Genomic DNA, 52,187 nt, shown 5'->3' with positions numbered 1-52,187 from the left:
CTTTCAGGGATCTTACTAGCTTGCGCTATGGGAAATCTCATCTTGAGGGGGGCTTCATGCTTAGATGCTTTCAGCACTTATCCCTTCCGCACATAGCTACCCAGCGATGCCTTTGGCAAGACAACTGGTACACCAGCGGTGCGTCCATCCCGGTCCTCTCGTACTAAGGACAGCTCCTCTCAAATTTCCTACGCCCACGACGGATAGGGACCGAACTGTCTCACGACGTTCTGAACCCAGCTCGCGTACCGCTTTAATGGGCGAACAGCCCAACCCTTGGGACCGACTACAGCCCCAGGATGCGATGAGCCGACATCGAGGTGCCAAACCTCCCCGTCGATGTGGACTCTTGGGGGAGATAAGCCTGTTATCCCCGGGGTAGCTTTTATCCGTTGAGCGATGGCCCTTCCATGCGGAACCACCGGATCACTAAGCCCGACTTTCGTCCCTGCTCGACTTGTAGGTCTCGCAGTCAAGCTCCCTTGTGCCTTTACACTCTACGAATGATTTCCAACCATTCTGAGGGAACCTTTGGGCGCCTCCGTTACTTTTTAGGAGGCGACCGCCCCAGTCAAACTGCCCACCTGACACTGTCTCCCACCCCGATTTAGGGGTGAGGGTTAGAATTTCAATACAGCCAGAGTAGTATCCCACCGACGCCTCCACCGAAGCTAGCGCTCCGGCTTCTCAGGCTCCTACCTATCCTGTACAAGCTGTACCAAAATTCAATATCAGGCTACAGTAAAGCTCCACGGGGTCTTTCCGTCCTGTCGCGGGTAACCTGCATCTTCACAGGTACTATAATTTCACCGAGTCTCTCGTTGAGACAGTGCCCAGATCGTTACGCCTTTCGTGCGGGTCGGAACTTACCCGACAAGGAATTTCGCTACCTTAGGACCGTTATAGTTACGGCCGCCGTTTACTGGGGCTTCGATTCAGAGCTTCGCTTACGCTAACCCCTCCTCTTAACCTTCCAGCACCGGGCAGGCGTCAGCCCCTATACTTCGCCTTGCGGCTTCGCAGAGACCTGTGTTTTTGCTAAACAGTCGCCTGGGCCTATTCACTGCGGCTCTTCTGGGCTATTCACCCTGAAGAGCACCCCTTCTCCCGAAGTTACGGGGTCATTTTGCCGAGTTCCTTAACGAGAGTTCTCTCGCTCACCTTAGGATTCTCTCCTCGCCTACCTGTGTCGGTTTGCGGTACGGGCACCTGTTACCTCGCTAGAGGCTTTTCTTGGCAGTGTGGAATCAGGAACTTCGGTACTATATTTCCCTCGCCATCACAGCTCAGCCTATTGCAAGTGGGATTTGCCTCACTTGCAGCCTAACTGCTTGGACGCGCATATCCAACAGCGCGCTTACCCTATCCTCCTGCGTCCCCCCATCACTCAAACGGTAATTTGGTGGTACAGGAATATCAACCTGTTGTCCATCGCCTACGCCTTTCGGCCTCGGCTTAGGTCCCGACTAACCCTGAGCGGACGAGCCTTCCTCAGGAAACCTTAGGCATTCGGTGGATGGGATTCTCACCCATCTTTCGCTACTCATACCGGCATTCTCACTTCTAAGCGCTCCACCAGTCCTTCCGGTCTAGCTTCAACGCCCTTAGAACGCTCTCCTACCACTGACATCGTGTGACGCCAATCCACAGCTTCGGTGATACGTTTAGCCCCGTTACATTTTCGGCGCGGAGTCACTCGACCAGTGAGCTATTACGCACTCTTTAAATGGTGGCTGCTTCTAAGCCAACATCCTGGTTGTCTAAGCAACTCCACATCCTTTGCCACTTAACGTATACTTTGGGACCTTAGCTGGTGGTCTGGGCTGTTTCCCTTTCGACTACGGATCTTATCACTCGCAGTCTGACTCCCATGGATAAGTCTTTGGCATTCGGAGTTTGTCTGAATTCGGTAACCCGATGAGGGCCCCTAGTCCAAACAGTGCTCTACCTCCAAGACTCTTACTACATGAGGCTAGCCCTAAAGCTATTTCGGAGAGAACCAGCTATCTCCAAGTTCGATTGGAATTTCTCCGCTACCCACACCTCATCCCCGCACTTTTCAACGTGCGTGGGTTCGGGCCTCCATCCAGTGTTACCTGGACTTCACCCTGGACATGGGTAGATCACCTGGTTTCGGGTCTACGACCACATACTCATTCGCCCTATTCAGACTCGCTTTCGCTACGGCTCCGTCTTATCAACTTAACCTCGCATGTAATCGTAACTCGCCGGTTCATTCTACAAAAGGCACGCTATCACCCGGTATTTATCCAAAGGAAAAATACACAGGGCTCTAACTACTTGTAGGCACACGGTTTCAGGATCTCTTTCACTCCCCTTCCGGGGTGCTTTTCACCTTTCCCTCACGGTACTGGTTCACTATCGGTCACTAGGTAGTATTTAGCCTTGGGAGATGGTCCTCCCTGCTTCCGACGGAATTTCACGTGTTCCGCCGTACTCAGGATTCACTCAGGGAGGGAACGAAGTTTCAACTACAGGGTTGTTACCTTCTATGACTGACCTTTCCAGATCGATTCGTCTACTTCATTCCTTTGTAACTCCGTATAGAGTGTCCTACAACCCCAAGAGGCAAGCCTCTTGGTTTGGGCTAATCCCGTTTCGCTCGCCGCTACTCAGGGAATCGCGTTTGCTTTCTCTTCCTCCGGGTACTTAGATGTTTCAGTTCCCCGGGTCTGCCTTCATTACCCTATGTATTCAGGTAAAGATTCTATCCCATTACGGATAGAGGGTTTCCCCATTCGGAAATCTCCGGATCAAAGCTTACTTACAGCTCCCCGAAGCATATCGGTGTTAGTACCGTCCTTCATCGGCTCCTAGTGCCAAGGCATCCACCGTGCGCCCTTTCTAACTTAACCTATGGTTAATTTGTTTCTACTCATTTAAGAGAGAAAACCTAAAATGGCGATACTCGATTTCTTTCTTGACTTTTTTACTTTATCTAGTTTTCAAAGAACAACGTTTGATGGATGGTTATTTTTGCTTTCGCAAAAAAACCTTATTAAACCATCAAAACTGAACAAGAACAAATCGTCACGTCTGTATTATGTCTTGCTTACGCAAGCATTTTCCTTAGAAAGGAGGTGATCCAGCCGCACCTTCCGATACGGCTACCTTGTTACGACTTCACCCCAATCATCTGTCCCACCTTAGGCGGCTGGCTCTCTTGCGAGTTACCCCACCGACTTCGGGTGTTACAAACTCTCGTGGTGTGACGGGCGGTGTGTACAAGGCCCGGGAACGTATTCACCGCGGCATGCTGATCCGCGATTACTAGCGATTCCAGCTTCATGTAGGCGAGTTGCAGCCTACAATCCGAACTGAGAGTGGTTTTATGGGATTGGCTCTGGCGTCGCCGCTTTGCTGCCCTTTGTACCACCCATTGTAGCACGTGTGTAGCCCAGGTCATAAGGGGCATGATGATTTGACGTCATCCCCACCTTCCTCCGGTTTGTCACCGGCAGTCACCTTAGAGTGCCCAACTGAATGCTGGCAACTAAGATCAAGGGTTGCGCTCGTTGCGGGACTTAACCCAACATCTCACGACACGAGCTGACGACAACCATGCACCACCTGTCACTTTTGTCCCCCGAAGGGGAACGCCCTATCTCTAGGGAAGGCAAAAGGATGTCAAGACCTGGTAAGGTTCTTCGCGTTGCTTCGAATTAAACCACATGCTCCACCGCTTGTGCGGGCCCCCGTCAATTCCTTTGAGTTTCAGCCTTGCGGCCGTACTCCCCAGGCGGAGTGCTTAATGCGTTTGCTGCAGCACTAAAGGGCGGAAACCCTCTAACACTTAGCACTCATCGTTTACGGCGTGGACTACCAGGGTATCTAATCCTGTTTGCTCCCCACGCTTTCGCGCCTCAGTGTCAGTTACAGGCCAAAGAGTCGCCTTCGCCACTGGTGTTCCTCCACATCTCTACGCATTTCACCGCTACACGTGGAATTCCACTCTTCTCTCCTGCACTCAAGTCTCCCAGTTTCCAATGACCCTCCCCGGTTGAGCCGGGGGCTTTCACATCAGACTTAAGAGACCACCTGCGCGCGCTTTACGCCCAATAATTCCGGACAACGCTTGCCACCTACGTATTACCGCGGCTGCTGGCACGTAGTTAGCCGTGGCTTTCTGGTTAGGTACCGTCAAGGTACCGGCAGTTACTCCGGTACTTGTTCTTCCCTAACAACAGAGTTTTACGATCCGAAAACCTTCATCACTCACGCGGCGTTGCTCCGTCAGACTTTCGTCCATTGCGGAAGATTCCCTACTGCTGCCTCCCGTAGGAGTCTGGGCCGTGTCTCAGTCCCAGTGTGGCCGATCACCCTCTCAGGTCGGCTACGCATCGTCGCCTTGGTGAGCCGTTACCTCACCAACTAGCTAATGCGCCGCGGGCCCATCTATGAGTGATAGCCGAAACCATCTTTCAGCTTTTCTACATGTGTAGAAAAGAATTATCCGGTATTAGCCCCGGTTTCCCGGAGTTATCCCAGTCTCATAGGCAGGTTGCCCACGTGTTACTCACCCGTCCGCCGCTAACAAAGAGGAAGCAAGCTTCCTCTTTGTCCGCTCGACTTGCATGTATTAGGCACGCCGCCAGCGTTCGTCCTGAGCCAGGATCAAACTCTCCAATAAAGAGTAAGATTAGCTCTTAAAGTTAAAACTTAGAATTAACGTTGACGTTTGTTGTTGTCTTGTTCAGTTTTCAAGGTTCAATTAAGCACTTGATTATCTTATAATATCTTTTCACCGTTGTCAACTTCTACGAAAAACTTTTTCAAAAGTTAATTTCAAGTCGTTGTTGTCGGCTACATGTCATACTATATCATCTTGATTCGCAGAAGTCAACTTCTGTTTTCAAATTAATTTTAATAGAGACTTCAGATTTTGAAGCAGAAGTATATCTTACATAATTCTCAGATAGAACACAATAACTTTTTTTAAATTTAATCACCAGAGGAAAAGCGGACATCATAGATATCCGCTTCACAATTTTTCATTTATTTCGTTTCCGAATCTTAAAGATCGGATCCTTCATTGCCTCACCACGAGTGTACTCATCCAAACTTTTAAAAGTATAACCTTTCTTTTTTAAATCCTTAATGATTGTTTCTAGCGCATCCGCATTGTCCTTAGATACTGTATGCAATAGCAATACTGCTCCCGGATGAATCTGCTTCATCACATTATTATAGGAATACTGCCAGCCCTTTTGGTCGTCGCGGTACCAGTCAACAAAGGCGAGAGACCAGAAAACGTGGGTGTAGCCCATTTCCTTTGCCTTCAATAGGGTGCGTTCACTAAACACCCCTCGAGGTGGGCGAAGGTATACCATATGCCTAACACCGGTTATTTCTTCGGTACCTGCACGAACTTTTTCAAGCTCTCTATAAAATCTTTCGTCGCTTACGGTCGTCATATCTGGGTGATAATACGAATGATTGCCAACAATATGACCTTCATCCGCCATCCGCTTCACAAGGTCAGAGGCACTTTCTAAGTAATGACCCGTTATGAAAAAGGCGGCAGGCACTTTCTCTTTTTTCAGCACATCAAGCACTTTGGCTGTGTACCCATTTTCATAGCCATTATCAAATGTTAGGAATATGACCTTTTTCTTTGGATCACCTTTATAAAAGGCTCCGTACTTCTCTAACAGCTCATCATACTCTTTTCCGGCTTCGACCGGTTCTTCATTTGAAGATTTTTTAAAGCCCCAGTGAATCGGAGCATTGGAGACACTTGCTGAGACGATGGTCGAAAAGCTAAGCAATAAGGAAAAAAGGATGGCTAACAGCTTTTTCATCTGTAGTCCCCTCTCACAGTACAAGTTTTCCTTATTGTCCGTAATTAGAGAGAAAATCATTCATGTTATTTAGAAAAACCGAGTGAAGCTTCGTTAGCTAAAATAAATTCGGCAATTGCTTTAGCACTCGCCTCCGTACCATTATTAAAAGTATCCACTTCAATATCATAGGCTTCCTTCTGTTGGTGAACAAACTGAAGCTGTAGTCTTGCTTGTCCAATTCTTCGATCGCCACGTGCCAATTCTCTTCTTTCCAGTTCCTCCACAGGACAATGAACACCTACAAAATAGATGGGATAGTCTTTCAATGTATGATAGGCATCTGTTATCGTTTCTTGATCGTGCAGCACATGGTCGATTATGAGATGAATGCCTTGATCGGAAAACATGGCAATCGACCGGTGGAAAAACGTTTCTGTCGGGACAGGAATTAGACGATCTGTCCCGCGTTCTTCCATCCTTTCGATAATCGTATCGAAGTCATCCACACTAAAATGAAAATAGTTAGGAAGAAACTTCACGATTTCCTTTGACAAAGTGCTTTTCCCTGCACTTGATACACCATTTAAAAAGATAATATTCCCCTTCATTTTCTCCTCCGTTATGTAAAAAATCGAGTGCTACTTCAGCACTCGACGATTTTATATTAAAAGACTCGTTCTTTGAATTTAGCCAGTTTTTCTAAAGATGATTTTTCCACATCTTGATGTAAGCTATTCCCATGAGAATCCATTGTCACGACTGCTGTAAACCCTTCTACTTTTAAATGCCACATCGCTTCTGGAATTCCAAATTGCATCAGGTCTACACCTTCAACCGATTTTATACAATCTGCATAGTATTGGGCTGCTCCCCCGATTGCATTCAAGTACACACCACCGTGTTCTTTTAACGCAGCTAGAGTTTTTAAACCCATTCCGCCTTTTCCAATAACCGCACGGATACCAAATCTCTTCATAATATCTCCTTGGTAAGGCTCCTCACGAATACTGGTTGTTGGTCCAGCCGCTTTTACATGCCATTTGCCTTCTTCATCCTTTAGCATAACCGGTCCACAGTGGTAAATGATTTGTCCGTCAAGGTTAATCGGTGCATCATGGTCAGACAAATATTTATGAATAGCATCGCGCCCCGTGTACATCATGCCATTAATTTTGACAACATCGCCCACTTGAAGTTCACGGATTTGCTCTTCTGTGATAGGAGCTTCAAGAGTAACCACACGATTCTCTGTTTCTTGAGATGCAGCTGTTTGTGCTTGCGCTTCTTGTTTCGCAGCAAAATCTACGTTCTCACCTTCTTGGTACATCCAGCTGTTGATCTCACCTGTTTCTGGATTCACCTCTACTCCTAAACGGCGATATGCCCAACAGTTATAAGCTACTGATACGAAGAAGCTCGCAGGGATACGGTTTATGACACCTACTTTACAACCAAGGAGAGTTGTTTCCCCACCAAAGCCCATCGTACCAATTCCCAATTCATTAGCGTGATCCATCACGTACTCTTCTAATTTTCGAAGATCTTCGTTAGGATTCACATCATCTACTGAACGGAATAGTTGCTCTTTTGCTAGCTCATAACCAGATGTTCGGTCTCCCCCGATACCGACACCGATAAAACCAGCACTACAGCCTTGTCCTTGTGCTTGGTATACTGAATGCATGATACATTTACGAATGCCATCTAGATCTCGTCCAGCACGACCAAGTCCTTCTAGCTCTGCTGGAAGGCTGTATTGAATATTTTTATTTTCACAACCGCCACCCTTTAAGATGAGGCGCACGTCGATATAATCCTTTTCCCATTGTTCGAACTTAATAACAGGGGTACCTTCTCCTAGATTGTCTCCACTGTTATCACCCGTAAGAGAGTCAACTGAGTTTGGACGAAGTTTTCCGTCTTTAGTTGCTTGAGCAATTGCTTCTTTAATCGCTTTTTTCATCACGATTTGGTTGGCTCCAACAGGCGTTTTAATTTTAAACGTTGGTAGCCCTGTATCCTGACAGATTGGCGACACATTGTCGTCTGCCATCTTAATATTATTTGTAATCGTTGCTAAGCTCATCGCTGAGCGTGTACCTGCGCTCTCTTTTTCCTTCGCCGCACGAATGGCACGTCGAACATCCTTTGGTAGCTTTGTTGATGTTTCTACGATGAGTTGATACATACTTTCCTGAAACTTCTCGATATTCATGACTGGTTCCCCTTCCCCATGTATCTAAAAAATAAGTATGAATTTTTCAACATTTCCCCATCACATATTATACTCCTATCGCGATTTGATGAAAAGGGTTTCGGCCATTTGTTCCATCCGCTCCTTGAAATATAGAAAAAGGCCGTGACATTCACGGCCGCCCCACTCCATATTTCTTCACCAACAAATACCTCTGAAGTCCATGCGTCAGGCGAAGGGCTTCTTGCTGATGCTTGATCTCGAGATCACTCTCCCCACGTCTGCCTGCAACGTCGGCTAATATTGCTTCTTTCATCCAAGGTTTTTTTTGCTCACTAGCGAGTTGCGAGGCACGATCTAGCTCTCCCTCCTCAATCGCTAACAGCCCTTCATAATACACTCTTAATGCTGGCTGTTTGATCTGAGCAATAGAGTCTCTTTTCTCCACTAACGTTCCTTTGTATGCAGCATAGGTAACAGAATAAATCGTATAATAATGACCTTTTTTATATTTTTCACGCACATCTCGAAGTGCTTTTTCTACCTGAAAGTCATCCTCTTTTGCTAACGCATAATAAAAGTGAAAAATGGGCTGATTCAGTCTAGCTTCTAAAAACCTCTCAACCTTTTTCATATCGTCTGTAAGATATAGGTTCATCATGATGGGCAAATAGCTCACTGCCATAGTAATCAATAAAATCACCACAATTAATATCCAAAATGGAATATCAACCAATGCGGCAATCACACCAAGTACGATGGCAAACCCTAATATGATCGAAAACTGACTTCTAGTTAACATATAAGTTATTCCCTCTTTCTCTCCTGTTCGAGCAATTCGATAATACGGTCAAGTTTTTCTTCCATCGCTGAAGATGATGGTTTCTTCGAGCGGTTTAAATAGCTCACAAGTATGTAAATAAATACCGTAACAAACCCGACCATTAATAGCATGGATAATATCTGAAATAACAAATCTCCCATATTCAACATTCTCCACATCCTTTCTATATATATGTACGAATATATCAAACATAAGTTTCATCATAGAAAAAAGTGCAGCTACACTTTATCATTTATTGATCACGGTTATTAAATTCTCGGCATTTTGATTCTAAATCGTCAATCATTTCAATCAGACGATCGATATCTTCCAGCTCGGTATTTTCTGGTTCAATCGCATCCAATACTTCAATAAACATATTTAGTCGTTGTTTTAAAAATGTAACCTGTGAATTTTTATCGCTTACTTTGTTACCCAATTTGACTCGCTCCTTTCACTCGTTTTTCATCCTACAGAAATTCCTTCTAACTTTCAAGGCTGTTTGCTTCTATTTTCCCCATTTTTCAAAGAAGTTGAACATGGATTGACAGATTCATCATACAAATTGATAATAGCAAAGGATGATCTTGATAAAAGTAGGCTGAAAAGGGGAAAAGAGATGAGTATTTCAATTCAAACAACTTCTAGTGATTCTGGGATTGGAGAAGACATTATTCTTAGAGAAACTGATACAACAAGACTTTTGTTTAGACCTGAGTTAGTTAATAACCAACATAATTCTGATGCATCAGTTAAGGGATGTTTTATTTTTCAAAAGAAGAAAAAAAGGATTTATGGTTAGTCCACATAGCATCCTACTCAATCCCAATCTTTATATACAACCTTAATCTCAAAGGGTTTTGTCTTTCCATCTCTGTCAGACTGCTCTTTCCAGTAGTAAACTTTGTCTATTACATCAAGGAGCAGTTTATTAGCTTTTACAGGATTAGCATCTGTATCCATAGAAAGGAGCATCTCTATTTTAGCCCTAGCTTTCTTATGCTTATCTACCTCAGACTTAGCATCTGCTCCCTCTAAGCCCTGTAATTCCTCCTCAATATTTAGCTGTTGCTCTTTAATAGCCTTAATCTCCTCAGTAGCCTCATCTTGCTCATAGATACCTGCCTTAAAGCCATCCTGTACCCTTTTCTTTTGCTCATTCAGTTTGTTATATTGAAGAGTTAGCTCCTGCTGTTTTCTAGCTACATTACTCAAGAAAGAGTTATCTCCTGCAATAATAGCCTCAATCCTGCTGTCAAGGTCAGTAAGATGCTGTTTTAGCTCATTAAATACAGCCTCCTCAACCCTAGATGCCTTTGTAGCATTATTTTTGCATTTTTCTCCTTTAAACTCTTGTTTTGCCCTCTGAGACTTAGAGCTAAAACAGTTAAGCAGGTACAGCTCTCTCTGAGATTTATCTAAAGCCCTTCTAGCTGACTTTTTAACATACTTATTACAGAAAGATAAAGTTTGCCCACAGTTTGGGCATACAAGTAGCTTAGACAAAGTATATACTCCTCTTTGAGACTGTTGAGGAATAGTTCTCCTACCAGCTCTAATCTCCTGAGCTTTTTTGTAAGTATATGCATCTACTAAAGCAGGATGAGCCTCCTCTACATGGATAACATCCTCTCCCTCTAGCTCATAATGTACTACACCTCTATAGGCTACATTGGACAGGATAAGGGAGGTAGCTCTTGGAGTGAAATTTTTTCCTGACCTTGTTTTAATCCCTCTGAGAGTCAACTGCTCACAAATCTCAGCTTGATTAAGCCCTTCCTCTACATACATTCTATAAATATCCTCTACAATCTTAGCCTCAGTAGGATGAGGGAGGAGATGCTTTTGCTCATCTTTTGCATAGCCATAAGGAGCAATCCCAAAGTAAACACCTTTCTTGATAGCCTGTATTCTTCCTCTCCTGAGCTTTCTTTTTGTCATCCTCATAAAGTGGTTATCCATTTCTGACTGGATACCTGTTACAAATATATCCTCATCATTCATAAAGTTATAAGTCTTATTCAATGTATACAGCTGTAGAGCCTCAGCTTTCATAAACCTTACAAAGAGTCCAAAATCTGTTCTGTCTCTTGTTATCCTGTCCTGATCTGTACAAAGGACTCCATCATAAATATTTCTTCTCAGCTCCATGAGCATCCTTTGAAACTCAGGTCTATTCCAATCCTCAGTGCTACCTTCCTCAGAAAATACCTCATACTCCATGTTATTCTTTTCTGCATAGTCAGTAAGTAGCTCTAGCTGCCTGCTTATCTCCATAGAGTCTGAATCCTTGAGCCTTGACTTTCTGACATAGATAGCTACTAATTTTTTTTGTACTGTTGCCATTAGCAGTATCTCCTCTCTATATCCTCAAAAGTGTAAGCATATTGCTTAGTATATTACTTATTATATAAAGTTTTTGATAGGTTGCAAGATTTATTACATTGCAAATTTAAAAGTATTTTGCATCATTGACATAAGTTATACCAACTGCTCATAATAATTAAGTATTAATAAGATAGGAGTTTTTAAGATGAATAAACAAGCAACCAAACCCAAAATCACAATTAAAAATGATGCTTGGGAGGCTTATCTAGATGTAAAACAGTATGGAAAATCAGTTCTATCCAGTATAGAATTTACTACTACTCATCTCTGTAACATGAGATGTAGACATTGTGCTGTAGGACATACCCTTACAAATAAAGACTCTAAAGCCCTTCCTCTAGAGCTATTACTGCAAAAGTTAGATGAGATTCCTACCTTGAGGACTATGAGCATTACAGGTGGAGAGCCAATGATGTCCTTAAAATCAGTAGAAAATTATGTATTACCCTTATTGAAATATGCTAATGAGAGAGGCATCTATACTCAGATAAACTCTAACCTAACATTAGACCTAGACAGATACAAGCTCATAGCACCTTATTTAGATGTATTACATATCTCTCATAACTGGGTAACAGAGGATGAGTTTATAGATACTGGCTTTGCTATGATGGAAAGAAAGCCTACTAGAGAGCAAAGAAAAGCATTATTTGACAGGATGATAAGTAACTCTAAGGCTCTATCTGATATGGGAGTTTTAGTATCTGCTGAGACAATGCTAAATAACAGGACAGTACCTCATATAGAAAAAATACATAAGCAGGTAGTAGACGAAATGGGATGTATGAGGCATGAGATTCACCCTATGTATGACAGTGGATTTGCTGGTATGACTGCATCACCTAATAAGCAAGATTCATTACCTTCTATGTATCCTTCTGACTTTGCATCAAATCTAGAAGTTCTCGGGCTAGACGAAATTCGCCAAGCGATTCAAAGATTACTTGACTTCCGAAACGAAAATGTATGGATGCTGTTCGGAACGTTACCATTCTATGCGTGTAACACAAGCGAAGAAGATCAAGCTCTCTTACAAAAGCTTTATCGTGCAAAAAACGTAACTGTCCGCAATGATCCCGATGGTCGTTCACGACTGAATATAAATATTTTCACAGGGGATGTCATCGTAACGGATTTCGGTGATACTCCACCACTTGGAAATATCCAAACCGATGAGTTACCTGGCATTTTTAATAAATGGCTTGAAACGGATTTGGCAAAAAGCTTAAGTTGCCATTGCCCAGCCGCTCGCTGCCTTGGACCGAATGTGTTAGTGAAAAACAGTTATTATAAAGGCATTGATTTTTCTACACGTAAAGCTCTTATTTAAAAATAAAGGGTCGATCACCAAGTTTAGTGATCGACCCTTTATATGATTCTCCGTCTTATCTCGGCTTATCTGGTGCGATGAATCCAAATGCCATATGGTCCTGAACAGGAATCCAAGCGCCAATTCCTTGCGACGTTACGTTTTTCACTACAATCATTTTTTTGCTGCCTTTAAGCATGATATACACTTCACCGTAAGTGACCTTTCCTTTTTCATTCACAGCTGGTGCGTATCCATACAGGTAACCAAGGCGTTTCGGCGGTACATTGTATACCTGATCCTTCTTCGTTCCTCCACCTACGACGGTCTCAAATGCCAGAGGGAGACCTGTTTTTTCAGCAGCCTTTAATAGCATCATTTTCTTTACATCCTCTGCATTAGCCACCTTTGAGGTTAAGCCACCACGTACAATTTTCTGCATTTCTTGTACATAATGCATTTGGTAGTTTGTGTTTCCACCACGATTGTCTACATAATTCGTATTAATTTTTTGATATTCCCAGTTCGGTGCCGTTTCGCTTGATTCATAATTTAACGGCCACTGCCCTAAGTAAATGATTGCACGGTAACCGACAGCAAACGGTGTACTATTCACAGTCGTTTCATTTAACATGCGAATCAATTCTGGGTTTTCAATTTTCACTTTAGAAGATTCAATTAAATCCTTAGTTAGTTCACTAGGTTGCAAGGTCGGCATATCCTGCGTTGGGTTAGGATATGTATTTTCTTTTGTAATGTTTAGTACTGAGTTTGGAATTTGAACCTGTTGTTGCTTTTCCTTTTTTGTTTCAGGTGCAGCTGGTTTTTCAGCGTGAATGGTGGAAAAAGATAAGAGCGAGAAAAGAAAGCCAACGACTAGCGCATACAATAACTTTCTCATGTAGGGAACTCCTTTCAGCTAACTCATAGATTTGATATTAGTTTTTTCGGAGTTCCATCAAATTATCCATTTGCCAAAAATTTCTACCATTTCTTAATTAACACTCTTTCCCACATCAAGCTAAAAAAAGCAATAAACGGCCCAAGACCAAGTGCCACAGCAAAGGTGCCCAAACCAATCGGACCATGAAGAAGAATGGCAAAGCATAAGGCAAGGACCTCACCTATCGTTTTGGCTGTTCCAAGAGTAATCTTGTATCTCTCCTTCAAGGCAATCATAAAATCATCAATGGGGCTCAGTGGCCATCTAGCCTGTATATACGTAGCTATCCCTAATGAAATGAGTAAGATTCCTGAGCTAAGGCTGATTAGCTTAGGATAAAATCCAACTGGATGAAAGGCATCAAACACGAATAATAGCCACCCATCGATAAAAATCCCACTAATAGCAACCGTTATGGCACATGACACTTCGGGCATCGTCTTCTTAATTAGGGCATTCAAGAAGATTAACAGTAGACCAATAATAATGGACCAACCACCTACTGTGAGCCCAAGCAAATGAGTCAATCCAACATTGAGCGAGTCCCAAGGGCCAGCACCAAGATCCGCTTTTATGGTCAGAGAAGCACCTAAAGTCAAAATAGCAAGTCCACCAACATAGAACAATAATCGATGTATAAACAACGAGTAAATAAGCCCCCTTTCGTCAAATTGTAACAATATTGTAATGTTCTGAATATTTACATAAATACTTTTATCAGCTATAATTAGCTTACATTCTTAATAAAGGAGGATAGCAGAGCATACGCTTAACACTTTTTTAAAGGAGGTTTGTAGTTTATCTTGTTATTCGTCTCTTCTTTAACGAAACCATTATCATAGAGAGGGAGTTGATAAACTAGAAAACAGGCGTCTGTATCTTTTTATTCCGACCTTGTCCAACATATTCTTGAAAATATAAATATTACTTAAAAAAATAAAAAAAGACTCTGTACCGTTTTTTGATACAGAGTCTTTTTTGGCGTTTATTATGGCTGTTTTCGTAAACATTGTTGTTAAAATCTTAAGGCCGATTTTAACGTGGCAATAGCTATTTTACACTTTAGAATTTAGTTTGCAGGCTCTTTTCTTAAGAAAAGAGCCTTTATAATAAGTAAAATCCAATCCCCATAATAAAATAGGCAGCTAGCAATGTCGCTCCTTCAAACCAGTTGGATTCTCCATCGTTTGCAATGATGATCGACAATAACACAGCGGACGCCATCGCAATCAGCTCCTGAATCGTAAACACTAATGGCATCGGTGTTGGGAAAAATAACGACACTAACACGAGTGCTGGTGCAACGAACATCGCAATTTGCAGCGTCGAACCCACCGCAATTTCTACCGCAATATCCATCTTGTTTTTATAAGCCATAATCACCGCTGATGCGTGCTCGGCAGCATTTCCAACTATAGCCACAATAATAACCCCGATGAAAAGCTCGGTCCATCCAAAGGTTTCTCCGACTACTTCAAAGGTATGAACTAGATTTTCAGAAACATAAGCAACAGCGAGTGTGGCAATAAATAAAACTCCAATTGCTTTGTTTCTTCCCCATTCCGGTACCTCTTCTTCATGTTCTTCCCCTTCATGAGAGGTTTGATAGACTCCACGGTGAGTAACCAGCTTAAAAAATAACGCCGCCAAGTATAAAAGAATTAATATCACGGAGATCCCAACGCTTAAGGACATTTTTTCCGTTTGTTCCATGGTCATTGAAAATACTTCCGGTATCACAAAGGCTACAATCACAGCAAACATTAATAATCCCGAATTATGCCTTGCGTCAAACACATTGAAGGTTTGTCTTTTGTATTTTAGTCCTCCAACAAAAAACGAAAGTCCTGCCACCAACAAAAGGTTGCCTAGTACAGAACCGGTTAATGAGGCAAGCACGACACCCGTTAATCCTGCTTTTAACGCAAATACAGAAATAATGAGCTCCACCGCATTGCCAAAGGTCGCATTCAATAAGCCCCCCACTCGAGGACCGGTAACAATAGCCAAGCTTTCGGTCGCTCTCCCCATAAAACTAGATAACGCAATAATCGTTAAACAGTAGATGATGAACATGATAATACTCGACCAGTGCATCATGGTGCCGACCACAGATAACGGTACACCAATAAAGACCAATATCAAGAACACTTTATTTGCCATACTGCCTTCCTTCTTCCATGTAAAATTTATCAGTCATAAAAACTCGATAACGAGACAGATTATAGGTAGCTTCTTAAAAGGAGAGATCATCATGGATGTAAAAGATAAAGTACTACATATGTTTGATAATCACGCGATTGGAACGCTTGCTACGATTCAAGATGGGAAACCATTTAGCCGATTTATGCTCTATTTCCACGATGGGTTGACATTATATGCAGCCACTCACAAAGATACACATAAGCTCGATGACATGAATTCCAATCCAAATGTTCATATTTTACTCGGTCTCGAAGCAGGAAGCTTTACCAGTCATTATTGTGAAATAGAGGCAACCTCCCAGGTTGAAGAATCACCGGACCTTCGGAAAAGATTTTGGGACGATTCATTAGCTGAATGGATGTCGGGCTCAGATGATCCGAATTACGTATTATTAGCTTTTAAGCCAGAAAGAATACTTTATTTTGAAAAAGCGGGCAGTGATCCAGAAGAGCTAACCATGTAAAACGAGGGGCAGAAAACTCTGCCCCTCCCTTTTATTATCATTTTGAAGCAATTTCAAACGTTTCAACGATATCAATTTTTCCAATCACGGATTGAACCATCGAGCAGTTTTTCCGTGTTAATTCCATTGCCTTATGAATTTTCTTTTCGTCTAGGTTCACACCTTTAATCGTAAAGTGAACTTTAATCACCTCGACTCGATCCGCTTCCTCTTTGTTTCTTTCCACATCTGTAGCAATGTGTATATCTTCAATCGTCATGCGCATCTTTTCAAGCACTTTGCGAAGAACTCCCCCGCTACATACAGCAACTGAAGCAACTAAAAGCTGATAAGGACGGAATCCGTAAGCTTCATCACCTGCCACATCTAATCTTCCGTATGGTGTTTCTGTGTAAAACCCGACATCCTTCATATGAAATTCCATTTTCTCACCTCGATATGATTTCATACAGATGAGATTACACTATTTTTCCATTTTTAAAAAGAACTTCATCGCAAAAATTTGTTTCAACCTCCGAAGTATTCTTGTATGATGGGAGAAGAAATATGAAGGAGAAACTACACATGAAAAATAGTAAACAGGCTTTCTGGATCCTTGTCAGCATTGTAGCGATCTCAGGCTTCAGTCAAGGAATGCTGCTGCCATTAGTCGCGGTTATTTTTGAAAAAAGCGGGATCAGTTCTGGAATGAACGGAATGAATGCTACTGCTTTATATATAGGAATTCTTCTAGCCTCACCTTTTATGGAGCAGCCACTTCGAAAATTTGGATATAAAAACATTATTTTATTCGGAGGATTGTTGGTGGTCGTTGCCCTGGCCCTTTTTCCTTTGTGGCAAAACTTTTGGTTTTGGCTTTTGCTTCGCTTTTTCATTGGGATAGGTGACCACGCCCTTCACTTTGCCACACAAACCTGGATCACTTCTTCTTCTCCAGAAGCAACAAGGGGAAGAAATCTTTCTTTGTACGGATTGTTTTTTGGGATCGGATTTGCGGTTGGACCACTGATGACACCGCTTGTTAACATTAGTCCCTCCCTTCCATTTATCATCTCATCAGCCATGTGTCTCGTCGGTTGGGTGTTTATTTTTGCATTAAAAAATGAATATCCTGACAATGATGAAGGGCTCGGTGGCTTTAAAGACACAGGCAAACGTTTTGGGCAAGCTCTAAAATACGGTTGGGTCGCATTTTTACCACCGCTTGCGTATGGATTTTTAGAATCATCCTTGAATGGAATTTTCCCGGTATATGCCCTCAGATCTGGTATTGAAGTGTCAGAAGTGTCGATCTTGCTAACTTCCTTCGCAGTGGGTGGGATTATTACACAGCTGCCGCTCGGAATCATTAGTGACCGCTTTGGACGCCGGAAAGTGTTGATTGTCATTTTGTTTCTTGGATTTACGAGCTTCTCTGCAGCGAGCTTTTTAGAAGATTCATTTCTTGGTTTATTTATTTGCTTCCTATCAGCCGGTATGGTGGTTGGTTCCACATTTTCGCTAGGAATAGCGTTTATGACGGATATTATGCCGAAAAATCTATTGCCTACAGGAAATTTGCTTTGCGGAATCGCCTTTAGCCTTGGAAGCTTAACAGGCCCTTCGATTGGTGGAGTCATCATTCAAGCCTTTGATCAAATCAGCTTTTTCCATATCGTAAGCACCCTTCTTTTTTCCATCTTCCTTGTGATCGTTGTGTTTGGGAAACGGATGAAGGTAAACTTAGCGAGTGAAAATAGTGCGTGATCCTCTAACCTTTTACTTATTTTAAAATTAAAACTATTACAATGTATGTAAAGTGGTATATCCTCTACCCATCTAAGGAAGAAAAATATATTGAGCAAATCCCTTCTGAACTCATAAAATATATGGTATGATGAACTTAATAAAATATAACCTAAGCAATACTGCTGTCATCATTAGATGACAGCTTTCGTGTTTTTTAGGGGTAATGACTTTGATTATTTTTCTCAATTAGACGAATGGAGGAGAGAATATGAATACAGAATTAAAGGCTATAGAGAGACCTATTGAAGTAAATGAAAGCTTTTTTGAAAAAGTAAAGCCGCATGCGGAATTAATCGCTGCCATTACGAGTGGGGTTCTCATTGCGGTTGGTTGGACATTAGAAAAAATCGATTGGTCGACCACATCTATTATTGCCTTTCTGTTTGCTTTTGTGATCGGTGGATTTGCTAAAGCCAAGGAAGGAATAGAAGATACGATCGCAGATAAGGAATTGAACGTAGAAATGCTGATGATCTTTGCTGCGATCGGTTCGGCGATTATCGGTTATTGGACTGAGGGGGCCATTCTAATCTTTATTTTTGCAATGAGTGGAGCACTTGAGACGTACACTATGAACAAGAGCCATAAGGAGATCTCTGCACTAATGGAGCTTCAGCCGGAAGAGGCACTCCTTATCCGCGGGAATCATGAGGCAACGGTCCATGTAAGCGAGCTTCGTATTGGCGATCATATTTTAGTCAAACCTGGTGAACGCGTCCCTTCAGACGGAAAAATTATTAAAGGCCAATCGAACTTAGATGAAGCGGCGATTACAGGGGAATCACTTCCAGTAAGTAAAGGAATCGGGGAAGAAGTATTTGCTGGTACGGTGAATGTAAATGGATCTCTTACCGTAGAGATCACCAAACCAAGTAGCGACACTCTATTTCAAAAGATCATTCAATTGGTTCAATCCGCACAAAGTGAAAAATCACCTTCTCAACTTTTCATTGAGAAATTTGAAGGAACTTATGTAAAATCAGTTCTTGCTATCGTTGTACTTATGATGTTTGTGCCACATTTTGCCCTTGGCTGGAGTTGGACGGAAACCTTTTATCGGGCGATGATTTTACTTGTGGTTGCCTCCCCTTGTGCGTTAGTGGCGTCAATTATGCCGGCAACCTTATCTGCCATTTCCAATGGTGCGAAGCACGGCATCCTTTTTAAAGGCGGAGTTCATCTAGAAAACCTTAGCCACTTACAGGCTATTGCCTTTGATAAAACCGGGACCCTTACAAAAGGGAAACCTGAGGTAACGGATATCATTGTGGTCGAAGAGTTGGAAAGACAGCCCCTTTTACAAGCAGTCGCATCCATAGAGAATCATTCGAATCATCCACTAGCTCAAGCGATTGTTACTTATGTAAAAAAAGAAACAGGGTCTACGCTAGCTCATCCGGAGAGTATTGAAGATGTATCAGGGTATGGGGTGAGAGCAAGTCTTGACGGACTGGATTGGAAAATTGGGAAAGCTGACTTTGTTGGCAAGATGGAGGCAGAAAGCTTTTCTAATGGGATAGCCAAACAGCTTGCATCTGAAGGGAAAACGATTGTTTTTGTGAAGCAAAATGAAACGCTTGTTGCTCTTATTGCATTAAAGGATGTGGTACGTGAGGAAACAAAAGCGGCCATTGATTTGTTAAAAGCAAAAGGGATATATACGATCATGCTAACGGGTGATAGTGAAAAAACGGCTGAAGCGATCGCTGGCGAAAGTCATGTGGATGAATACGTCGCCGAATGCCTGCCAGAAACAAAGGTGGAAAAACTAAAAGAAATTCGAAAGCGGTTCGGTACCGTTGCAATGGTTGGAGATGGAATCAATGATGCTCCTGCTTTAGCAACAGCCAATGTGGGGATAGCCATGGGTGAAGGATCAGATGTAGCACTTGAAACAGCTGATATCGTGTTAATGAAGAATGACCTTCCTCGTATTGCCGAAGCCATTACACTATCACAAAGAATGAATCGAATTATCAAACAAAATGTCATTTTTTCTATCACTGTCATCATGTTGTTAATTGCTTCAAACTTCCTCCAATTTTTAGACCTTCCGTTTGGGGTCATCGGACATGAAGGTAGTACCATTCTTGTGATTTTAAACAGCCTACGTTTATTAAAGTCATAGAAAGAGCCGGGGTTCATCCCCGGCTTTTTAGCATGCTTCATCCTTTATTTTGCTATATAGTGCGTTAATCTCTCCACCAATAATCATAATAATTCCTGACATGTAAAACCAAATCATCAATACAATGATGGCTCCGATGCTTCCATAAGTTGCCGAGTAATTACCGAAATTACTTACATAGTAAGAAAAAGCCAGTGAAACGAGTGCCCAACCGATGGTGGCAAAAATAGCTCCAGGTACCGCACGGACACACTTGAATTTTTTATTTGGCGCGATCCAGTACAAACCGACAAATACCGTAAACAAAATGAGTGAACTAACCACCCATCGAAGCGCATTCCAAATGGACAAAAATTCATCTGATAAACCAAATGAAGAAAATAAGAAGATGCCGATTTGTTTTCCGAAAACAGGTAGCAACAAGGCGACAATAAAGACAAAAATCATTGCAAAGGTTAATAAGATCGACATGCCCCTTGCGACAAAAAAAGAACGGCTCTCTTTGACATCGTATGCATGGTTAAATGCCCGAACAATGGCGTTAATACCATTGGATGCTGACCAAATGGTGGCAATGATCCCGAAAGACAGCAAGCCGCCATTCCTTTTTTCCATAAGGTCGTTTAAGTTGGTTTCAATCAGAGTAAAGGTTTCCGTTGGAGCAAAATCTTCCACAAAACCTAAGAGCTCTGGTTGAGAAATGGGTAAAAACGAAATCAACGTCGCTAAAAATATGAGCAATGGAAATAAAGAAAGCAGAAAGAAGTAGGCTAGCTGTGCAGCTAGTCCAAATACATCATCCTGCAATACTCTTTTTGTAAGTAAGGTAAGAAATCTCAGATCAATAACCATTCCATTCCCCCTTCTTTACGCTGAACTATTCTTCTTCGTTTTGGAAAACCTCTTTTGTTTCCTTCACAATCCCCTTTACAGCTGGTGTTACTTCGCGAAGTTCCTCGACCTTGTCTGCAATGAATGAAATATCTCCACTTACTTGCTCAACGGTTGAACGAATTTTGGTGGTTGCATCCTTCACCTGTTCGACCACTTCATCTGGATGCTTGATATAATAGGATAGCTCTCCACTTGTCTTTTTACAACCTTGTACAACAGCCTGTCTGGTGTCACGGTCGAGTAAAGTGATTGCCCCTCCGGCAAGAGCTCCCCAAAGAACACCTGTCCAAAACTTTTTTGTTCCACTCATCTCATTTTCCCTCCCAGCTTGCATTCTCATTCGTTTGAATTTCTTTTAATAAACGTTCACAGCCGATCTTTAATAAATCAAACACTTCTTGAAAGTTCCCAGTAAAGTACGGATCTGGAACATCCACTTTTTCTGCTTCCGGAACATAATCAAGCAGTTTTACAATTTTGACACTCGACTGAAGAGATTTCAGCTTATGTATATTTTTTTCATTTTGAGAGTCCATGGCCACAATATAGTCAAACTCGTTTAGATCAGCAGCAAGAATTTGTCTAGCCACCTGTCCCTCGAAACTAATTTGATGCTGACTTAATATATCCTGTGTTCCCTGATGAGGAGGCTTTCCAAGATGCCAATCTCCCGTACCCGCAGAGTCAACCGTTATTTTATGTTCTAATCCTTCCCTTTTCACTAAATCACGAAACATCGCCTCTGCCATTGGTGAACGACAAATATTCCCGAGGCATACAAATAAAACTTTAACCATAATATTTCCCTCCTTTCTATATTTTGTAGGAAAAGGAAAAGCTTTTCAACCTTTCAGGAAGGAAGTTGGCGAAATTCATTTGACTTTTATAGGGGAACATGGAAAGATAATTTTACAAGCTTGTAGAAAAAGGGGAGAACGAACGATGAACTTGTCTGAGAAATCAGTAGAAAATGTGGAATATATGATTGAAAAGATAAAGGAAAAGCTAAAGGTATTAAACTTAGGTGCCATCAAACCATCACATTTTGATGAAAATATGTATGAAGAGCTAAAAGAAATTTATGACCTCGTGATGAAGAGAGATTCGTTTAGCCCAAGTGAAACGCAGGCATTAGCGGAGGAATTAGGGAATCTAAGAAAACAATAATCGCCGATATTTTTAACGGCTGGATGGCTCAGTTTACTATACTGAGCCATTTTTTATATCTATTTTTGGTTGATTGATGAGGGAAACAGCAGGTTTGATCATTAAGCGGAGAAATTTCTCTTAATTAGAAAATAGCACTAAAAAACGCAGGAATAGACGGAAAGATTCCGCCTATTGGCTCAAAAAACGTCAAAATGGGTGATTTTACTTTGCTTAATCGGAAAATCTCCACTAGCGTTGCAAAAATATCCACAAGGATACAATGGATTTACTTTTTATGTATTTTATGTATAATTTTTACAGATTTATTTTTCGACTTTGAGCCAAAAAGTTAAGGGGGTTATATTTGAACCCAGTTATCCAAAAAATGGATGTTATTTTCTTTGTTTTTTATATTTTGCCATTGAACTAGTACTTACCCCCACCTGTTTTACAATTGCCACACCTGCATCATGAAGTTCAATTTCATTTGGCGGGTGATGGCTCTTTTGTCTTCCTTTAGATGTTCTTTGTGGTAACCGGTGTAACTCATTGAGAAAACTTTCCCATGTCCTTTCGGCATGGATGCGAAGAAGGGTGAGCACTTTCCAGGTGGTCTTCTTATTATTCTCAACTAACCTAACATATAAAGTGACACAGTACGCCGCCATAGCAAAGAAAATCTGGTTCCAGATTCCTTGAGGTTGGGTACTTTGTAGTTTAACTAGACGTAGATGTTGTTTCATCCACTTAAAAAATAGTTCAATCATCCAACGGTGCCGGTACAATTCAGTTACTTCTTCAGCTTTCAAATCCCACCGATTGGTTACTACACGGTACTCTTTCCCTTCTTCATCCGTGAATTCCACAAGACGAAGGGGCTGTTCCATGGATCTAAAACTACTCCCCATGACGACTAAGGCGTCTAGCTTAACCCTACTGCCAGCGGGAACTTCATAGGATTTTATCATGTTCGCCTTATGCCCAGCTTGGATACGCATGGCGAATGGAATCCGGTTTTCCACCCAATGGTCCATTTTTTTGTAATCCACATAGCCACGGTCCATCACATGGGTCGCATGAGGGTCTACCACGAGATTAAGCATGACTTCACGATCATCCACATTACCTGTAGAAGGAATGACCATGTCGGGATAAGCTGTGCCGGGATCGGTTATCACAATCCGAGTATGTAGCTTCACGCAATTACTATGCTTTGTAAAATACGTCCATTTTCCTAGTGTAGGTCCAAGAAGCAGAGAAGAGGAATCTACGAGATGCAGACGGCCCAAAGAAGGGATCCCTTTTCTGTTACTCGTCAATTTATTCAACTGGGTAACAGCATCAAGAAATAACTGCCGTGGCAGGACCGAAGGTAAGGCATTGACTCGACGACTTAGTTGAGATGCACTTATACTAGTGAGGCCAAACAGTTCTTCTGTACCATCCATGGCACGAATACGTTCTTCTGTTTCCTCGTAGGATTTCCAATTTCCTAGTTGCATAGCGACACAAATCCTCATTAAATTAGCGGTGGTCAGTTTTTTTACTCCGTTGTCTAAGGACGAACCCTTAAATTTTTCAAATGGTAAGAAAGAAAGGCATTTACTAAATACAGTTTGATTTGATATGATGTTATCCATGAAAGTCTCCTTTAGTCGCAGTCACGGATAACGTGGGTTCAGCTTCTACTTTAGGAGATTTTTTTGCTTTCGTCCATAAAAATAGCCCCTTATCAATTGATAGGGGGCTATTTAAATATATTTTTTTGCCTGTGGATACATATGCAATGCTAGTGGAAAATCTCCGCTTATATCCCCTGAACAGAGCTCTACTCTGCCGTTTAACGGAAAAATCTCTGCTTATTTTTTTGTAAGATACATTGTATACCGAATTGAGGGGGGACAACAGCCATTGTACCCCCGGCTCTTTTTTACTGTTCCAACACTTCCGTGATTAATAATGTGTGATTTTCCCCTAACGAAACTTCTTCATTCGAATCTAAGTATCGCACGAACGGTCTTTGAAGATTACCTCTCACTTTCGTGACAATCGCTTGGCGCCCATTATTGAGAATGACCTTCGTTCCTGGAATAAAGTGTGGTACCTCTTGGACAAACAGCTTTACCAAGTCTGTGCTAAAAAGCGTTCCACTCTTTGTCATCACATACTCCATTACCTCATGAGGAGGAATTCCCTTTTTAGATAATGCATTTTCGTAAAAATTTGCAATGCTGCAGATTTGAGCAAATTCATGTATTTCTTTTTCACGTAACCCTCTAGGTACGCCACTACCATCAAAGGCCTCGTGGTGCTGATAAGCAACATGAGCAGAGAGCAAACTCACTTCTCTCGTCTTTCGTAAATATTCAAACCCTACTCTTGGATGATCATCCTTCAGAGGAGTTAGAACTTTTCCTATGTCATGAACCAAGGCTCCGACAGCTAAATCACGAATTTGCATTTGGGAAATGTGATATTTTTTCGCAATTTGTAATGCAAGAAGTGTGACATTAACCGAATGGGCGTATTCTCGTAGCTCTTCCGCTAATGATGAGGCAGGTATTAAAAGAATAGCCTTTCTTTTGTTTACTTCCTCCACCAGCTTTATCGCGAGCTGTTGAATGGGTCTAATCGGAAGTTCTTCCTTTTTCTCTACCGCTTTATAAACCGCTTGGAGTACATCTACTGCATCCACCCATGTGGGTACATCGAGCATCTCCTCCAACGAAATTCCGAATGACTCTGCGTCCTCTATAAATAAATATCGAATATCAAGATCGATTAACTTTTTCAGGTAGGATGGATGGATTGAGCGGCCGGCTGCAAGAAGCACCCTTTTTTGCCGATCAAATACCGGTTTCGCCAACTGCATGGTACGTGGCTCATATTCATCAATTCGAATTAATCTCATGCTTACTCCTTCTACAATCATTATTACCCTTAGTATACAAATTGTTCGATAGCATTACTATTGTCCTTTACTCCTAAGTTTCATTTCATCTATAGGATTGATAGAGGAATAGTTTGGATGGACCCTTCAAATAATATGATTGAGTGATTTTATCATCGAAAGGAGGAATGTCCGAATGGTACGTAAACTTCTTATGATTTTACTTGCTGGTTTTCTAGTTACGTCTGTTGTTGCTTGTGACGACGCACCAGGAGAAGATGAGATTGGCGATGGCGAAGTACAAGATGAGGAATAAAAGTTTTTAAAACAATAAGGGAACAGCACTAGTTATGTGTTGTTCCCTATTTTTGATCATATGCCCTTATACGCCCATCTTACGGCGTTGATTGCTCACCTTTTTGGTTTGCTGGCTTTTCATTTTCTTTGTGGTCGCAGGACCGTTGGCGCTAGCTTTTCCTCCTGCTTGCTGATTTTTCTTTTTTTCTAGTTGTTGCTTAATCGCTTCTTGTAAGCTAATTTTCTTTTTTTCTGTTTCATGATTTTCTGTCATGGGACTTCCTCCATCTAAATTCATATAGTTTTGTGTTGATAGTGATTGATTATTCTCCTTGGTCGGTTAAAATGATCGGACCATTCTTCGTGATGGCGATTGTGTGCTCAAATTGAGCCGAGTTTTCCCCATCAATGGTACGAGCGGTCCAACCATTGGAATCCATTTTGGTTTCGTAACTTCCGACATTCACCATCGGTTCGATCGTAAATACCATTCCTTCTTTTATGCGTGGACCTTTTCCTGGTAGTCCAAAGTGCGGAACATCCGGCTTTTCATGAATGGAGGTGCCAATTCCATGGCCAATAAAGTTTCTTACGACCGAGAATCCCTCTCCTTCCACATAGGTTTGGATGGCATGTCCGATATCTCCGATTCGATTTCCTATAACGGCTGCTTCAATTCCTTTGTACAAGCTCGTTTTTGTTACCTCTACCAAACGTTTTGTTTCTTCGGAAGCTTCTCCCACCATATACGTCCACGCAGAGTCTGCTAAGGCACCATTCACATTAACAACCATATCTATCGTGACAATGTCCCCTGTATTTAGTGGTTCTTTTCTTGGAAAGCCGTGGCAAATCTCATCATTAATGCTTGCACATGTTGCATACTCGTAACCTCTGTAACCCTTTTGCTGAGCAATAGCACCATGCCGGGCTAAATATGTATCAACAAACTGGTCAATTTCCCAAGTGGTTATTCCTGGTTTGATTATTTTTTTAATTTCTTTATGACAAGCAGCCAGAAGCTCCCCTGCTTTTTTCATTGCCTCAATCTCACGAGGTGATTTTAAAACAATCATTTATCTCACCTTCCCCCAAATCCCAATAATGTATAGTCTTTATTGTACTCTCTATTGGTCTATATTAGCAAAGCATTCCTATGTCTAATTTTGTTAGATATCCTCAAACAATAGTCAATCAAACGTTTGATTGAATTCCCTTCCCCCCTTTAATACCAACAAACACAAAAAAAGAATTTGTCGAACAAAAAAAACAGGTTTCACCCCCCCCATTCCCGGGTATAAAAGGGTGTCAGACACCCTTCGTGGACAAAATGGACCATTCTGTCTTTTTGTGGTGTCTGTCACCGTTCGTGGACAGATGGGGCGGTTTTGTACGTCTGGGGTGGACAGTGGAAATTTTTTATTTATGCCCACAATTAACACTTTCATTGCGGACTGTATTGTGTATAATGCTACATAGAAGTATTAAAAGTGGTTAATCCGTTTTTAATTACCAGAACCGTAATTACCTTCCATTTGTGACTAACTAAAGAAATTTTAAGAACGGAATCTACTATTTTCGTTCTGAATATGGAACTACCCAATTTTTTTTGCTATTATGAATTCATACAGAGAGATAGGTGAGTGATCTAGATGATTGGAGATCGTGTTAAAAAACTTCGTCTTGAGAAGAAAATGTCCATGTCTGAGCTAGCAGAACAAGCTGGTGTCGCGAAATCATACTTAAGTTCATTAGAAAGAAATTTACAAACGAATCCGTCTATCCAATTTCTTGAGAAAATTTCAGCTGTCCTTCATGTACCAGTTGATCATCTTATACATGAGCACCCAAATAAAGACGAACTAGATTCTGACTGGATGAAGCTTGTGAAAGAGGCTATGAACTCCGGGGTTTCGAAGGATCAATTTAAAGAATTTCTTGAGTTTAATAAATGGAGAAGTAACCAATCAAATAATAGCTAATGCAAAAAAGACAAAATCCAGGTGATTTTGTCTTTTTTTGGCTCTTTTTTTATACTTTGTAGCACTAGCGTTGCATAAATAGTGTCTTAATTTTCAGTTTAATTGTTCTTCCGGTTTGGAGCCAAAAAGGTAAATCCCTAATTAAAGGTGGCTCCATCCATTTGGAAATTTATTTACAATTAGACCTGTGTGACAACGACAATTAGTTTATTAAGGGATAGCTTTGCCTTCAATTTTTCGAAGCCAGATGTGTGCTGGTTTCCATAAGGCTGCCCTTAAATAACGGCTTATTTGTAAGGTTTTTCGCTTACTTTTTGTTTCAATTTGTGCTAGAACATGTAAGCAAAATACAATCAGCGCAATAAAAACTTGATTCTGAATGGCCCAGTCACTTTGTCCGTAGAATTTCTTTATGTTGAGATGTTGCTTAATCCATTTAAAAAATAACTCAATCGCCCAACGAGATTTATACATTTCAGAAATTTCTTCGGCACTCAAATCAAAGCGATTCGTGATTAAGTGAAGTAGGTTCCCTTTTGAATCCATGACTTTTAAAAGGCGAAAGTAGTTTTCAGCTCGATTTTGAATCGTACCAATGATCACCATTTGATCCGACAAAACAGTCGTTCCTTCTGGGAGTTTAAAATCACAAACTTCCCTGATGACGGCATTTTTTCGCAATCTGGTGAGGAAAAAGAAACCATCATCGGTCATTCGATCAAAGCGTTCGTAGTCTAAGTATCCACGGTCAAACACATACATGCATTCTTTGTCATCCACCATGATTTCAAGCTGATTGCGATCATGTTCCTTTGCCGTTGTCATGATCGCTTTTTCAGGATAGGAAATCCCTTTTTCCATAAACACAAGGCGTAGATGCAGTTTCACACCGGCCTTTGTTTTGCGGAATTTAGCCCAACGATGATTGGTCAAATTCAGTGGCAATGTGCTTGAATCGATGATTTTTAACGGCATGACCAGTTTTGTATAGTGTGTTTTAGCATGAATTTGTGATACTAAATCGAGAAATAGCCTTTGGAAAAGGTCAGGATTCAACCCATTTAATCGACGTGATAACTGAGAAATACTAATAGAATCAAGGTTGATCTCCTTTTGAAGTTGGTCATTGAAAAGACTATCACTTAGTGCATGAAGACTCTCAACTTCCTGTAATTGTGCAAACAGGAATAATTTTAGGAACGATTCAGTCGTTAATTTTTTCGTATAGAAATCTAATTTCAATGTTTTCACTTGCTCCTCAAATAAATGAGAATTAATTGGTGAAAACCATTGTCCAAATGAATTTTTTCGTGTAATCTTGTCCATGTGAGATGTCCTTTATTAGTGGATTTGGACGGGTTACCACCTGACTTTTCCATTATAAAGGACTTTTTCTTTGCACAAAACGAAAATAGTGAAGATTATGGGTATTTTTAATATTGAAATTTAATTAGTGCAACACTAGTGACTTTGTAGCATAATTTTAATAAAAATAGCTATTTCCACGTTAAAATCGGCTTTTAGATTTTAACAACAATCTTTATGAAAACTGCCTATTACAAAACAAAAAGCATTCCTATCCGGTCCATCCTTAACAGAAATACTTTCATTATATGTATGAAACAACACTGAGTTTCTTTTTATCTTTTGATTTCAGTCTCATCTAAAAATCTTCTAATCTCTTCTTTCTCCAGGCCCAACTTTTTTGCTTCAATGATTAACATCATCCACTCATAGTCTAGCTCTTCTAATGTCACTTCACTCGTTTCCAACATTCCTCAATCTCCCCCTAAAATACAATCGTATTCCAGGCAGTCCAGCCGTCTTAGCAAAAAACTTCCAACTACCTTAGACCTGCGACTTTGCGTCCCCCCTTTTCAGAAGGTTTGCCTTTTTCTGCGTTTTATTCTCCTAATGTGATTCACTTATCAATCATTTTACTACTCGATTTTAGTAAATTGTGTAAAAATTTGTCATACACTTAAAAACTATCCCAACTTTTTAGCAACAGTATTCGACAAAGACCTCCATAAAGAACAATTGAACACCAAAGGGTACATACATTTTTTTACATTTATAAAAATTTGCACAAAAATCATAAGTCTTCCTGTCGCCCACTGTCGAAATCATTTTTAAAATTTTCTGACTTTTGTTAATTAAGTCTTTATTCCTAGTTTTTGTTTCTCATAGGCTTTCAATTTTCTTTGGATTGGTATGATATTTACATGTACCCTTTCAAGTGTAATTGCGTCAAAAAATGGTAACTTTGTTAGGTTATGACCACATATAGGACAGATCCACTCCCCTGCTTCCGAACTGCTGTAAGAAGGGCGATAGCATTTGTCACAGTTTTTCCGGTACATTCCTGCCACCTACTATTCTAATAGTTTTCGTTTGTTATTCTGTTATTTTTTGTTCTATATAAAGAATTACTTACTTTTATTTTAGACGCAAGTACAGTTAAAACTAAACACCCTAAAGTGACCATTTTTTCGTTATAATGAACGATTTTCTTTCATTTTCATCTCCATTCTCCTTATATCTTACTTTTACAATTTTTTTTAAGAACAACTCGTTCGTAACAATGTACAGATCGACCTATTGTAAAACTATTTCTATTTTTATGCATAAAAAAAGGAATCAGTCCTTATTAGACTGACTCCTTCATGATAATTTTTAAGATAAAGTGTTAAGTTGAACAGCTATTTTTGATCCAACATCAGCATTATTTTTCACCAATGCTATATTAGCTTCCAAGCTTCTTCCTTCTGTAAGTTCTTTCACCTTTGCTAAAAGGAATGGAGTAACATTTTTACCTGCAATCTCATTTTCCTTTGCTTCTTTTAATGCCGATTCAATTACACCGTTGATAAATTCCTCTTCAAGAGCATCTGTTTCTGGGATTGGGTTCGCAATAACCACTCCACCCTTCAATCCTAGCTCCCACTTTGTATGAATCATGCTTGCTGCTTCTTTTTCATCTTCCACTTGAACGTTCACTTGGAAAGGACTTGTTCTTGTATAAAAAGACGGAAGAACTTCTGTACCAAATCCAACGACGGGCACCCCATGCGTTTCTAAGTATTCAAGTGTTAAACCAATATCAAGAATCGATTTTGCTCCTGCACACACAACAGCCACATTGGTTTGAGCAAGCTCTTGAAGATCAGCTGACACATCCATTGTTACTTCAGCTTCACGGTGAACTCCACCAATTCCACCGGTTACAAATACTTCGATCCCAGCAAGTTCTGCACAGATCATCGTGGCCGCTACCGTTGTAGCTCCATTTTTCTTTGTCGCCACTAGGTATGGTAAATCTCTACGGCTCGCCTTTTCAATATCATTTCGAGTAGCAAGCAGTTCTAACTCTTCGTCTGATAAACCGATTTTTATTTTTCCGTCTAAAATAGCTATCGTTGCTGGTACGGCACCATTTTTACGAATAATGTCTTCTACTTCCTTTGCCGTTTGTACATTTTGTGGGTACGGCATTCCGTGAGAAATGATCGTTGATTCTAATGCCACGACTGGTACATTATTTTTTTTCGCTTCTAACACTTCTTGTGAGTATTCTAAGTATTTTTCCATGTTTGATTGCTCCTTAGTGAAAATTATGTTGAAAAGCTTCTTGTAGCTGCTGATGATTCAATGACGGGTTCACCGTTTCTTCCGTTGCTAATGTTAGCATGGAACAAGCCATTCCAATTTTGCACGCATCTTCGGTTTTTAAGTCACGTAAATAGGCATAGACGATTCCTGCAACCAATGCATCTCCAGCCCCCGTTACATCAACCACATCAACCTTTGGCGGCAACAAGACACCCGCTTCATTCGCTTTTGTAAAGTAAATAAGTCCTTTATCCCCGCGTGAAATAACCACTCGTTCAACGCCCTTTTTCATAATCACTTCTGCCGCTTTAAAAAAGTCACCTTCGTCTTTGATTGGTTTCCCTGATAAAGCCTCAGCTTCATCCTTATTCGCGATCAGCCAAGCCACGCCATCAAGATTTTGTGGCAGCTTTTTAATTTTTGGAGCTGAAACTGGGGTAATGACAAGTGGAATCGCTTCTTCCCTACAGCGATCAATCACTTTAGCAAGTACGTCAGAAGGGAAGTTTGTATCAATCATGACAAGCTCTGTTGATGCAAGAAAGCCCCAGCGCTTTTCAACAAAATCTAGATCGACAGAATCATATATGCTCATATCTGCTAAAGCAACCGCCATTTCGCCATCTACATCCAAAACAGCCGTATACGTCCCCGTTGCTTCATTAGGAAGAATTTTTGAAGGCTCTATATCTACGTAAGACCTGGTGTAGTCCAGTAGCCATTTGCCTTCATGATCGTCGCCTACAACGGTCATAAGAGAAACATCGAATCCTAGTCTTCCCAAGTTTTCAGCAATGTTCCTTGCCACCCCGCCACAAGAATTACTAGTACTAGCAGGATTGGATGTTCCTAACTGAAGCTTATCAATCGCTTGCATTTTCCTATCCACATTAGCTCCGCCAATACAGATCACCTGTTTTTTATTAGGCAATACATATGCCCGACCTAATAGTTTTCCTTGCTTTGTAAGAGAAGAAATATAACCAGCAACAGCCGAACGAGATAAGCCCGTCCTTTCCGCCAACTCATTTTGAGATATAAATGGATCTCTTTTAATCAGTCCAAGTATCGTTGCTTCCTTATCACTCATACTTCACCTCATGACAATATATACATTTGTTTTCATTATAAACTTTTGTTTATCCATTTGCCACCCTTATTATTCTCATTATCTGGAAAAATATTTCTAAATGCTTAATTCCTGATTGTTGTCAATTGTTAAATTTGTATATTTTTTGAATTTTATTTGCCATTTTTATGAATAAACACTATAATTAAAGTAGATTCAACCATGTGTGAAGGAGGTATTTCCATGACCGTTGTTCACATCTTGAATTTCACCATTCCAATTGCATGCATTCTCTTTGCTGGGATTTTAATGGATCGAATGTGTAAACCGGAAGTACCACAACCTGATAATAACAACGACTAGTTTTTTGTTTTGCGTTTCTTGTAAGCGCTTCCTAATGAATAATCCCTTGTATCTCTTTTTGGCCACTCTTTGGAGTGGTCCTTTTTTATTTAAGGCTCTTTTCTTAATCTTTGTTGCTTTTGGGGCTATAAATTTGTTAATTGTGCAAAAAAAAGACTGAAGCCATCACAGGCTCAGTCCGCAGTTCTTGGTAAGATTAAAATTTCTACACGACGATTTTTTGCTCTTCCCGCAGCATCTTCGTTTGAAGCAATCGGTCGGAATTCCCCGTATCCCTTTGCACTAAACCAACTTGGATCAAGCTTGTCGTTTTCGAGTAAGATTTTCATAAAATTAATCGCACGCATGACACTTAGCTCCCAGTTTGATGCGAACCGTGCATTTTTAATCGGAACATTATCTGTATGTCCGCTAATAATCACACTTCGTGCTGGATCCATAATTAGTAAATCTGAAATCTCTCTAACAATGGTTAAATCCTGCGTTCTAACTGAATCACTGCCCGATTCGAATAAAACATTGTCACGAATCGTTACGTGTAATCCGTCATCTTCGAGTGTAGTCTCCAGTTTGTCCTCTAGCCCTTTGCTCGTAATATACTCGTTTACCTTCGCTTGAATGGCTTGGAGCTCAACCTGTTCTGCTTGTTCTGCTAGCTGTTGTTTTTGCTCTTCGGTCATCCCTTGAGATTGTGCTTGAGACTGTTCGGTACTTTCAGAGTCATTTTGCTGCTCGTCTGGTGCCGTTGCTCCTTCTTCAGGAATCGGGCTTGGAAACTCAAATATCCCCGTTCCACTCGTAAATTGAGCATTAAACACTTCTGCCATTGCTTGAAACTTTTTTGCATCCAATGAACTCATGGAGAATAATACGATAAACAACGCAAGTAGGAGAGTTAAAAGGTCAGCGTAAGGAATTAACCAAGATTCGTCAACATGCTCCTCATGATGATGCTTCTTACGGCGCTTACTCATTTGCCGCTTCTCCTGTCGCAGCTAAGAACTTTTTCTTTTCACTACCAGGTAGGTAAGAAGCTAGTTTGGTTTCAATGACTCGAGGCGCTTCCCCTTCTAGTATGGATAGAATTCCCTCAACCATCATTTGTTTAACTTTCACTTCTTGCTTTGACTTACGCTTCAATTTGTTTGCAAATGGATGCCAAAGTACATAACCGGTAAAAATACCTAGTAAAGTGGCAATAAATGCAGCACTTATCGCGTGTCCTAGTCCCTCGATATCATTCATGTACCCAAGGGCTGCAATCAAACCTACTACTGCACCAAGTACTCCAAGGGTTGGAGCGTACGTACCTGCTTGTGTAAAAATTAGTGCACCAGATTGATGTCTTTCTTCCATTGCTTCAATTTCTTCCGATAACACATCGCGAATATAGTCGGCACTTTGTCCATCGACAGCAAGCGATAATCCATTTTTCAAGAAATCATCGTCGATTTCATTTGTCTGCGACTCTAGAGCTAATAGCCCCTCTTTACGAGCTAGCTGTGCCCAATCAGAAAACATTTTTATTAGTTCAGCTGTGTCTGGTAACTTGTCTTCTTTAAAAAGCTTTCCGAACAGCTTTGGTACTCTTTTGATTTCACTTGTTGGGAATGCGATTGTTACAGCACCAGCCGTTCCTAACAAAATAATTAAAATTGCCGCTGGATTCACAAGCTGCACGGGGCTAACGCCTTTAAAGAACATCCCTACTAGTACAGCCACAACCCCTATGACAACACCTATTACCGACGTTTTATCCATACTTCATTCTCCTGTCTTTTCCTGAGTATCTTTTATGATAGAAGTCCTCTTTCTATCAACCTACTACTTTTTATTTCGGCTAATAATGTCATTTTTTAAGGGGAATATGTAAAAAATTATGTTGGAAGATGTGACAAAAAATGCCTAAGAGGTTTCTTAGGCATTAAAATAACTTATTATTTATTTTTTGCTCATAATTTTTAAAAATAGAGGAGTTTGTATTCACTCGGCGTTTGGATAGCATACTGTTATAACGCAGCATCTTTTCATTTAATTTTTTCTGAAGACCAAGTCTTTGATCATCGTCATCACAGGCTTTTAAAAGAGATTCTATCGACATCATTTCCTGCCTGAGTGCATGTTCTTCTGGAGAATATCCCGCATTTTTCAGCACGGTATATGCCATACGAAGTTCCTCTGGAATGGCAGATAAATCATCGAGCTTTAACGGTTTCCCGTAGCCAGGTACATGATCGAATTCTCCATTTTCAATCGCCTTACGAATGCGTTCCTCTGAAATACTTTGAGAAAAATCCATGAACATCCCTCCTTCCCTTATTATACCTTGTATAGTGAAAAGCGAGGGAGTTTTCCATCATTTGCTTTTTAACTTTGATCAGGCATCCAGTTTGCTGGGACACCTTTACCTGTGTTCTTTGCGTGCTGAAGTGCCTGCATAAGCCTTACATGTTCATAAAGGTTTCGTCCGACTTCCCTCGGATAGACGAGCTTAGCGACGATGATCTGTTCAGGATTTATAAAAAGAGAGGCTCTAAAAGCAGCTCCTGTTTTCTCATCCAATACTCGATACGATTTGGAGATCTCATGAGTTCTGTCACTCAACATAGGGTAGTAGACATTTTGTAAAAAGGGAGTCGTTTCTCGAAAGACTTTATGTGAATAGATGCTATCTGTGCTGATAGCCAAAATCTCCACATTCATTGCCTGAAAATAAGGATAAATAGCAGCGACCGCCGCTAGTTCTGTCTCTCAGACGGGTGTAAAGTCACTTGGATAGAAAAATAAGAGAAGCCATTTTCCCTTATATTGCTCAAGTTCAAAGGTTTTGATTTCTCCATTTACAAATCCACTTGTCGAGAACGTTGGAGCTTGATCGTCTCGAGTTGCATAAAATGGTGGTTGTTCATTTTGAGATTGATTCGTCACTTGGATCCCCCTCCCTTTTAAAAAATTTTACAACCCAGTACTTTCTATAAATATGCATGAACCTTCTGAACTGTCCTGTTTCTTTTCTACATAGAAGGGAATTTTTCCGGAAAAGCTAATTTGGAGGAAAGGAGTGTGGAAAAATGGCCCGTGGAAAAGATTTTGAGCATAAGAAGAAGGGACACCCTGGGAAGTTTCCAGAGGGAACTCTTGTTGAAAAACATACAAAGGACGCAATCGGCGATGAGGAGTTTCTTGTTGTACGTGAAGCGTTTAAAAACCGAGTGGAAACTCGAGACATCGAATAGACCTTGCATAAGCAAGGTCTTTCTTATTCCCTTTTTCTTTCGTTTTCCTGTATACTAAACCCGAGCAAATGGAAATTCGGAGGATAAATAATGAAATCACTCGTACTTGCTGAAAAGCCAAGCGTTGCTAGAGAAATTGCGCGCGTTCTTGGCTGTACGCAAACACATAAAAGCTATATTGAAGGGCCGAAGTATATTGTCACTTGGGCGCTTGGACATTTAATTGAGTTAAAAATGCCTGAGCATTATGATACGAAATACAAGCAATGGAATTTAGAAGACCTACCCATTATCCCTGATAAGATGGGGCTTAAGGTCATGAAGCAAACCTCTCACCAGTATAAAGCGATCGAATCTCTTGCCAAACGTAAAGACGTGAAGGAATGCATTATCGCTACCGACGCAGGACGTGAAGGGGAGCTTGTTGCGCGCTGGATTTTAGAAAAAATCCGCTGGAATAAACCACTTAAACGTTTGTGGATTTCATCCCATACGGATCGTTCGATTAAAGAGGGATTTGCTAAACTTCGTCCTGGGAACGAGTATGAAAATTTATATGCATCAGCGGTTTGTCGAGCGGAAGCCGACTGGTTAATTGGACTTAATGTGACTCGCGCTTTAACCACTAAATATAAGGACCCTCTCTCTGCAGGTCGAGTTCAAACGCCAACACTTGCGTTAGTGATGGAGCGAGAAAAGGCGATTCAGACATTTAAACCGCAGGAATACTGGACGATCTCTGCCCAAATTGGACCTTTGAAGGCCGATTGGGAAGAAAATGGGGAAAAGCGAATTTTCTCCAAGGACAAAGCAGATCAGATTTTAGAAAAAGGCAAAGGACAAAAAGCGATCGTTCAGTCGATCAATCGTACCGCCAAGTCTGAGCAACAGCCCCTTCCTTATGATTTAACAGAGCTTCAACGTGATGCGAACAAGCGCTTTGGCTTTTCAGCGAAAAAGACATCAAGCGTTTTGCAAAAATTATATGAGCAGCACAAGCTAGTAACTTACCCTCGATCGGTATCTACAAGAAAGGAGGTGTGCATAAATTATTAATCTTAAAACCAAATTAATTTAACAATCCATTTTCTGTTTATAAAGTGTGCATAATATTTTTATGTACATAAATATAACGAAACGCGGAAATATACGTTATTCATATTCTCTTTCGTTTGATACCATGTATCTACCGAAAACAAATATTCCTCAAAATCTTTACATTGTTTACTACTCACAATGAAATACACCACCAACACGAACCTGTTCTCTTTATTCCGTTAAGACTAGTCCTGAGTAAGATGTAATAAATAGACGGTTAATATCGAATATCGTTTATTTTCTTGAAAGTCAAGAAATGGATAAAGCTCATATCTTGAACCTAAACGAGATAGCTGTAACAGGCGATTGCGATGCAAATGACTAATTTTTACCGTCTCTAATTCTATTCCCCTTATGTATTCGAGTCGTTCTAATATTTTTAGAAATGTTTCGGGTGAAGGATACCCGGTGGTTCCTTTAACCAACCTAATATCGTTTTATTGGACTTTTCTTTTTCCTCACGTTCCTGATTTTATTACATTTTCAATCGGATGGGTGCCTCTTTTAAGGGTAGAGTTCCGAAAATGCAAACATGTATTATTAAGATGGATTTAGTGATAGTGAGAATAATAATGAAAAAGGGGCATTTTAGGACATGCTTGGTGGAGTTAAAGAAGTTATACAATTATATCGGCAAACACATGAGGCAAATACAGAACTACAAACGTTATGGATAGAACATGTACTGTTCACGTGTTAATGGTGGGTTGGGGTAGGATTGACCATTATTCCTTGGATTTTATGGGGGATATCTAGAAAAAAAAGAGTTCATGGGTTTCTTTAACCGCTTGATTTTATTATGGTTTATTTCTAATTTTTTAGATTCACTGGGAGTTCAACTCGGTTTTTGGTACTACCAATATGCAGTTGTACCATTTATTCCTGCTTCAATGCCTTGGAACACTTCACTTTTACCTGTATTTGTTATGTTTTTACTTCAATATAAAAATATATCTAGCCCTTTTATAAAGGCAATTATTTTTTGCTACCATTAGTGCTGTTTTGTTGGTGAACCTTTCGCGGTTTGGATAAAATTATATAATCCTGTAAATTGGAATTATCATTATTCTTTTCCTATCTACATTATTTTATATTTAATATCTCATTACTATTCGAGAATATCACTTCAAAAAAATATTGAGTAACCTAAAAATGAAGGATTGAGAGTGAATTCTATTATAATCAGTTAATTAAGAAGGAAAGGAGTCGCTTAAAGGGAAGAAGTTTTTGATTTTAAATCATTAGCTTTGCATTTATTTAAATTAAATTTGTCAAGACATTTTTACGGAAAGGTATCTGTAATTTTATTGAAAATATGGTAAATACAAGTCTTCTTGGGTATAAAAAAACCCCTTATAATTAGGTTTGGTAGTCCTGTCCAAATCCCTAAATATAAGGAGAATCCCATGGACAAGGATAACACAAAAACCACAATTAATGAACTACTAAAAGTATTAGATGAACAAACTTTTACTAAATTAATCAATGTAGTGGACATCGACAAGTATGTTAAGAAACTGACGGCATATAAATTTTTGCAGCTACTCATCTTGGCACAAATCAATGAATTAGACAGTTTAACCCATCTATCCAAGCATTCGAAAGATAAGAAAGAACTTCAGGTTCACCTGAATATGGATGGCATTAGTACATCTCAGCTTTCCAGAAAACAGTGTGATCTATCTCCGAAGTTGTTTGAGAAGATCTTACACCATCTTGTTTTTATGATTCAGTCCCAAATGAAACAATCTCCGATTGTTCGAGATATTGGACGTCTTCATGTGATTGACTCATCGACAATGAGTATGTCCATATCGCAGTATCCATGGGCAAAGTTTCGCAAAACAAAGGCCGGCGTTAGACTGCATTTACGGGTCGTTGTGACCAAAGATTTAACAATCCCTGATAAAGCCGTTCTATTGCCGGCAAAACATGCTGACCGGACCCAAATGAATGAACTAATCGAGATTGATCCTGATGCTCTTTACCTTTTTGACCGAGGATATGTGGATTACAAGCAATTCGATAAGTACTGCCTGGAAGGCGTTCGATTTATTACTAGACTTAAGAAAAACGCCGAAATTGAAGTACTAAGCGAACAATCACCCGATCCCGAAAATTTGATCTATCAAGATGCTGAGGTATATCTTGGAAATGCACAAAATGGTACGAAGATGCAGCACACCCTACGCCTAATCAAAACTAAAGATCAAGAAGGAAATCTTGTTATTATCGTTACTAGTTGTTTTGACCTTACTGCCAAAGAAATCGGAGATTTATATCGATATCGTTGGAAAATAGAAACTTTTTTTAAATGGATGAAACAACATCTGAAGATCAAATCCTTCTTTGGAAAAAGTGAAAATGCTGTCTATAATCAAATCTGGATTGCCTTGATCACATATTGTCTTGAAGTATTACTTCAATTTAGAGTCAGCCACGATGGCAGCCTGTTAGGGCTGAAAAGGACTTTAGAAACTTGTCTTTATGAAGGGCTTGATGCATTTATTCGTGCTCTTTTCCAGAAACCATCCCGACACTCAAAAGGACGAAGAAAATATGATTGGGAAAAAGATTTCGCATTGATTGTACGCCAATTTGACGAAGGTGAGGTGGATCACCTAGACGATTTAACATTTGACCCACTTTACCAATACTAAAAGGAAATAATTTACCAATTGTGGATAAGGACTACTTCTTATATCCTTATCAATCTTTTTAAATTCCGGATAAAACAATATATCTGAATATTCAATTATTTGTAGTTTCACCCATAAAAATCCAATTTGACAAGTTTCAAAAATCTTTATGCAACGCTAATGATTTTAAATATTAAAAATGAATATAAATCACCAGTTGCATTTAATATGGTCCGTTACGATGTGTGGTTTCGGGTACTTTTTAGCTGTCTTGTACGACATCTTCAATGATGGTATTCATTACCAAACATATCATCTAGGTGTGATAAGAGCCATAATTTAATATTTGATTAAAACACGATTTTAAAAACCTATCCAAAAAAGAAACTGGCTTACAGTGAATCTTTGGTGCAAAGTTTGCCAATTCCTTCTTTATCATACCTTCTAATGAGTATTATAAACACTTTTTCCCTGTATTCTTATGTAGAGATATTGATTCTTTTTAGTTTGAAACAATTATGTATCCAATTTTTTTATCAATTCTATTAGATAGCATACTAATATTTAGTTTCTGTTTTTTGTTGTCTTGCCTTCCAGAATATAAAAGTAATTTTTCCCTTTCACATCTCCAACTTTTAATTTGACAATGTCACCTACCTGTAATTCTGTATTAATCCCCATCAAATATAGCTATACATCTCTTTCGCCCAATCTCGGATTTTTGGTTTCCTTTTGTCTCCCAGTTTAATCCCAAGTTTTATTTCTTCAATGTCCTTTTTTGGTTTTAACGTTAAACGTTGAAAGGATTTTCCTTTTTTGTTTTGTTGTCATTTTTTCACCTTCTAAAATGTATGAAAAATTTGATGTTTAATAACAAAACAGTTCCTTTTTATGTATTAGACAAACCTTAATACGGCGACAAATGCATGCGTTTATCTTTGTTATTACATTTTCAATGTTAAATACCCATAAATAGGATGATTAAGAGGGAAAAACTCTTGAAACTTTGGGATAATATCCAAAAAATGGAAAAAATATTAGTCCTTTCAGGAAATACAATCATCTTATTTTATAAAGGTAGGGGTGTAAAAGAAATTGAAGTTGAGAAAAAAAAATGAAAAGTTATAAGAGCTATTGCTGTCAACGAGAAATAGAAGAAATGATGGGGATATGGAAAAGGGGTTATTATCGGAAAAATGGAGCTATACGTCAAAAATAATTTAGATTTAAATTTCCCAAAAATCATTGAATAAAAAATTCTCCATAAAGCAATATAAAAGAGTAAAAAAAAATTCAAGGAGGAAATTATCATGACAGTAATAAATGACGTTAAAACAGCTCTAGCAGGATTGAAAAGTGCTCAAGCAAGTTTTGAAACATTTGCTCTTAGTACAGATAATCAACAAGCTAAGCAACTTTACCAAGATGCAGCTAAGCAAACCCAATCCGTTGTAGACAGCATTGAACCACGTGTTCAACAAATCGAACAAGAAGAACCTCAATACAAACAACAGTAATTAGTAAGGCGAAAAAAGGTTGGCCTCTTAACCAACCTTTTTTCAGCTGTTCACATAATGGAAAAACATGGAGGTGATTTTTTTGAAAGATAAAATAACCACATTGAAAAACCTACTTTTTATTATAATGGTCATTGGTTTCGCATCAGGATGTAATGGTAATCAAAATGAATTTATTCAAGGTAATAGTACTTTTGGTATTTCACAAGTACATACAAGTAAGCCAATTGATCAATCCGTTGCCAATCATGCGAAAGAAAAGATAATTGCCAAGGAAGATATTACAGACGTAAAAGCTGTGAATACTGATAAAGAGCTTATGGCAGCGATTAAAGTTGAGAATTTTGATCGATTTCGATTAAAGAGTATCGAGAAGTCAGTAAAATCCGACTTAGAAAAAATATATCCGGACTATAAAGTTTTTGTTTCGACTGATAAAAAAATATTCTGGGAGCTTGAAAAGGTCGAGCAAAGACTGAAAAAAAACGATATGAATAAGAAGAACTTAAAAAAGGATTTGAACAAACTGAAAAGTCTTATGAAGGAACAAACCTAAAGAGGAAGGATCGAGTTATGTCTAACAATCAAAAGAAACAACTTACTCCTGTGCAACAGGAATATCAAAAATTGCAAAAACAACGAGAGATCAAAAGACCGGTTGTTAAAAATTGCATTAAGGCCTTTTTAACCGGTGGACTTATTTGTTTGATTGGTCAGCTTATTTCAGACTTTTACATTTATTATTTCGATTTTACTGAGCAAACGGCCGGAAATCCGACAGTGGGTACGTTAATTTTTATTACGATGCTTCTTACTGGTTTTGGTGTATATGATCGAATGGCCCAATTTGGAGGGGCTGGAACAGCTGTACCCGTAACTGGTTTTGGCAATGCGGTCATATCACCTGCCATTGAGCATCGTTCCGAAGGATTTGTACTGGGCGTAGGCGGCAACATGTTTAAATTAGCAGGGGCGGTTATTTTATTTGGTGTTTTTTCTGCTTTTGTCATTGCCCTCATCAAAACCATTTTAATCCAGTGGGGTGGTTTATAATGCTGGCAGGTCATCGTACATGGATTTTTGAACAAAAACCAGTGATACTTTCAACTGGAACAGTTGGAGGACCATTTGAAGCAAACGGAGCGATCGCAGAAGATTTCGATCTCCTTCATGCTGATTTATGGCTTGGACAGGATTCCTATGAAAAGGCACATAAAGTCCTTTTTGAAGAAGCCTGTCAAAAAGCCATGGAAAAAGGGGGCATCCAAAAAGATCAAGTTCAATTTATCCTAGCTGGGGATCTGATCAACCAGATAACTCCGACAAGTTTTGCTAGTCGAACAATTGGAGCTCCGTATTTTGGTTTATTCGGTGCCTGCTCTACGTCTATGGAAGGACTGGCTCTAGGTGCTTATATTGTGAATACGAAAGGAGCGAAATATTTATTAACAGGAGCATCTAGTCATGATACAGCTGTTGAAAAACAATTTCGTTATCCAACTGAGTACGGCGGTCAAAAACCACCTACTGCACAATGGACTGTTACTGGTGCAGGTGCCGCCCTTTTATGTGATTCTGGGGAAGGACCTCGTGTCACTTCTGCCACAATTGGACGTGTGATTGATATGGGCTTAACAGATCCATTTAATATGGGAGGAGCAATGGCGCCAGCTGCGGTTGATACCATTGAAGCCCATTTAAAGGAACGAAATATTGATCCATCTTATTACGATTTAATTGTAACCGGGGACCTGGGCCAGATTGGACAGGAAGTTTCCATGGATCTATTTAAAAAGCACGGAATCCCTATTAGTGAAGAACAATACCAAGATTGTGGCCTTATGATTTATCGGGAAGGACAACCCGTTCTTGCAGGAGCAAGCGGTGCAGGCTGTTCAGCAACGGTAGTTTATGGGCATTTATTAAACCGCATGAAAAATGGTGAATTTAAACGCATGTTAGTTGTGGCTACAGGTGCTTTGCTTTCACCATTGTCCTTTCAGCAAAATGAAACAATTCCTTGTATCGCCCATGCAGTGTCAATTGAATACGGAGGTGAACAATTAACATGATCTATTTTTGGGCTTTTGTCGTAGGCGGTTTAATTTGTATCATTGGGCAAATTATGTTTGATGTATTTAAATTGACACCAGGTCATACCTTAAGTGCTCTTGTAGTGATTGGGGCGCTTTTAGATGGATTTGGACTATACGAGCCTTTGATTGATTTTGCTGGGGCAGGGGCTACCGTTCCGATTACAAGTTTTGGGAATTCGCTTGTTCATGGTGCGATGCAGGAAGCTGAAAAACATGGGGTAGTTGGTGTACTGACAGGAATGTTTGAAGTAACTAGTTCTGGTATTTCAGCTGCCATTGTTTTCGGCATGATAGGAGCTTTAATTTTTAAGCCAAAAGGATAAGGAGAATTAGGATGACAGTAGGATCAGATGTTAAACAGTGTTTTGCCAGTCTAAAAGGGGTAGAAGCAAGTCTCTCAAGTTTAGCATTACGGACTCTTGATGATGAATCGAAGCGAACTTTGCATGAGGCTATGATGGTAGTACACGAAGTAACAAAAGATTTAAAAAAAAGAGTAGGAGAACTAGAAGGAGAGGAACTTCAGTACAAAGGTTTCTAGAAAAACTATATTTACAGGGGGTGTAAGTAGTGCCTGAATGGTTAGAGATAGCTGTACGCTCAGCATTATTTGTTGCTGTTTTATTTTTCATTACAAAATGGTTAGGGAAAAAGCAAATTTCAGAACTATCTTTCTTTGAATATGTCACCGGTATTTCTATTGGAAGTATTGGTGCAGAAGTGGCTATGGGACTTGAACGGAACATTTTTCACGGAATTATTGGAATTGTCATTTTTGCGGCTATTCCCTTTTTCGCTGGTTTAATTTCATTAAAAAGTAAACGTTTTCGCAATTTTACAGAAGGAAAAGCAACAGTATTTATCAAAGATGGGAAGATTATGGAAGATAATTTAAAAAAGGAAAGATATACGACAGATGAACTGTTAGAGCTACTTCGCAGGAAGGATGTCTTTCAAGTCTCTGATGTAGAATTTGCTGTTTTAGAGGCAACAGGTGATTTATCTGTGATGCTAAAGAAAGAAAATCAACCTTTAACAGCAAAGGATATAAACTTGAAGGTTGCTTCAATCAAGGAGCCTCAGACCATTATTATGGATGGTGCAATAATGGATGAACCACTAGCCACGATTGGACGAAGTCGGGCTTGGCTACATACTGAATTAGAAAAACTAGGGGTAACGATTGAAAATGTATTTCTGGGACAGGTTAATTCTTACGGAGAGTTAACGATTGATCTGTTTGACGATAAATTACAAGTCGCACCCCCTCAAGAAAGACCCTTAATTCTTTCAACCTTGAAAAAATGTCAAGCAGACTTAGACCTATTTGCTCTTGGAACGGAATCAAAAGACGCCAAACAAATGTATAGGTTAAACAGTGAAAAATTACAAGAAGCCATTGATAAAGTGACCCCTATTTTAAAAGGATAAGGATTTAGCTTAGATTCATACATGACGAAAAAAAGATACCATTTTTAATTGAAATAAGTTTAAAAACCTTAGTCCAATTTCGGACTAAGGTGAATTTTTTTACGAGGTGTTAGAAGTGTCTATTTTTTTAGTTAAAGTTATTTTTATCTATATTGTGTTTATTGTAGCAGTAAAAATTTTAGGGAAATCAGCTCTAGCCCAACTTACCCCTCATGATTTTGGAGCGATTCTTTTTTTATCTTATTTAGCTTTTGGTTCTATTAAAGTAAACGGAGTGATGGAGGGGATTATTGGAATCATTGTAATAACATGCATTCATCTATTTATATCAAAGTTAAGTTTATTAAATAAGTTAAACCCTTTTATTATCGGAAAACCGACTATTCTAATTAAACACGGGAAAATTATCTATCGAAATTTAAAGGAAAGTAGATATCCTTTACCTGAGCTGTTGTCTAATTTAAGAACATCAGGATATCCGGATATTCACGATATTGAATATGCGATTTTGGAAGCAACAGGTGAAATTAGCATTTTTCCAAGAAAAGAATTAGTTCCTATTACTCCAAAAGATTTACATATGAAAGTGGAATACCGCGGATTACCCATAGCCGTTGTCATTGAAGGGAAAGTGCAAAAGCGTAATTTAAAATTAATCAACAAAAATGAAAAGTGGTTAAAGGAAGAACTAAAGGCAAAGGGATATCTTCAAATCAAAGATATTTTTTATGCTGCTGTTAGAGATACCGATCATTCATTAACCATTAACAAAATAGATGTTAACGACTAATTTTAAGACGATTTCCTCCCACTATAAATTAATGTTTTCTCTTATTTACTCCTTCTTATATTTTATTCTCAGATAGGCAAATATGGATTTTTAATGGTACAAACAACCCAAATATTACCTTATTCATAAGATAGCATTAAGTTCGAAGTATTTATAAGGAAGGATCTGAGAAACCAAATGTTTTTATACCCCTTTTCATACCCCAGTTTTTATACTCCCTATGGGGGGTAAAAAGTGAAACTTTGCGTACTGTAATACCTTTTCTGAATTATGGTTTGCAAGAAGCAACATTTACATCATATTCTCATGCCCTTTCAGAAGTAGTAGCCATGACTTATTTACTGGGAAAAGGATATGACCCACAAACTGCTTTTAAAACAGTTGAATCATGGGAAGTTTAATGAAAGATTTTATTAAATGTTTCTAAAACGCTAATATGTGTTTTTATAAGAATATTTTAAAATTGAATAAGGGAGAGGACCACTTTGCAAACCGCACCCAAACCATGATTAGTATCCCATTTCCATCTGTATGGGGTATTGATGCTTCTATAGCTGGAAGACCAATCATTAGAGGTATACTTACCATTAATTCCATTATAGGCACCAAAGTAATGGGTACAGTTAATTTCCGTGGTACACCTATCCCAATTATCTTTATCTGCAAAATAAAATTGGACTTCCTAATAATCTGCTATACCGCGAACAATATCAATGGAACTTACCGATCATTCAAGCCGAAGCAGGCTGGGATATTACAACAGGGGATGAACATATTATTATTGCTGTTATAGACACTTGGGTTGATCTGGACCATCCTGATTTGAGCGGAAGATTAACAAATGGATACAATGTTCTGGAAAATAACGACTTTCCTGATGATGACAGTGGCCATGGCACCCATGTATCCGGAATCATTGCATCGGAAACAAACAACCAAGAAGGCATTGCTGGCATCACTTGGTATAACAAAATAATGCCTATAAAGGCAATGGGTGCTGAAGGATATGGAACGACCTTTGATATAGCAAAAGGGATTATTTGGGCAGTGGACCATGGAGCAAATGTCATTAATATGAGTTTAGGCAATTATCAGCCTTCTTCTCTTTTGAAAGAGGCAATCGATTATGCATACATTAAAAATGTAGTCATGATTTCTGCAGCAGGAAATGAAAATACTATACAACCGAGCTATCCAGCAGCATATCCTGAAGTTTTAAGTGTGTCAGCTGTCGACAACACAGGACGACGAGCATCTTTCTCAAATTACGGGGATTATATTGATGTCTAAGCTCCCGGAGTCCAAATTACGAGCACCTATTTTAACCAGCAGTATGCAGCTTTATCAGGTACTTCTATGGCTTCGCCTCATGTGGCAGGACTTGCTGGCCTCTTGCTTTCTGCAAACCCTAATTTAACTAACAGAGAAGTAATAGACATTATTAAGAATTCTGCATATGATTTAGGAATCCCAGGAAATGATAGCGATTTCGGCAATGGCTTAATTGATGTAAAGAATGCACTGGAAGCAGCCCAAAATGAATAATCTGAAATACTCCCCCTATTGACCCCATGTCAGGCAAAAGGCAATGAACCTTTATAAAAGTTGCCTTTTGTAGTTAAAAAACACCTTGAAATTTTTGAATTCATCCCCAAGTGGTTCCTAATTCTGGGTTCTGACATCATATTGCTAGGAAAATCCTTCACAAGCAATCCCCTATTCGCCAAATGGATTTTCTGGAAAAGTTACAACGGTTTAACTAAGGTTAGTCTATATAAAAAAATTGAATAATTTAAAAGCTATGGACTGGTTACCATAGCTTTTTACGACCTTATTGTATTGGAGGATTATGCGGAAACTGGGACATGTACCCTGTAAACTGCTGTGCTCCTGTTGAAGTTTTTGTGGCTGTTCCACTTCAAGCGAATACCATCCCTTTTGAAACATCAGATTATACAGTTCACGCTGCAAATTCTTCGTTTCGTCGAAAATCGCGTGAATGTCCTGATATAGCGAAGCGTGGCTTGCCTCATTCATTGCCGTAGAATAAGATGCCGTAATGTACTTTTCATACGAAAGCATATCGTTTAGGAAGCCTGAGACATTCAGTGATTCAGCATCGGTAATTGCCGATTCTTTACGGCATTTCACTGTGAATGGGCTTCGAATGGGCCGAGTCCAAGTGTTTAACAATGGAATAGCGAAATATGAACAACTCCTTGAATCCCTACAAGATGCTCAAAAAACAATTGATCTGGAATATTTCATTTTTCGGAATGACCAAATTGGCAATCGCATCACAGAACTGCTAATCGAAAAAGCATTAACTGGAGTGCAGGTTCGTTTTATGAGAGATGGCTTGGGGAGTTATAAGTTCCCGCGTGAAAAAATCCGGCAGATGGTTGAAGCAGGTATAGAATGCAGGACAATATTTCCTTTGCGATTTCCCTGGTTTTTGTCCAATTGGAATTATCGGGATCATTGTAAGATGGCCATAATCGACGGAAAGATAGCTTTTAATGGTGGCATTAACATAGGATATGAATATACAGGATTGAAGCCTGACGTTGGCTTCTGGCGGGATACTCATTTGCAAGTCATAGGAGAAGCATCAGCCGATTTGCAGCCTGTCTTTGATGTTCATTGGGAAATCGCTGTGCCGGAACGGATAAAATCAAAAACAAATTTGAAAACAAAATCAGAGGTAACGAAAATCAATCCAATCGTCAGAGCAGATTATTCCAAATGGTCAGCCGAATTGGGATCAGAGTTGAGCACCCTTGATGATAAAGAAATGGACATGTTCGCAAAAACTCAAAGAGTTTGAATTCAAAAATATCTGTTACCTTTTAATTTAAATATAGGGGTGATATCAATAGATAATATATTTGAAAATCTTAAGGAAATACGTTTATTAGAAGATAAACTGTATCATTTAGAATTAAATGGTTGGCTAAAAAATGAGTTTTTAACTTGGGAATGGTGGATACTAGTCGTTTTTTTAGTTGTGCCTTGGGTTATATGGGCTAAACTTGTTAAACGAGACATTATTTTAGAAATTAATAAAACTAGCCTCTTTTTCTAAATCTTAAGATTTACAACTAAGTAAAGTGAAATGACCAATATTAAATCTACAGTACAACCATTTTTATTTTTCTTGAAAATTAAGGATAACTCAGTTTCCTTGTTTAACAATTCTTTTCTTATAGTGTTGCTGATAACGGGAAATTGGTGATATTTCCATATTAAAACTAGCTCCGTACTACTAAAATAATTTGATATTTACCACCTTCTAATCAACTCAAATATGTAAGGAGTCTGTATATCCTTCCATAAGTTAGCCGAATTTAAATTAGATAACGGGAGGAAAAGCATATTGGAGGAAGTTAACATTAGTTTCCTGACGATCAAAGTTATCGTAGGTTTTGTCGCTTTATTTTTTATTATTATCATAACACGCAGAACCTCTATCTCTCAGTTAACCCCGTTTCACTTAGTTTTTATATTAGTACTTGGGGATTTTTTAGGAAATACCATTTATGAAAGATAAGGTAAGGACTTTTCATTTTTTATATGCCATCGGATTGTGGACTCTTCTCATGTTGGGGATAGAGTTTATAACTCTAAAAAACAAATCGGCACGTTCTCTCTTTTTAGGCAATCCTAATATCATCATTCGGAATGGTGTCATCGACAGAAAGTTACTTAAAAAGAACAAATTGGATATAAATCAGGTATTGAGTTTGCTTCGGCAAAATAATGTTTTTTCAGTTCGTGAAGTCAAATACGGTATATTGGAAGCGAATGGGCAATTAAGCATATTATTAAAATCTAAGTATCAAAAACCAGAAAAGCAAGATTTTAATCTTCCAGAAAGTCCAGTAGACCTCCCAACATCGTTAATTATAGATGGAGAAATTTTATGGGATAACTTACATGAACACGGCTTTGATAAACAGTGGTTACATAACAAATTAACTGCTAATGGATATGAAAATGAAAAGCGTATACTCTACGCAGATTGGCGAGAGAGTGAAGGTATACATATAAGCCCTAAATAAAATATAACCTGAATACGTTAAACACGTAACTTCAACGAAAACCTAAACAATTTTGTAACGTCTATGTAGGCTAATGTTTTAATGAATCGGATAAAAGGTAATATAAACAATACTCAAGTAGTTGTCGGTCACTCATTACTTCGGCGAATCCAACGTGGATTAAATAAGGGAGAATCCATGAATGCCTTGGCACGAGCTATTTTCTTCGGAAAACAGGGAGAACTTAGAGAAAGAGCATTACAAGATCATTTACAGCGTGCCAGCTCATTAAATCTAATTATTAATGCCATCAGCATTTGGAATACCGTGTATTTATCACAAGCAATTGAACATTTTAAAAATATAGGAAAATATCAAGAGGAATTGCTTCCTCACATATCACCATTGGGATGGGAACACATAAACTTTCTCGGAGAATATTCATTTATACCTGAGATTTTGAACTCGATACATGCCCTGCGTCCACTTAGGATATAAAAAAGCCTGGTTTTTCTGCTTAACGTAGAAAAATCAGGCTTTTACCTTCTAAAAAATTCCTTTGCGTATTATATCTGCGTTTAGTCGGCAGTACCCCTTTATGGTTTCATCCATGGCAATGCTGTTTATTTGAAGAACATTTTTTTCGCTTTCAACATTTTGGACTCTGGTTATAGGGGTATTAAATCTGTTTTTGACAGCTCCCTTTTCATTTTCGTGATTCTCTGTGTTTCTTGTATTTTGTACTAAAAATAGTAACCCTATGGATAAAAGAATAAGTATGGAAACGGTAACCAATAAGGCCCTTGGTATTTTTCTAATGAGACACCTCTAAATAGTTTTGTTATTAGCTTGTTTAGTCACAGGGATTTTAACGATGAAATAAATGGAAAATAAAAAAGGAGTTTCGTTTACGTTGCTATTAAAGAAAGGAAAGATGATTAACTTTTGCTATTACTTATTTCTTTATTTGTTTTTTCAAATTTGGGTATGTAGGCAAATGTCTAGTCCTAGGATAATTAGGAAAATAAGATAAAACTAAATATATTCAATTTAAGAAAGGGGAGTTATAAAAATTATACAATATCATAATTACATGTCTTATTATCATCCTCAATATTCCAGCCAGTTTTCGCAATACCCTGAGCTGAAGGAAGTGCTGCAATAACCTATTTAATTGGCATAGACCGTTTATTTAACGGTTGAATCTTGGGAAATTAATAAAATGTTTTAAAAATAGTTGATATGTTCCATGCTTATAAAGGAAAACTAGTAGAGTTGAAATGTTTAAATGTATTTTTGTACTATTGGTTAAAAAAACAACAATTGAGCTTTATCATAACAGTTAAATTTGGAACAATAAGGCACACCGTTTGAAAACAAACGGTGTGCCTTATTGCTGTTAATATTTATTCATCTATATTATCTGGATCGTTTACATCTTTAGGATCTTCAATGGGTTCTTCTGCATCAGGGACTAAATCAGCTTCATCATCTTTATTTTCATCTATATTATCTGGGTCATTTACATCTTTAGGATCTTCAATTGGCTCTTCTGTATCTGGGTCCACATCATTTTCATCTATATTATCTGGGTCATTTGCATCTTCAGGATCTTCAATGGGTTCTTCTGTGTCAGGATCTACATCCACTTCAGGTGGTGGTGGATCCTTATCCTCTTCTACATTATTACACCCCAATAACATGATGGCAGATAGAAAAACTGCTGTTAATAGCCTTAACCACTTTAGATTCATTTTTATCGTCCTCTCTATTGGTTGTTTACTTTCAATATTATCTTCTCCTTTCACTTTTTTATACGAACATTTTAACTTAACATCAATAAAATTAATGTCTTTGATCACCAAACAGTAGCGGCCTAGGTGTCAGGAATTGAAGATAAAAAATGTAGTACAGAGGAAAAGAGGCTTCTATCAAAAAAATGGTGCCATTTATCAAATATAATTACATAACTGTGGGTTTTTGGTCATTTAAAATCAGGATAAAATTGGAAGTTATAAAAAATATTCTTATACATCATTCTAATAAAGTAAAAATTAAAGGCGGCGTTATTTATAACAGTAAAAAATGACGTAAAGACAGGGCTAGCTTCGAAACATTTGCAATCAACAAGCTAAGCAGCTTTACCAAGAGGCTACACACTCAATCCGTTCTACACAGCGTTGAACCACGCGTTCAACAAATCGAACAAGAAGAACCGCAATAAGCCCAAGATGGAAGCCAAGCTTCCCAAGGCAGTACGCAAGGAGCACAAAATCAATAAGGAAATGAGTTTACAAGCAAAAATAATGAACAACAAGTAAGACAACAAAACAAACAAGCCCAGTCTCATAAAAAAAATAACTGAAGCACACGTTCGTAAAAATTACAATTCTAAGCTTTATGTCGCAAAATTCTTGGTATATTACAGAGAGCGAATAAAAACTAAGCTTTCTTACCAAGAGTTGTTTTATAAAAAATATAAAAGGAGCAAGTGTTATGCGATTACCCGAAGACTTTATAGATTGAGTCAAGTTTTTGTGGGAGGTTTTTTTGGATAGAAAAACTCCCCTCTTATTTAGTTATATTTCCCACCTAAATGAAAGCGTTATCTAAACAATTTAGTTTTGTTTTTGTTCATTTCCTTCATTTTTTAAAAACCTCGTAAGGCTTGTAAAGCATGGTATATCGGCTTTCCTTTTTGCCGATTTAAATATGATAAATTATTTCTTGTTAGCTCTCCGACTGAACTCTTTAACTTTTCCACATAATATTTTGGCTGAGAAACAGAAGCGGTTTGATCGTTAGGGTTAATTCGTCCTAAAATCGTCTTGATTTCTAATTCATCCTTCATACCAACCATAAAGTCAATAAATGCTTGTATTCCTTTATCGCACCAGCTGCGGCCGTTTTTAAGCCGTTTAGCGAATACACTCATCGTTCCTTCCGCACTTCCCATTGGACGATAGTGGCTTGTGTCTATGTCTTTTTCCTTCAACCATTCGCGATAATCTCCAAGGGCCTGAGGATATTTTGACAGCT

The 52,187-nt window shown here is 39.2% G+C and carries 49 protein-coding genes, 2 rRNA genes, 6 pseudogenes and 1 riboswitch (2 of these 58 only partly in view); of the genes and pseudogenes, 25 read left to right on the top strand and 32 right to left on the bottom strand.

What is annotated here, in order from left to right; all coding sequences use genetic code 11:
- The 8 genes from MKX65_RS03970 to MKX65_RS03935 form a co-directional block, all read right to left on the bottom strand.
- Positions 1 to 2,876 (bottom strand): 23S ribosomal RNA (locus MKX65_RS03970); it reaches 81 nt to the left of the window's first position.
- A 218-nt stretch (positions 2,877 to 3,094) separates the two neighbouring features.
- Positions 3,095 to 4,651, bottom strand: a 16S ribosomal RNA gene (locus MKX65_RS03965).
- Together the 16S and 23S rRNA genes form the textbook arrangement of a ribosomal RNA operon.
- Positions 4,652 to 5,012: 361 nt before the next feature.
- Positions 5,013 to 5,822 (bottom strand): delta-lactam-biosynthetic de-N-acetylase, encoded by an 810-nt coding sequence (pdaA, locus tag MKX65_RS03960; RefSeq protein ID WP_160549110.1) that lies wholly within the window; start codon positions 5,820 to 5,822, stop codon positions 5,013 to 5,015.
- 65 nt (positions 5,823 to 5,887) lie between these two features.
- Positions 5,888 to 6,412 carry a chloramphenicol phosphotransferase CPT family protein gene (locus MKX65_RS03955; RefSeq protein WP_160549109.1) on the bottom strand — a complete coding sequence of 175 codons (525 nt, stop codon included), beginning with the start codon at positions 6,410 to 6,412 and terminating at the stop codon, positions 5,888 to 5,890.
- A 56-nt stretch (positions 6,413 to 6,468) separates the two neighbouring features.
- Positions 6,469 to 8,019: a FumA C-terminus/TtdB family hydratase beta subunit gene (locus tag MKX65_RS03950; protein ID WP_160549108.1), complete on the bottom strand. Its 1,551-nt coding sequence runs from the start codon at positions 8,017 to 8,019 to the stop codon at positions 6,469 to 6,471.
- 151 nt (positions 8,020 to 8,170) lie between these two features.
- Positions 8,171 to 8,800 carry a hypothetical protein gene (locus MKX65_RS03945; RefSeq protein ID WP_160549107.1) on the bottom strand — a complete coding sequence of 210 codons (630 nt, stop codon included), beginning with the start codon at positions 8,798 to 8,800 and terminating at the stop codon, positions 8,171 to 8,173.
- Between the two features lie 5 nt (positions 8,801 to 8,805).
- Entirely contained in the window at positions 8,806 to 8,982 is a 177-nt protein-coding gene (locus MKX65_RS03940; RefSeq protein WP_160549106.1) for a DUF4083 family protein, read from the bottom strand.
- Positions 8,983 to 9,074: 92 nt separating this feature from the next.
- On the bottom strand, positions 9,075 to 9,260 hold the full coding sequence (locus MKX65_RS03935; RefSeq protein ID WP_119706735.1) for an SE1561 family protein: 186 nt from the start codon (positions 9,258 to 9,260) through the stop codon (positions 9,075 to 9,077).
- 180 nt (positions 9,261 to 9,440) lie between these two features.
- Here MKX65_RS03935 and MKX65_RS03930 point away from each other — a divergent pair, with 180 nt between their 5' ends.
- A complete protein-coding gene (locus MKX65_RS03930; protein ID WP_340902451.1) occupies positions 9,441 to 9,623 on the top strand; it encodes a hypothetical protein in 183 nt (60 codons plus the stop codon).
- Between the two features lie 17 nt (positions 9,624 to 9,640).
- On the opposite strand, the gene MKX65_RS03925 is transcribed toward MKX65_RS03930, so the two are convergent.
- Entirely contained in the window at positions 9,641 to 11,167 is a 1,527-nt protein-coding gene (locus tag MKX65_RS03925) for a recombinase family protein (protein WP_340902450.1), read from the bottom strand.
- A gap of 187 nt (positions 11,168 to 11,354) precedes the next feature.
- Between MKX65_RS03925 and yfkAB the strand changes: the two genes are divergently transcribed.
- Positions 11,355 to 12,539 carry a radical SAM/CxCxxxxC motif protein YfkAB gene (gene yfkAB / locus MKX65_RS03920; RefSeq protein WP_160549104.1) on the top strand — a complete coding sequence of 395 codons (1,185 nt, stop codon included), beginning with the start codon at positions 11,355 to 11,357 and terminating at the stop codon, positions 12,537 to 12,539.
- A 55-nt stretch (positions 12,540 to 12,594) separates the two neighbouring features.
- On the opposite strand, the gene MKX65_RS03915 is transcribed toward yfkAB, so the two are convergent.
- The 3 genes from MKX65_RS03915 to cax form a co-directional block, all read right to left on the bottom strand.
- On the bottom strand, positions 12,595 to 13,419 hold the full coding sequence (locus tag MKX65_RS03915) for a YfkD family protein (protein WP_160549103.1): 825 nt from the start codon (positions 13,417 to 13,419) through the stop codon (positions 12,595 to 12,597).
- An 83-nt stretch (positions 13,420 to 13,502) separates the two neighbouring features.
- A complete protein-coding gene (locus MKX65_RS03910) occupies positions 13,503 to 14,105 on the bottom strand; it encodes a YczE/YyaS/YitT family protein (protein ID WP_340902447.1) in 603 nt (200 codons plus the stop codon).
- A gap of 460 nt (positions 14,106 to 14,565) precedes the next feature.
- A complete protein-coding gene (gene cax / locus MKX65_RS03905; protein WP_160549101.1) occupies positions 14,566 to 15,624 on the bottom strand; it encodes a calcium/proton exchanger in 1,059 nt (352 codons plus the stop codon).
- Between the two features lie 91 nt (positions 15,625 to 15,715).
- On the opposite strand from cax, the gene MKX65_RS03900 reads away from it, so the two are divergent.
- Complete coding sequence (locus tag MKX65_RS03900; RefSeq protein ID WP_160549100.1) at positions 15,716 to 16,129, top strand: pyridoxamine 5'-phosphate oxidase family protein; 414 nt, start codon at positions 15,716 to 15,718, stop codon at positions 16,127 to 16,129.
- Positions 16,130 to 16,166: 37 nt separating this feature from the next.
- On the opposite strand, the gene MKX65_RS03895 is transcribed toward MKX65_RS03900, so the two are convergent.
- Entirely contained in the window at positions 16,167 to 16,553 is a 387-nt protein-coding gene (locus MKX65_RS03895) for an OsmC family protein (RefSeq protein ID WP_160549099.1), read from the bottom strand.
- Between the two features lie 140 nt (positions 16,554 to 16,693).
- Here MKX65_RS03895 and MKX65_RS03890 point away from each other — a divergent pair, with 140 nt between their 5' ends.
- Both MKX65_RS03890 and MKX65_RS03885 read left to right on the top strand, forming a co-directional pair.
- Positions 16,694 to 17,875 carry an MFS transporter gene (locus MKX65_RS03890; RefSeq protein ID WP_340902445.1) on the top strand — a complete coding sequence of 394 codons (1,182 nt, stop codon included), beginning with the start codon at positions 16,694 to 16,696 and terminating at the stop codon, positions 17,873 to 17,875.
- 250 nt (positions 17,876 to 18,125) lie between these two features.
- Entirely contained in the window at positions 18,126 to 20,045 is a 1,920-nt protein-coding gene (locus MKX65_RS03885) for a heavy metal translocating P-type ATPase (protein ID WP_340902443.1), read from the top strand.
- 27 nt (positions 20,046 to 20,072) lie between these two features.
- Here the strand turns inward: MKX65_RS03885 and MKX65_RS03880 are convergent, their stop codons facing one another.
- Genes MKX65_RS03880 through MKX65_RS03870 form a run of 3 tightly spaced genes read right to left on the bottom strand, consistent with a single transcriptional unit; the run spans position 20,073 to position 21,736 of the window.
- Positions 20,073 to 20,897, bottom strand: coding sequence for a YihY/virulence factor BrkB family protein (locus tag MKX65_RS03880; protein WP_160549096.1), 825 nt, complete (start codon positions 20,895 to 20,897; stop codon positions 20,073 to 20,075).
- Positions 20,898 to 20,922: 25 nt separating this feature from the next.
- A complete protein-coding gene (locus MKX65_RS03875) occupies positions 20,923 to 21,249 on the bottom strand; it encodes a YtxH domain-containing protein (protein ID WP_160549095.1) in 327 nt (108 codons plus the stop codon).
- A 1-nt stretch (position 21,250) separates the two neighbouring features.
- Entirely contained in the window at positions 21,251 to 21,736 is a 486-nt protein-coding gene (locus tag MKX65_RS03870) for a low molecular weight protein-tyrosine-phosphatase (RefSeq protein ID WP_340902440.1), read from the bottom strand.
- Positions 21,737 to 21,881: 145 nt separating this feature from the next.
- Between MKX65_RS03870 and MKX65_RS03865 the strand changes: the two genes are divergently transcribed.
- Positions 21,882 to 22,106, top strand: coding sequence for a DUF1128 domain-containing protein (locus tag MKX65_RS03865; protein WP_119706724.1), 225 nt, complete (start codon positions 21,882 to 21,884; stop codon positions 22,104 to 22,106).
- A 374-nt stretch (positions 22,107 to 22,480) separates the two neighbouring features.
- Here the strand turns inward: MKX65_RS03865 and MKX65_RS03860 are convergent, their stop codons facing one another.
- From MKX65_RS03860 to map, 4 genes are all read right to left on the bottom strand, one after another.
- Entirely contained in the window at positions 22,481 to 23,728 is a 1,248-nt protein-coding gene (locus tag MKX65_RS03860; RefSeq protein WP_340902246.1) for an IS4 family transposase, read from the bottom strand.
- A gap of 290 nt (positions 23,729 to 24,018) precedes the next feature.
- Complete coding sequence (locus MKX65_RS03855) at positions 24,019 to 24,999, bottom strand: HD domain-containing protein (protein ID WP_160549093.1); 981 nt, start codon at positions 24,997 to 24,999, stop codon at positions 24,019 to 24,021.
- 361 nt (positions 25,000 to 25,360) lie between these two features.
- Complete coding sequence (locus tag MKX65_RS03850; RefSeq protein ID WP_119706722.1) at positions 25,361 to 25,549, bottom strand: hypothetical protein; 189 nt, start codon at positions 25,547 to 25,549, stop codon at positions 25,361 to 25,363.
- Positions 25,550 to 25,598: 49 nt separating this feature from the next.
- On the bottom strand, positions 25,599 to 26,351 hold the full coding sequence (gene map / locus MKX65_RS03845) for a type I methionyl aminopeptidase (RefSeq protein ID WP_160549092.1): 753 nt from the start codon (positions 26,349 to 26,351) through the stop codon (positions 25,599 to 25,601).
- A gap of 576 nt (positions 26,352 to 26,927) precedes the next feature.
- Here map and MKX65_RS03840 point away from each other — a divergent pair.
- Entirely contained in the window at positions 26,928 to 27,257 is a 330-nt protein-coding gene (locus MKX65_RS03840; RefSeq protein ID WP_160549091.1) for a helix-turn-helix domain-containing protein, read from the top strand.
- 210 nt (positions 27,258 to 27,467) lie between these two features.
- On the opposite strand, the gene MKX65_RS03835 is transcribed toward MKX65_RS03840, so the two are convergent.
- The 8 genes from MKX65_RS03835 to MKX65_RS03800 all read right to left on the bottom strand — a co-directional run bounded on the left by MKX65_RS03835 (position 27,468) and on the right by MKX65_RS03800 (position 35,229).
- Positions 27,468 to 28,583 (bottom strand): IS4 family transposase, encoded by a 1,116-nt coding sequence (locus tag MKX65_RS03835; protein ID WP_115596741.1) that lies wholly within the window; start codon positions 28,581 to 28,583, stop codon positions 27,468 to 27,470.
- 314 nt (positions 28,584 to 28,897) lie between these two features.
- The gene (gene sinI / locus MKX65_RS03830; RefSeq protein WP_340902431.1) at positions 28,898 to 29,032 is read right to left on the bottom strand and encodes a DNA-binding anti-repressor SinI; all 135 of its coding nucleotides are present in this window, start codon (positions 29,030 to 29,032) and stop codon (positions 28,898 to 28,900) included.
- Between the two features lie 32 nt (positions 29,033 to 29,064).
- Positions 29,065 to 29,158: riboswitch (cyclic di-GMP riboswitch) on the bottom strand.
- Positions 29,159 to 29,933: 775 nt separating this feature from the next.
- Entirely contained in the window at positions 29,934 to 30,848 is a 915-nt protein-coding gene (locus tag MKX65_RS03825; protein ID WP_340902428.1) for a pseudouridine-5'-phosphate glycosidase, read from the bottom strand.
- A gap of 13 nt (positions 30,849 to 30,861) precedes the next feature.
- Complete coding sequence (locus tag MKX65_RS03820; RefSeq protein ID WP_160549088.1) at positions 30,862 to 31,959, bottom strand: PfkB family carbohydrate kinase; 1,098 nt, start codon at positions 31,957 to 31,959, stop codon at positions 30,862 to 30,864.
- A gap of 515 nt (positions 31,960 to 32,474) precedes the next feature.
- Positions 32,475 to 33,275, bottom strand: a complete 801-nt coding sequence (gene motB, locus MKX65_RS03815) for a flagellar motor protein MotB (protein WP_340902426.1) — start codon at positions 33,273 to 33,275, stop codon at positions 32,475 to 32,477.
- Positions 33,268 to 34,062, bottom strand: coding sequence for a flagellar motor stator protein MotA (motA, locus tag MKX65_RS03810; protein WP_160549086.1), 795 nt, complete (start codon positions 34,060 to 34,062; stop codon positions 33,268 to 33,270). Before motA ends, motB begins: the two co-directional genes overlap by 8 nt.
- 163 nt (positions 34,063 to 34,225) lie before the next feature.
- Positions 34,226 to 34,600, bottom strand: coding sequence for a DnaJ family domain-containing protein (locus MKX65_RS03805; protein WP_340902424.1), 375 nt, complete (start codon positions 34,598 to 34,600; stop codon positions 34,226 to 34,228).
- A 68-nt stretch (positions 34,601 to 34,668) separates the two neighbouring features.
- Positions 34,669 to 35,229, bottom strand: coding sequence for a peroxiredoxin (locus tag MKX65_RS03800; protein WP_340902422.1), 561 nt, complete (start codon positions 35,227 to 35,229; stop codon positions 34,669 to 34,671).
- 143 nt (positions 35,230 to 35,372) lie between these two features.
- On the opposite strand from MKX65_RS03800, the gene MKX65_RS03795 reads away from it, so the two are divergent.
- Both MKX65_RS03795 and MKX65_RS03790 read left to right on the top strand, forming a co-directional pair.
- Positions 35,373 to 35,537 carry a hypothetical protein gene (locus MKX65_RS03795; RefSeq protein ID WP_340902420.1) on the top strand — a complete coding sequence of 55 codons (165 nt, stop codon included), beginning with the start codon at positions 35,373 to 35,375 and terminating at the stop codon, positions 35,535 to 35,537.
- 90 nt (positions 35,538 to 35,627) lie between these two features.
- Positions 35,628 to 36,563, top strand: a pseudogene (locus MKX65_RS03790) (DNA topoisomerase); the annotation flags it as partial.
- 260 nt (positions 36,564 to 36,823) lie between these two features.
- On the opposite strand, the pseudogene MKX65_RS03785 reads toward MKX65_RS03790, so the two are convergent.
- Positions 36,824 to 37,083: pseudogene (locus MKX65_RS03785) on the bottom strand (hypothetical protein); the annotation flags it as partial.
- A gap of 322 nt (positions 37,084 to 37,405) precedes the next feature.
- Here MKX65_RS03785 and MKX65_RS27020 point away from each other — a divergent pair.
- The 12 genes and pseudogenes from MKX65_RS27020 to MKX65_RS03730 all read left to right on the top strand — a co-directional run bounded on the left by MKX65_RS27020 (position 37,406) and on the right by MKX65_RS03730 (position 46,653).
- Complete coding sequence (locus tag MKX65_RS27020; RefSeq protein WP_377057445.1) at positions 37,406 to 37,630, top strand: CBO0543 family protein; 225 nt, start codon at positions 37,406 to 37,408, stop codon at positions 37,628 to 37,630.
- 411 nt (positions 37,631 to 38,041) lie between these two features.
- Positions 38,042 to 39,295, top strand: a complete 1,254-nt coding sequence (locus MKX65_RS03780; protein ID WP_340902419.1) for an IS4 family transposase — start codon at positions 38,042 to 38,044, stop codon at positions 39,293 to 39,295.
- A gap of 1,289 nt (positions 39,296 to 40,584) precedes the next feature.
- Complete coding sequence (locus MKX65_RS03775) at positions 40,585 to 40,791, top strand: DUF1657 domain-containing protein (protein ID WP_013352384.1); 207 nt, start codon at positions 40,585 to 40,587, stop codon at positions 40,789 to 40,791.
- An 82-nt stretch (positions 40,792 to 40,873) separates the two neighbouring features.
- The gene (locus tag MKX65_RS03770; protein ID WP_160549814.1) at positions 40,874 to 41,347 is read left to right on the top strand and encodes a YhcN/YlaJ family sporulation lipoprotein; all 474 of its coding nucleotides are present in this window, start codon (positions 40,874 to 40,876) and stop codon (positions 41,345 to 41,347) included.
- A gap of 17 nt (positions 41,348 to 41,364) precedes the next feature.
- Positions 41,365 to 41,844, top strand: a complete 480-nt coding sequence (spoVAC, locus tag MKX65_RS03765; RefSeq protein WP_340902418.1) for a stage V sporulation protein AC — start codon at positions 41,365 to 41,367, stop codon at positions 41,842 to 41,844.
- Complete coding sequence (gene spoVAD, locus MKX65_RS03760) at positions 41,844 to 42,863, top strand: stage V sporulation protein AD (protein WP_160549945.1); 1,020 nt, start codon at positions 41,844 to 41,846, stop codon at positions 42,861 to 42,863. The genes spoVAC and spoVAD overlap by 1 nt, the downstream gene beginning before the upstream one ends.
- Entirely contained in the window at positions 42,860 to 43,210 is a 351-nt protein-coding gene (spoVAE, locus tag MKX65_RS03755) for a stage V sporulation protein AE (protein WP_160549946.1), read from the top strand. The genes spoVAD and spoVAE overlap by 4 nt, the downstream gene beginning before the upstream one ends.
- Before the next feature lie 11 nt (positions 43,211 to 43,221).
- Positions 43,222 to 43,428 carry a DUF1657 domain-containing protein gene (locus MKX65_RS03750; protein ID WP_009336483.1) on the top strand — a complete coding sequence of 69 codons (207 nt, stop codon included), beginning with the start codon at positions 43,222 to 43,224 and terminating at the stop codon, positions 43,426 to 43,428.
- Positions 43,429 to 43,457: 29 nt separating this feature from the next.
- Positions 43,458 to 44,318: a DUF421 domain-containing protein gene (locus tag MKX65_RS03745; protein ID WP_340902417.1), complete on the top strand. Its 861-nt coding sequence runs from the start codon at positions 43,458 to 43,460 to the stop codon at positions 44,316 to 44,318.
- A 115-nt stretch (positions 44,319 to 44,433) separates the two neighbouring features.
- The gene (locus MKX65_RS03740; RefSeq protein WP_340902416.1) at positions 44,434 to 45,108 is read left to right on the top strand and encodes a DUF421 domain-containing protein; all 675 of its coding nucleotides are present in this window, start codon (positions 44,434 to 44,436) and stop codon (positions 45,106 to 45,108) included.
- 242 nt (positions 45,109 to 45,350) lie between these two features.
- The gene (locus MKX65_RS03735) at positions 45,351 to 45,509 is read left to right on the top strand and encodes a hypothetical protein (RefSeq protein ID WP_340902415.1); all 159 of its coding nucleotides are present in this window, start codon (positions 45,351 to 45,353) and stop codon (positions 45,507 to 45,509) included.
- Positions 45,510 to 45,768: 259 nt separating this feature from the next.
- Positions 45,769 to 46,653 (top strand): annotated as a pseudogene (locus MKX65_RS03730) (S8 family peptidase).
- A 286-nt stretch (positions 46,654 to 46,939) separates the two neighbouring features.
- On the opposite strand, the pseudogene MKX65_RS03725 reads toward MKX65_RS03730, so the two are convergent.
- Positions 46,940 to 47,235, bottom strand: a pseudogene (locus tag MKX65_RS03725) (spore coat protein).
- Here MKX65_RS03725 and MKX65_RS03720 point away from each other — a divergent pair.
- The 4 genes and pseudogenes from MKX65_RS03720 to MKX65_RS03705 form a co-directional block, all read left to right on the top strand.
- Positions 47,192 to 47,926: pseudogene (locus MKX65_RS03720) on the top strand (phospholipase D-like domain-containing protein); the annotation flags it as partial. The pseudogenes MKX65_RS03725 and MKX65_RS03720 sit on opposite strands and share 44 nt — an antisense overlap.
- A 558-nt stretch (positions 47,927 to 48,484) precedes the next feature.
- Complete coding sequence (locus tag MKX65_RS03715) at positions 48,485 to 48,658, top strand: hypothetical protein (RefSeq protein WP_340902414.1); 174 nt, start codon at positions 48,485 to 48,487, stop codon at positions 48,656 to 48,658.
- On the top strand, positions 48,648 to 49,169 hold the full coding sequence (locus MKX65_RS03710; RefSeq protein ID WP_340902413.1) for a DUF421 domain-containing protein: 522 nt from the start codon (positions 48,648 to 48,650) through the stop codon (positions 49,167 to 49,169). Before MKX65_RS03715 ends, MKX65_RS03710 begins: the two co-directional genes overlap by 11 nt.
- A gap of 81 nt (positions 49,170 to 49,250) precedes the next feature.
- Positions 49,251 to 49,646: pseudogene (locus MKX65_RS03705) on the top strand (Tn3 family transposase); the annotation flags it as partial.
- Positions 49,647 to 50,554: 908 nt separating this feature from the next.
- On the opposite strand, the gene MKX65_RS03700 reads toward MKX65_RS03705, so the two are convergent.
- On the bottom strand, positions 50,555 to 50,902 hold the full coding sequence (locus MKX65_RS03700; RefSeq protein WP_039234828.1) for a hypothetical protein: 348 nt from the start codon (positions 50,900 to 50,902) through the stop codon (positions 50,555 to 50,557).
- A gap of 896 nt (positions 50,903 to 51,798) precedes the next feature.
- Positions 51,799 to 52,187, bottom strand: the final stretch of a protein-coding gene (locus tag MKX65_RS03690) for an ISLre2 family transposase (protein WP_169187606.1). The gene runs 949 nt beyond the window's last position; only the last 389 of its 1,338 coding nucleotides appear in the window; the start codon falls outside the window, past its right edge; the stop codon is at positions 51,799 to 51,801.

The organism is Robertmurraya sp. FSL R5-0851, from assembly GCF_038002965.1.
Lineage (GTDB): Bacteria > Bacillota > Bacilli > Bacillales > Cytobacillaceae > Robertmurraya_A > Robertmurraya_A beringensis.
Note: the sequence above shows the minus strand (reverse complement) of the source record. Positions and strands in the feature narration are given on the sequence as shown.

Coding starts and splice junctions, on each gene's coding strand:
- pdaA (WP_160549110.1), bottom strand. CDS start 5,822: ATGAAAAAGCTGTTAGCCATCCTTTTTTCCTTATTGCTTAGCTTTTCG.
- MKX65_RS03955 (WP_160549109.1), bottom strand. CDS start 6,412: ATGAAGGGGAATATTATCTTTTTAAATGGTGTATCAAGTGCAGGGAAA.
- MKX65_RS03950 (WP_160549108.1), bottom strand. CDS start 8,019: ATGAATATCGAGAAGTTTCAGGAAAGTATGTATCAACTCATCGTAGAA.
- MKX65_RS03945 (WP_160549107.1), bottom strand. CDS start 8,800: ATGTTAACTAGAAGTCAGTTTTCGATCATATTAGGGTTTGCCATCGTA.
- MKX65_RS03940 (WP_160549106.1), bottom strand. CDS start 8,982: ATGGGAGATTTGTTATTTCAGATATTATCCATGCTATTAATGGTCGGG.
- MKX65_RS03930 (WP_340902451.1), top strand. CDS start 9,441: ATGAGTATTTCAATTCAAACAACTTCTAGTGATTCTGGGATTGGAGAA.
- MKX65_RS03925 (WP_340902450.1), bottom strand. CDS start 11,167: ATGGCAACAGTACAAAAAAAATTAGTAGCTATCTATGTCAGAAAGTCA.
- yfkAB (WP_160549104.1), top strand. CDS start 11,355: ATGAATAAACAAGCAACCAAACCCAAAATCACAATTAAAAATGATGCT.
- MKX65_RS03915 (WP_160549103.1), bottom strand. CDS start 13,419: ATGAGAAAGTTATTGTATGCGCTAGTCGTTGGCTTTCTTTTCTCGCTC.
- cax (WP_160549101.1), bottom strand. CDS start 15,624: ATGGCAAATAAAGTGTTCTTGATATTGGTCTTTATTGGTGTACCGTTA.
- MKX65_RS03900 (WP_160549100.1), top strand. CDS start 15,716: ATGGATGTAAAAGATAAAGTACTACATATGTTTGATAATCACGCGATT.
- MKX65_RS03895 (WP_160549099.1), bottom strand. CDS start 16,553: ATGGAATTTCATATGAAGGATGTCGGGTTTTACACAGAAACACCATAC.
- MKX65_RS03890 (WP_340902445.1), top strand. CDS start 16,694: ATGAAAAATAGTAAACAGGCTTTCTGGATCCTTGTCAGCATTGTAGCG.
- MKX65_RS03885 (WP_340902443.1), top strand. CDS start 18,126: ATGAATACAGAATTAAAGGCTATAGAGAGACCTATTGAAGTAAATGAA.
- MKX65_RS03880 (WP_160549096.1), bottom strand. CDS start 20,897: ATGGTTATTGATCTGAGATTTCTTACCTTACTTACAAAAAGAGTATTG.
- MKX65_RS03875 (WP_160549095.1), bottom strand. CDS start 21,249: ATGAGTGGAACAAAAAAGTTTTGGACAGGTGTTCTTTGGGGAGCTCTT.
- MKX65_RS03870 (WP_340902440.1), bottom strand. CDS start 21,736: ATGGTTAAAGTTTTATTTGTATGCCTCGGGAATATTTGTCGTTCACCA.
- MKX65_RS03865 (WP_119706724.1), top strand. CDS start 21,882: ATGAACTTGTCTGAGAAATCAGTAGAAAATGTGGAATATATGATTGAA.
- MKX65_RS03860 (WP_340902246.1), bottom strand. CDS start 23,728: ATGGATAACATCATATCAAATCAAACTGTATTTAGTAAATGCCTTTCT.
- MKX65_RS03855 (WP_160549093.1), bottom strand. CDS start 24,999: ATGAGATTAATTCGAATTGATGAATATGAGCCACGTACCATGCAGTTG.
- MKX65_RS03850 (WP_119706722.1), bottom strand. CDS start 25,549: ATGACAGAAAATCATGAAACAGAAAAAAAGAAAATTAGCTTACAAGAA.
- map (WP_160549092.1), bottom strand. CDS start 26,351: ATGATTGTTTTAAAATCACCTCGTGAGATTGAGGCAATGAAAAAAGCA.
- MKX65_RS03840 (WP_160549091.1), top strand. CDS start 26,928: ATGATTGGAGATCGTGTTAAAAAACTTCGTCTTGAGAAGAAAATGTCC.
- MKX65_RS03835 (WP_115596741.1), bottom strand. CDS start 28,583: ATGGACAAGATTACACGAAAAAATTCATTTGGACAATGGTTTTCACCA.
- sinI (WP_340902431.1), bottom strand. CDS start 29,032: ATGTTGGAAACGAGTGAAGTGACATTAGAAGAGCTAGACTATGAGTGG.
- MKX65_RS03825 (WP_340902428.1), bottom strand. CDS start 30,848: ATGGAAAAATACTTAGAATACTCACAAGAAGTGTTAGAAGCGAAAAAA.
- MKX65_RS03820 (WP_160549088.1), bottom strand. CDS start 31,959: ATGAGTGATAAGGAAGCAACGATACTTGGACTGATTAAAAGAGATCCA.
- motB (WP_340902426.1), bottom strand. CDS start 33,275: ATGAGTAAGCGCCGTAAGAAGCATCATCATGAGGAGCATGTTGACGAA.
- motA (WP_160549086.1), bottom strand. CDS start 34,062: ATGGATAAAACGTCGGTAATAGGTGTTGTCATAGGGGTTGTGGCTGTA.
- MKX65_RS03805 (WP_340902424.1), bottom strand. CDS start 34,600: ATGGATTTTTCTCAAAGTATTTCAGAGGAACGCATTCGTAAGGCGATT.
- MKX65_RS03795 (WP_340902420.1), top strand. CDS start 35,373: ATGGCCCGTGGAAAAGATTTTGAGCATAAGAAGAAGGGACACCCTGGG.
- MKX65_RS27020 (WP_377057445.1), top strand. CDS start 37,406: ATGGGTTTCTTTAACCGCTTGATTTTATTATGGTTTATTTCTAATTTT.
- MKX65_RS03780 (WP_340902419.1), top strand. CDS start 38,042: ATGGACAAGGATAACACAAAAACCACAATTAATGAACTACTAAAAGTA.
- MKX65_RS03775 (WP_013352384.1), top strand. CDS start 40,585: ATGACAGTAATAAATGACGTTAAAACAGCTCTAGCAGGATTGAAAAGT.
- spoVAC (WP_340902418.1), top strand. CDS start 41,365: ATGTCTAACAATCAAAAGAAACAACTTACTCCTGTGCAACAGGAATAT.
- spoVAD (WP_160549945.1), top strand. CDS start 41,844: ATGCTGGCAGGTCATCGTACATGGATTTTTGAACAAAAACCAGTGATA.
- spoVAE (WP_160549946.1), top strand. CDS start 42,860: ATGATCTATTTTTGGGCTTTTGTCGTAGGCGGTTTAATTTGTATCATT.
- MKX65_RS03750 (WP_009336483.1), top strand. CDS start 43,222: ATGACAGTAGGATCAGATGTTAAACAGTGTTTTGCCAGTCTAAAAGGG.
- MKX65_RS03710 (WP_340902413.1), top strand. CDS start 48,648: ATGAAAGATAAGGTAAGGACTTTTCATTTTTTATATGCCATCGGATTG.
- MKX65_RS03700 (WP_039234828.1), bottom strand. CDS start 50,902: ATGAATCTAAAGTGGTTAAGGCTATTAACAGCAGTTTTTCTATCTGCC.